The sequence below is a fragment of the Ramlibacter sp. genome (assembly GCF_036676645.1).
Lineage (GTDB): Bacteria > Pseudomonadota > Gammaproteobacteria > Burkholderiales > Burkholderiaceae_C > Ramlibacter.
Genome location: NZ_JAKFCM010000056.1, coordinates 1 through 40782 on the forward strand (window position 1 = coordinate 1; position 40782 = coordinate 40782).

Here is a 40782-nt window from a genome sequence, read left to right on the forward strand (position 1 = left end):
CAAGCTTGTGCGCTCTGAAGACGGCTGCGGCGCCAACTGTTTCATGAAGGGCCTCTTCTCATCGCCATGGATGAGTAGAGGATACCTCAAGAGCCTTGATTTATGTTAGCGCTAATGGGCGAAAGCCGGGATCCACCTCCGGGCCCATGAACACGCGCCGGCGATGTCCGGCGGTCGGGTGATGGATGGCGGGTCAGGCCCGCCATGACAACTCCCTCAGGTCCCCCCCACGCTCCCCGTCACCGGCAGCACGATCCCGGTGATGTAGCTCGCGCAGGAAGGCGCTGCCAGGAACACGTAGGCGGGCGACAACTCCTCCGGCTGCGCCGGGCGCTTGAAATCGGTCGACTGGCCGAACTGCGCCACCTTCTCCGCGGTCTGGTCGGCCGGATTGAGCGGCGTCCACACCGGGCCCGGCGCGATCGCGTTCACGCGGATGCCCTTGTCGATCAGGCTGGACGCCAGCGACATCGTGAAGGCATGGATCGCGCCCTTGGTGGCCGAATAGTCCAGCAGCTGGCCACTGCCGCGCAGCCCCACCACGGAGCCGGTGTTGATGATGGACGCCCCCCGCTTCAGGTGCGGCAGCGCGGCGCGCGCCATGTAGAAGTACCCGAAGATGTTGGTCTTCATGGTTTCCTCCAGCCGCTCGTCGGTGATGTCGGCCAGCGAGCCGGCGTGCTCCTGGAAGGCGGCGTTGTTCACCAGGATCTCGAGGTGGCCGAATTCGGCCACCGTCCGTTCCACCGCCTCGCGGCAGAACTTCGAATCCTTCACGTCGCCGCGCACCAGCAGGCAGCGCCGGCCCTCCCTTTCCACGCAGCGCCGGGTCTCCTCGGCGTCTTCCTGGGCACTGAGGTAGACGATGGCGACGTCGGCACCCTCGCGCGCATACAGGACCGCGACGGCCCGGCCTATGCCCGAGTCGCCGCCGGTGACCAGCGCCGCCATGCCCTCCAGCTTGCCGCTGCCGCGGTAGTCGGTCGCCATGAAGCGCGGCTGCAACTGCATGTCGGCTTCGATGCCCGGCTTTTCCAGATGCTGGGCCGGCATGTCCTGCGGCTGCGGGCGGCCGGTCTGCACCGCCTTGTCCTTCTGCTCGTGCGGGCCCTGGCCGGCTTCCTTCGCCCGGGCCTTGGCCTCGTCCTTGCGATCCTGTTCGCGCTGGATGTCGCGCTGCTTTTCGGCCGTGGCGTCGGCCGCGCCGCGAGCGCTGGGCTTTCTCTCCATCGTGGGGGCTCCTTCGGTCGGGTGTGCCCCACTATCGCCAGCGCCCTGAACCGGCGCTGTAGAACGGCGCGGTCCGCCGGCGTGGGAGCGGGCCTACAGGCCGGCGGCCTGCTTGGCGTGCAGCTTGGCCGCGATGTATTCGCCGTGCGTCACGTGCAGCAGGCCGGCGATGCGCGAGATCACGTGGTTCTCGTGCGCGTCGAGGCGGCCGTCGGCATAGGCGACCTGCCACAGCGTCTCGACGATCTGCACCTTCTCCGGCTGCGGCAGCTGCTCGTTCAGCTCGGTGGTGAACTGGTGGAAGCTGCCGGCGCTGCGCGAGGCCTGTTCGGCCATGGCGACCAGCTCGTCCAGCGCCTGCTCGCCGAGCGGAAAGCGCTGGCGCAGCGCCCGCAGCACGGATTCGCGCTCGGGCGCCGCCGTCTGCGGGTCGGCCCGCATGACTTCCACCAGCAGCACGGCGCAGGCCAGCTGCAGCGCCCCGGGATCGGGCCCCTCGGCGGCGGGTGCAGCGGTGAGGGAGGAGAGCAGGTCGCGGAAGGTCTTGAACATGGCGGGCAGGAGGTGGCCGCGGCGGCTGCGGCAGCCCCGTCGGCGGGTCGGCGGACGAATGGCCCGGCCTGGCCGCGCGAATTCGTGATCGCCCCGAGGAAGGAGAACTCAACGGGCCGAAAGTTCCTGCAGCCGCAGCGGGTCGACCGGCTTGGTCCAGTGCTGGTCGAAGCCGGCCGCGGCCGCCGCCTCCTTGTCCTGCGGCTGGCCCCAGCCGGTGAGCGCCACCAGCATGGGCTGGCGCACGCCTTCCAGCTTGCGGATGCGGCGGGCCACCTCGTAGCCGCTGATGTCCGGCAGGCCGATGTCCAGCAGCACCACGTCGGGCCGGAACTCGGCCGTGCAGTCCACGGCGGACAGGCCATCGTGCGCGATCCGCACTTCGATGCCCGACATCTTCAGCAGCTCGGCCACGGTGCTCGCCGCATCCTCGTTGTCGTCGACCACCAGCATGCGCCGCGCCGGCGGCTGGGTCGGCGCCGGCGCGGCCGGCCGCTCGCCGCCCGGTCCGGCACCGGCAGCGGCGGCTTCGCGCCGGTGCCGGGGCAGCACCACCACGAACTCGCTGCCCTTGTCGGGCCCCGCGCTGTGCGCTTCCACCTGGCCGCCATGCAGCCGCACCAGGCCATCGACCAGCGACAGGCCTATCCCCAGTCCGCCATGGTGGCGCTCGGCCGGATGTCCGGCCTGGGTGAACAGGCCGAACACCTTGCGCAACATTTCGGGCGCGATGCCGATGCCGCTGTCGCGCACGCGCACCACCAGGTCGTCCGCCCTCGTCTCCACCAGCACGTCGATGTGGCCGCCGCGCCGGGTGTACTTGGCGGCGTTGTTCAGCAGGTTGGAAAACACCTGGGTCAGGCGGGCCGGGTCGGCCACCAGGTCGGTCGACTCGTTGGGGAAGGCGATCGACAGCTGGTGGTGCGCGGCCTCGATGTGCGGCCGGCTGACCTCGACGGCGGCATTGATCGCGTGCACCAGGTTCGTGGGCTCCTTCTTCAGTTCGATCTTGCCGGCGGTGATGCGCGAGACGTCCAGCAGGTCATCCACCAGCCGGGACAGCTGGCCGACCTGGCGCTCGATGATGCCGCCCACCTGCTCGATGCGGTGCGGGTCCCCCTTGGCGCGCTTGATCAGCGACAGGCCGTTCCAGATCGGCGCCAGCGGGTTGCGCAGCTCGTGCGCCAGCGTGGCCAGGAAGACGTCCTTGGCGCGGTCGGACTCGCGCATCGCGGCCAGCAGCTGGGCGTTGTCGATCGCCACGGCCGCGCGGCGCGCCAGGTCCTCGGCCAGCGCCAGGTCCTCGGGTCCGTAGCGCCGGCCCGATCGCGAAGTGATGAAGGTCAGCACGCCCAGGGTGCGCCCGCGCGAGTTCAACGGGGCGCCGATGTACGAGCGCATGCCCAGCAGCCGCAGCATCTCGCGCAGGTGCTCGTCGGCCGCGCCGGCCTCCAGCATCTCGTCGCTGATTTCCGGCACCAGGTCGCCGCGGCCGGTCCGCAGCACATGCCAGGTGCCGATCGGCGACAGCGGATCGGGCGGATAGCGCTCGTGCATCTCGTGCAGCAGGCGCTCCTTGCCGGGGTCCACGTGGGCGGTCGCCACCCGCTGCAGGGACCCATCGGGCTGCTGCATGTCGACGGCACACCAGTCGGCAAAGCGCGGGACCGCCAGCCGCGCGATCCGGTCCAGCGTGCCCGTGTAGTCGTTGACCCCGGCCAGTTCGGCGCTGGCTTCGGCCAGGAACTTCAGGTCGTGCTCCACGTGCTTGCGCCGCGTGATGTCCACGCACACGCCGGACATCGACATCGCCCGGCCCCTGTCGTCGCGGCGCACGCGCCCGCGCGCCTCGATCCAGCGCACGCGGCCGTCGGGCCAGTGCACCCGGTATTCCACGCGGTGCCAGCCGGTGCGGACGATGGACTCGCGCAGCGCAGCGCGCACCTTGTCGCGGTCGCGCGGATCGATCGCTTCGAGGTAGGCCTCCCCGTGCAGCGGCGGCGAACCGGGCGGCAGCCCGTGCAGCCGCTCCATGCCCGGCCACCAGGTCGCAAGGCCACTTTCCAGGTCGATGCGCCAGACGCCCAGGCCACCGGCCTCCACGGCCAGTTGCAGGCGCTCCTCGCTCTCCTGCAGGGTGGCCGCCAGCCGGGCCATGTCCTGCGCAATGGGAAGCTTTCCCATGCCGGTCGGCTTGGACGGGGCGGCGGGCGGCTGCGGCTGCTCGGGCTGGGGCATGTCGATTCGCACTAATTCCTGGAGCGTATGCGCAATCGCCCAGTCAGGTGGCGCGGCGCCGAGCCAGCGCGACACCTCGCCCGGTTGGCCCAGGCCACGACGCCGGACCGCCCGGGGCCTGCCGAGTCCGCTACTCTTATGGGAGCAGCGCATCGGGTTCCGCGCCCGTAACAAATGCATCCAGCGGTCCCACGGGTGGGTTCGCAGCGGCGGATCGGCGGCGGGCGCCGCAAGGCTCAGAGGAAGGAAGCGGCGATGGGCGGCAGCGGCGCCTGCACGTCGGCGTTCTGTGCGCGGTGGCGCAGGACGTGGTCCATGACGACCAGCGCCAGCATCGCCTCGGCGATGGGCGTGGCCCGGATGCCGACGCAGGGATCGTGGCGGCCCCGGGTGACCACCTGGGTGCGCTGGCCGCGCACGTCGATGCTCTCGCGCGGGCTGATGATGGAGCTGGTGGGCTTGATCGCGATCGAGACCTCGAGGTCCTGGCCGGTGCTGATGCCGCCCAGGACGCCGCCGGCGTTGTTGCTGGCGAAGCCCTGCGGCGTGAGCGAATCGCCGTGCGTGGTGCCGCGCTGGGGGACGCTGGCGAAACCGGCGCCGATCTCCACGCCCTTGACCGCATTGATGCCCATCATGGCCCAGGCGATGTCGGCATCCAGCTTGTCGTACAGCGGCTCGCCCAGCCCGACCGGCACGTTGCCGGCCGTGACACGGATGCGCGCCCCGCAGGAGTCGCCCGCCTTGCGCAGGGAGTCCATGTACGCCTCCAGGCGCGACACGTCGGCGACCGGCGCGAAGAATGGATTGTTCGGCACGTGGTCCCAGGACTCGAAGCCGACCTCAAGCTCGCCCAGCTGCTGCATGCAGCCGCGGAACACCATGCCGTGCCGGAGGGCCAGCCACTTCCTGGCGACGGCGCCGGCCGCCACCATGGGCGCGGTGAGCCGGGCCGAGGAGCGGCCGCCGCCGCGCGGATCGCGCAGGCCGTACTTCTGCAGGTAGGTGTAGTCGGCGTGGCCGGGCCGGAAGGCCTGCGCGACTTCGCCGTAGTCCTTGCTGCGCTGGTCGGTGTTGCGGATCAGCAGGGCGATCGGCGTGCCGGTGGTCCTGCCTTCGTAGACCCCCGAGAGGATTTCGACCCGGTCGGCTTCCTGGCGCTGCGTGACGTGCCGGCTGGTGCCCGGCCGGCGCCGGTCGAGGTCGGGCTGGATGTCGGCCTCCGACAGCTCCAGGCCGGGCGGGCAGCCGTCGATCACGCACCCGATGGCCGGCCCATGCGACTCACCGAAATTGGTGACCGCGAACAGGGTGCCGAAGGTGTTGCCGCTCATTTGTTCATTATGACGAATGACGAATGAGGCACGTCATCGATGCCGCGCAGCGGCGAGGTCATTCGTGACGCGAGCGCAGCTCGCAACCGCGCTACAGCGAAGCGGTGGGCTGCGAGTCCTCGCCGCTCGGCCAGTCGCGGATGTAGGCCTTGAGCATGCGATTCTCGAAGTTCTGGCTGTCCACCACCGCCTTGGCCACGTCGTAGAAGCTGATCACGCCCATCAGCATGCGCCTGTCCATCACCGGCATGTAGCGCGCGTGCCGGTCCAGCATCATGCGGCGCACCTCGTCCAGCTCGGTCTCCGCGGTGCAGGTGAGCGGCGCGTCGTCCATGGCGCTGCGCACCAGGCGCTCGCCGATCACGCCGCCGTTCTTCACGATGCACTGGATCACCTCGCGGAAGGTGAGCATGCCCACCAGGTCGCCGTGCTCGATCACCACCAGCGAGCCGATGTCCTTGTCGGCCATCACCGAGATCGCGGTGGCCAGCGGCTCGTCGGGGTTGACGGTGTAGAGCGTGTTGCCCTTGACGCGCAGGATGTCGCTGACCTTCATGGCTTTCTCCTCGAGCCGCGCCCACGGGCGGGTGCGGATGAATATAGCCCACAATTCCAGCCGTACACAACGACGGCAAGCACCTGCAGGAGACCCATGCCCGGCTATTCCGACCCCGGCTTCGACACCCTCGCGCTGCACGCGGGGGCCGCGCCCGACCCCACGACCGGCGCGCGCGCCGTACCGATCCACCTGACCACCTCGTTCGTCTTCGAGTCGAGCGACCATGCGGTGTCGCTTTTCAACCTCGAGCGTTCCGGCTACGTCTATTCGCGCATCAGCAATCCCACCAACGCGGTGCTGGAGCAGCGGGTGTCGGCGCTGGAAGGCGGCATCGGCGCCATCGCCACGGCCAGCGGGCAGGCGGCGCTGCACCTGACCATCGCCACGCTGATGGGTTCGGGCTCGCACATCGTCGCCAGCACGGCCGTGTACGGCGGCACCCAGAACCTTTTGCACTACACGCTGCCGCGCTTCGGCATCGAGACCAGCTTCGTCAAGCCGGGCGACATCGACGGCTGGCGCGCCGCCATCCGGCCGAACACCCGCCTGCTGTTCGGCGAGACGGTCGGCAACCCCGGGCTGGACGTGCTGGACATCCCGACGGTGTCGGCCATCGCCCATGAAGCCGGCCTGCCGCTGCTGGTCGACTCCACCTTCACCACGCCCTGGCTGCAAAAGCCGCTGGAACTGGGCGCCGACCTGGTCTACCACTCGGCCACCAAGTTCCTCTCGGGCCACGGCACGGTGATCGGCGGCATCGTGGTCGACGGCGGCAGCTTCGACTGGGACCGCTGCGGCAAGTTCGACGTGCTCACGCGCCCCTACGACGGCTTCCACGGCATGGTGTTCAGCGAGGAGTCCACCGTCGGCGCCTTCCTGCTGCGGGCCCGCCGTGAAGGCCTGCGCGATTTCGGCGCCTGCATGAGCCCGCACACGGCCTGGCTGATCCTGCAGGGCATCGAGACCCTGCCGCTGCGCATGGAGCGCCACATGCGCAACACCGAGAAGGTGGTGCAGTTCCTGGCTTCGCACCCCTTCGTGCAGAGCGTCGGGCACCCGATGCTGGAGTCGCACCCCGGGCATGCGCTCGCGCGCAAGCTGCTGCCCCGGGGCGCCGGCTCGGTGTTCAGCTTCGACCTGCGCGGCAACCGCGCCCAGGGCCGCACCTTCATCGAGTCGCTCAAGGTGTTCAGCCACCTGGCCAACGTGGGCGACTGCCGCTCGCTGGTGATCCACCCGGCCAGCACCACCCACTTCCGCATGACCGACGAAGCGCTGGCCGGCGCGGGCATCGGACAGGGGACGATCCGGCTGTCGATCGGGCTGGAAGACCCCGACGACCTGATCGACGACCTGAAGCGGGCGCTCAAGGCCGCAGAGAAGGCGGCCTGACATGGAGTTGACCGTCCACGGCCACGCGGCCTATTGCTACACCGGCGGCAAGCCCTTCGACCCCGCCCGGCCCACCGTCGTCTTCATCCACGGCGTGCTCAACGACCACAGCGTCTGGATCCTGCAGACGCGCTGGTTCGCCCACCACGGCTGGAACGTGCTGGCGGTGGACCTGCCGGGCCACTGCCGCAGCGGCGGCGAGGCACCGGCCTCGGTGGAGGAAGGCGCCCGCTTCATCCTGGACCTGCTGGACGCGGCCGGCGTGCAGCGGGCGGCGCTGGTGGGCCACAGCTTCGGCTCGCTGATCGCACTGGAGGCAGCCGCCCAGGCGCCGGCGCGCATCGACCGCATCGCGCTGGTCGGCACCGCGTTCCCGATGAAGGTATCGCCCGCCCTGCTGGACAACGCCCTGAATGCGCCGCAGAAGGCGATCGACATGGTCAACGTGTTCTCGCACTCGATGCTGGCACCGCCGCCGTCGACGCTGGGGGCCGGCACCTGGGTGCAGGGCGGCGCGCGCGCGCTGATGCGGCGCGTGCTGGCCAGCAACCCGAAGGTGAACGTCTTCCACCGCGGCTTCAGCGCCTGCGACGGCTACCGGGGCGGCGAGGCGGCGATGGAAAGGCTGCAGTGCCCGGTGCTGTTCGTGCTGGGGCGCCATGACGCGATGACGCCGCCTCGTGCCGCGCAGCCGCTGCAGGCCAAGGCGAAGGACGGCCGCACGGTGCTGGTGGAGGGAGGCCACGACATGATGGCCGAAGCCCCCGACGAGGTGCTGGCCGCGCTCAAGTCCTTCCTCAAACCCTGACCGGAGGCGCGTCGCCATGAACGCCGATGCCATCACGCCGCCCATGAGCGCGCAGCGCGCGCAGGCGATCGCCGCCTCCTTCGACCTGCGCGAGCTGCCGCCGGACTTCTATGCCAATCCGTTCCCGGTGTATGCGGCGCTGCGCGAGCGCGAGCCGGTGCGGCACATGCCCGACGGCTCCTGGTTCCTCACGCGCTATGCCGACCTGGTGGCGGTGTACCGCGACGCGCACACCTTCAGCTCGGACAAGAAGGTCGAGTTCACGCCCAAGTACGGCGCCGGCTCGCCGCTGCTGGCCCACCACACGACCAGCCTGGTGTTCAACGACCCGCCGCTGCACACCCGGGTGCGCAAGCTGATCATGGGTGCGCTCACCCGGCGCGCCATCGCCGGCATGGAGCCGGGCCTGGTGACCCTGGTGGACGGGCTGCTCGACCGCATCGAGGCCCGGGGCGGCGGCGACCTGGTCGAGGACTTCGCCGCGGCCATCCCGGTGGAGATCATCGGCAACCTGCTGGGCGTGCCGCACGAGGAGCGCGGACCGCTGCGCGACTGGTCGCTGGCGATCCTGGGGGCGCTGGAGCCCCGGCTCACGCCCGCGCAGGAGGTGGCCGGCAACCGCAGCGTGGTCGAGATGCTGAACTACCTCAAGGGCCTGGTGGCACACCGCCGGCACCACCCGGGCGACCCCGAGCACGACGTGCTGACCCGGCTGATCCAGGGCGAAGGCGGCGACCAGCTCGGCGAGCACGAGCTGCTGCAGAACTGCATCTTCATCCTCAACGCCGGCCACGAGACCACCACCAACCTGATCGGCAACGCGCTGGTGGCGCTGCAGGAATGGCCGCAGCAGAAGGACTGGCTGCTGCGCACGATCGGCGCGAAGCCGGACTGGCAGGTGCTGGAGCCGGCGATGTCGCTGGCCGTGGACGAGTTCCTTCGCTTCGAGTCGTCCAACCAGCTCGGCAACCGGCGCGCGCTGGCCGCCTGCGAGGTCGGCGGCGTGCCGCTGCCCGAAGGCGCGCTGGTGACGCTGTGCATAGGCGCGGCCAACCGCGACCCGGCGCAGTTCGAGCGCCCCGACGAGCTGGACCTTGCGCGCGCGAACAACCGCCACCTGGCCTTCGGCTTCGGCATCCACCAGTGCGCCGGGCTCAGCCTGGCCCGGCTGGAAGGACGGGTGGCCATCGGGCGGTTCCTGGCACGGTTTCCGCACTACCGGCTGACCGAGCCGCCGTTGCGCGGCGGGCGGGCGCGCTTTCGCGGATTCCTGCACGCGCGCTTCGCGCTGGCCTAGACTGCGTTTCGTCAGGAACGACAGGAGACGAACATGGCCGACACCACCGCGCAATCGGGCTTCCGCAGCTTCGCCGAGTTCTATCCCTTCTACCTGGGGGAGCACGGCAACCGCACCTGCCGCCGCCTGCACTTCGTGGGCACCAGCGTCGGCACCGCGCTGCTGATCGCCGCCATCGTGACGCTCAATGCCTGGTACCTGCTCGCCGGGCTGGTGGCCGGCTATGCCTTCGCCTGGGTCGGCCACTTCGCCTTCGAGAAGAACCGCCCCGCCACCTTCAGGCACCCGGTGTGGAGCTTCATGGGCGACTACGCGATGTACAGGGACATCTGGCTGGGGAAGATCCCGCTCTAGACGACGTCCTTCAAGTACAGGCGCGAGAAGCCGCCCTTGTCCCACAGGCCCTGCGTGGCATCGGTGCGCGGCAGCAGCAGGTGCCGCAGCAGCGGCTCCAGCGCCGTCGACTGCACATCGGCCAGCAGCACGTAGCGGGTGCCGACGTCGTCGTCGACCTCGTTCAGGCGGCCGATCCAGTCCAGCTGCACCAGCGTCTCCAGTACCGGCTCCAGCTGCAGCGGGCCGACCTGCAGGGCGGCGACCAGTTCGTCGATGTCCATGCCGCGGCGGGCCGACGCGCGCGCGCCATGGAGCTGCTGCAGCACCTCCAGCGCCAGCTGGAAGGGCCAGCCCGGCCCGCCGGTCACGCGCCGGGTGGCGCCCAGCAGGGCCGGCAGGTAGGCGGCGACCACGGCCCCCAGCAGCACCACCAGCCAGGCCACGTAGATCCAGACCAGCAGGATGGGCAGGGTGGCGAAGGCGCCGTACACCGCCGAGTAGCTGGGCACCAGGCCCAGGTACCAGGCCAGCAGCCGCTTGGCGACCTCGATGCCCAGCGCCGCGAACACGCCCCCCGCCACGGCATGCCCGATGCGCACCGGCGTGTTCGGCACGAAGCGGTACAGCGCCGCCAGCCCGCCGGCCAGCAGCACGAACTCCAGCACGTCCAGCAGGAACTGCAGGCCGCCCGGGATGCCGCGCACCAGCCCGCGGGAGGCATACACGGCGTAGGAGGTGGCGCTCAGGCTGGCCCCCAGCAGCAGCGGCCCCAGCGTCATCACCGCCCAGTAGATCAGCACCCGCTGCGCCAGCGGCCGCACGCGCCTGACGCGCCAGATGCCGTTGAGGGTGCGGTCCATGGTCAGCACCAGCGCGATGGCCGATGCGAACAGCAAGGCCAGGCCCGCCGCCCCCAGGCGGCTGGCCTTGCCGGCGAACTGGGTCAGGTAGCCCAGCACCTGCCGTGCGATGGCATCGGGTACCAGGCTTTGCACCAGCCACTGCTGCACGGTGCCCTGCAGCTTGTTGAACATGGGGAAGGCGGTGAACACCGCCAGCGTCACGGTGACCAGCGGCACCAGCGCGATCATGGTGGTGAAGGTCAGGCTGCTGGCGCTGACGCCCAGCCGGTCTTCCCGGAACCGCTCGCCCAGCGTGCGCGCCGTCGAGAGCCAGGGAAAGCGCGAAAGCTCGGCGAGCAGCGGGGCGATTTTCATCGGCCGCTATGATGCCATCGGCCATGGACACGATGCCTTCTTCCGCGATCGCAGCGCCCCCTTCGCTGCGGATCATCCGGGCGCTGGCGGTCGGCAGCCTGCTGGCGCTGGTCGCCCTGGGGCTGGCCTGGGAGCTGTGGCTGGCGCCGCTGCGGCCCGGCGGCTCCCTCTGGGCGCTGAAGGTGGTGCCGCTGCTGTTCCCGCTCGCCGGATTCCTGCGCCACCGCCTGTACACCTACCGCTGGGTCAGCCTGCTGGTCTGGCTGTATTTCGCCGAGGGCGTGATGCGCGCCTGGAACGATCCGGTCGCGCCGCCCTGGCTGCCCATCCTCGAAATCATCCTGTGCCTGGTCCTGTTCACCGCCTGCGCGCTGCACGTGCGCCTGCGCCTGGGCGGGCGCAGAAGGAAGCAAGCGTGAACCCCCTGATCGACAAGCTGCGCGCCGCCGTCGGCGCGGCCAACGTACTGACCGAAGGCGACCTGGGCGCCTGGGAGCAGGACTGGCGCCGGCGGGTGCGTGGCAAGGCGCTGGCCGTCGTGCGGCCCGGCAGCACCGCCGAAGTCGCTGCGGTGGTCCGGGCCTGCGCCGAATCGGGCACGAGCATCGTGCCGCAGGGCGGCAACACCGGGCTGGTGTGCGGCGGCGTGCCGGACGAAAGCGGCACCCAGGTCGTCCTGAGTCTGCAGCGCATGACGGCGGTGCGGGCGATCGATCGCGAGAACCTGACGCTGACGGTGGAGGCCGGCTGCATCCTGCAGTCGGTGCAGGAGGCGGCCGAGCAGGCCGGGCTGCTGTTCCCTCTCAGCCTGGCCGCCGAGGGCAGCTGCACCATCGGCGGCAACCTGGCCACCAATGCCGGCGGAACGCAGGTGGTGCGCTACGGCAACACGCGCGAGCTGTGCCTCGGGCTGGAGGTGGTGACGGCGCAAGGCGAAATCTGGGACGGGCTTTCCGGCCTGCGCAAGGACAACACCGGCTACGACCTGCGCCAGCTGTTCATCGGCAGCGAAGGCACGCTGGGCGTGATCACCGCCGCGACCCTCAAGCTCTTCCCCCGGCCCGCGGCGAGCCTGACGGCCTGGGCCGCCGTGCCGTCGATGGAGCACGCCGTGCGGCTGCTCGAACTCGCGCACGCGCGGCTCGGGTCCGGCCTGACCGGCTTCGAGGTCATGGGGCGCTTCGCGTTGTCGCTGGTGAGCAAGCACTTCCCGCAGCAGCGCGTGCCCTTCGCCGGCGAGAGCCCCTGGGGCGTGTTGCTGGAGAACGCCGATCACGAATCGGAAGCGCATGCGCGCGGGCAGTTCGAAGGACTGCTGGAGGCCGCGCTGGAGCAGGGGCTGGTCACCGATGCCGTGGTGGCCGAGAACCTGGCGCAGGCCGCGCAGCTCTGGCACGTGCGCGAGAGCATCCCGCTGGCGCAGGCCCAGGAAGGCCTGAACATCAAGCACGACATCTCGGTGCCGATCTCGCGCATTCCGGCCTTCTGCGAGGAAACCGATGCGCTGCTGGCGCGCGAGATCGCGGGCGTGCGGCTGGTGAACTTCGGCCACCTGGGCGACGGCAACCTGCACTACAACGTGCAGGCGCCCGAGGGCGCCGACGGCCCGGCCTTCCTGCGTGAGCAGGAGGATCGCGTCAACGACCTGGTGTACGGGCAGGTGCGCCGCTTCGGCGGCTCGATCTCGGCCGAGCACGGCGTCGGCGCGCTCAAGGCGCAATCCCTGCCGGACTACAAGTCGCCGGTGGCGCTGTCGATGATGCGGGCGGTGAAGCAGGCGCTGGACCCCGCCGGCCTGCTCAATCCGGGGCGTGTTGTGCGCATATAATGTGCGCATCCACCATGGAGCCCTCCCATGTTCAGTTTCGGCGACGCGCCCAAGAAGGCCACCAACCTGTCCCTCAACAGCAAGGTGCTGGAGATGGCCCGTGAACTGGGAATGAACGTCTCGCAGACGGTGGACGAGCTACTCGCCGCCGAGGTGCGCCGGCGCTACTGGGAGCGCTGGAGCGAAGAAAACAGGGAAGCGATCGCCGAGTACAACGCGCGGATCGCGCGCGAGGGGCTTCCCCTGGCGAAGTACCGCACTTTCTGACCCATGGCGCGCTTCGACGTCTATGCGCATCCGGATGCCGCCCTGCGCAAGGGCACGCCGTTCCTGCTGGACGTGCAGAACGAGTTCATTGAGGAACTCGACACCCGTGTGGTAATTCCCATGCGACCCGTCTCGCGCTTGCACCACCGGCTGCGCGACCTGCATCCGGAGTTCGAGGTGGAGGGCACGCGAGTGGTGCTCGACACGCCGGCCCTGGCGGCTTTTCCGGCTCGCGAACTCACCCGTCGTGTCGCCAACCTCGGCAAGCAGAGGACCGACATCCTGGCGGCCATGGACAGCCTTTTTGGATCCTGGTGAACCGATACATGCGCGAAGCATCCCGCAGCCAGACGACAAGTCTCCTGTGGCGCTGCCGGTGCTGCTGAGGGCGATTCAGTAGGCACCGGGCGACCTTTCAATCCGGCCGGGTGCTAAGAGATAATTGAGTCTTCTCTAGCGAGGTGGCCGTATGGCGAAGTCCTTGGAGCAACTGATATCGGACCGCAGACGAGTCCTCCAGAATCAGTACGCTTACTTGACCGAGCTCGAAGAAATAGCAGAACTCAAGGCTTCGAAGCTCATTTACGAGAACCCGTACGCTCACGAGGATGACTTGAACCGGCTAACGAAGTCGGTCAGTCGATTCGACGGGATTGACATCGGCACTCCGATTGAAATTCAGGCAGCAAAGCCACGTAGGCGCACCGATGAAGAGATCGAACAATTGGCGCGGAGGCTGCAGATCCGCATCTGGGAGCGGCGCTCTGAGTTTTTTCAACGAGGGAAGCTGATCGACCCACTTGATGCGCTTGATCCTGTTATCGCCTTCAAGTTGCTTGACTACGAGGTTGAAATCACAGGCGCACTGGGCCTACATCCCAAAGCTGGCGACGCCGCCTCAAACGTTGCGGGAATAATCGATAAGCCAAACCGAAAGGTGTTGCTCTCTAGCGGCTTTCCTGCATCGGTCCGCAATTTCACCGCCGCTCATGAACTCGGTCATGCAGTCATGCACGATTTCGTTGGGCTGCATCGCGACAGACCTCTAGATGGCACCAGCGGGAGCCAAGATCCTCAAGAGCGTGAAGCAGAGAAGTTCGCCGCGTACTTCCTTATGCCGCGCAAGTTGCTGACCAAAGTATTCGAGAGCATCTTCGGAAACGGCCCGTTTGAGCTTACTGACGAAACCCGGTTCGCCTTAGCTGGAGCACTGCCGAGAGAGAGTCGGTGGCAGCCAAGAAATCGCCGGGAAATCTCACGGGTTCTTGCGTCCACCCCCGTTTTCAATGGGGTCAACATTCTGCCGTTGATGACTCAGTTCCGAGTATCGAAGGAAGCCATGGCTATCCGACTCGAGCAATTGGCTTTGCTTCGTTGAAGCCAGTTGATTTGATCCAGGCACGGCCTTTTCTTCTTTTCAGATGACATACGCGATACAGAAGGCTTCAATTCGACCGGAGGCCCAACGCCCGATTCGAAGGCAGTACGAAGACTTCATGCGCCATGTGTACACGCATGGCACGCCCAAGACCGACCGCACCGGCACCGGCACGCGCAGCGTGTTCGGCTACCAGATGCGCTTCGATCTGAACGAGGGCTTTCCGCTGGTGACCACCAAGAAGGTGCACCTGAAGTCCATCATCCACGAGCTGCTCTGGTTCCTGGAGGGCTCCAGCGACAACAACCGGCTGCGCGAGCGCGGCGTGACGATCTGGGACGAATGGGCGCGCGAGGACGGCGACCTCGGCCCTGTCTACGGCGTGCAGTGGCGCAGCTGGCCGGCGCCGGACGGCGGCCACGTCGACCAGATCGCCGAAGCGGTGAAGACGATCCGGACCAACCCCGATTCACGCCGCATCATCGTCAGCGCCTGGAACGTGGCCGACCTGCCGAAGATGGCGCTGGCGCCCTGCCACGCCTTCTTCCAGTTCTACGTGGCTGACGGCAAGCTGTCCTGCCAGCTGTACCAGCGCAGCGCCGACATCTTCCTGGGCGTGCCCTTCAACATCGCCAGCTACGCGCTGCTGACGCACATGATGGCGCAGCAGTGCGAACTGGGCGTGGGCGACTTCATCTGGACCGGCGGCGACTGCCACATCTACAGCAACCACCACGAGCAGGTGGAGCTGCAGCTCTCGCGCGACCCGTTTCCCTATCCAGTGCTGAACATCCGGCGCAAGCCGGCTTCGATCTTCGACTACGAATACGAGGACTTCGAGGTGCTGGACTACCGGTGCCACGGGGCGATCAAGGCGCCGGTGGCGGTATGAAGCTCGGCCTGATCTATGCCCGCGCGCGCAATGGCGTGATCGGCAAGGACGGCGTCCTGCCCTGGCACCTGCCGGAGGACCTGGCGCACTTCCGCAAGGTCACCCTGGGCTCGCCGGTGATCATGGGCCGCAAGACCTGGGATTCGCTGCCGGAGCGCTTCCGGCCGCTGCCGGGGCGGGCGAACGTGGTCGTCACGCGCCAGCCGGGCTGGTCGGCCCCGGGCGCCGTGCGGGCCGGCTCGCTGGCCGAGGCGGTGACGTTGTGCGAGCCGGCGGTGCACGCCTGGGTGATCGGCGGCGCCGAGATCCTGCGCGAGGCCATGCCGCTGGCGCAGGTGGCGGAGGTGACCGAGATCGACACGGACTTCGAAGGCGACGTGCGCGCGCCGGCGCCTGGGAACGGCTGGATCGAGCTGCAGCGGACCGAGCAGACCTCGGCCAAGGGGCTGCGGTTCGCCTTCGTGACGTACGGGCGCGGGATCGCGACCGAGTAGCGCGATGAAGATCACCACCTGGAACGTCAATTCGCTCACGGCCCGCCTGCAGCACGTGCTGGACTGGCTGGCCGCCAACCCGGTCGACGTGCTGTGCCTGCAGGAGCTCAAGCTCACGGACGACAAGTTCCCGCTGGAGGCGATCCGCGAGGCCGGCTACCCGCACTGCGCGGTGTTCGGGCAGAAGACCTACAACGGCGTGGCCATCCTCAGCCGCACGCCGGTGCGCGACATCGCGAAGAACATCGCGGGCTTCGAGGACGAGCACTCGCGCGTGATCGCCGCCACGGTGGACGCGCCGCCAGGCGAGCTGCGACTGGTCAACGGCTACTTCGTCAACGGCCAGGCGCCGGGCACGGAGAAGTTCGCCTACAAGATGAACTGGCTGGGCGGACTGAACGCCTATGTCGACGGGGAGCTGAAGCGGCATCCGCGGCTGGTGCTGCTGGGCGACTTCAACATCGCGCCGGAAGACCGCGACAGCTGGGACCCGGACGGCCTGCGCGACACCATCCACCACACCCGCGAGGAGCGCGACCACTTCCAGCGGCTGCTCGGGCTGGGGCTGTGCGACAGCTTCCGCCTGTTCGAACAGCCCGACAAGAGCTTCAGCTGGTGGGACTACCGGATGCTGGGCTACCAGAAGAACCGCGGCGTGCGCATCGACCACATCCTGGTGAGCCAGGCCCTGCGGCCGCAGGTGAAGGGTTGCCGCATCGACCGCGCGCCGCGCAAGTGGAAGCAGCCCAGCGACCATGCGCCGGTGACGCTGGAGATCTGAGCCGCCTCATCCCCGTCGGCGCGTGCCCGGCGAGGGTCAATGCAGCTGGACCACTTCGGGGTCGTCGGCGTGTTCCAGCAGCAGGCGCCGCACGCGGTCCTGCCACAGGGTCCCGAACAGCTCGACCTGCTGCGGACTGGCACGACCGGTCATGCACAACATCATCAACTCGCGCACGCGGGGATCCCCGCCGACGCGCTCCGCGCGCGAGGACACCGACACGGCCCGGCCATCGTCCACCCGCGTGAAGCGCAGCTGGCTTTCGATCGGCGCCTCGTAAGCCAGCAACCGGCGGCGGTCGAACCGCCCGCCGAGGCCCTTGAAGCCGGTGTCCACGGTGACGCCGGTGACCAGCGAAACGACATTGGCGATGACGCCCGTCACGCCCTCCTGCGCCGGCTCACGCAGCTCCACGCGCACGCCGCCGCGCTCGGGCAGATCGTCGCCGTAGAGGCCGCGCAGGGCGGCGCGGGTCATGAGCCAGGCCGATGCCACGGTCGGGCAGGAGTGGCCGGCCAGCCGCACCGCGTCGGCATAGCGGTACTGCAGCACGCCGCCGGCCGCGGCACCGAGGAATTGCGCGAGCGGGTCGCGCATCCGGATGACGGGAGCCGCGTCGAAGAAGGCGGGAAACGCCTCCGGAGTCGGATCCATGGCGCCCTCAATGCACCACGAAGTCGATCACGATCTCGCCCGGCTCGCGTCGGCGGTACTCGATGGCGACGCGCTCGCCGTAGCGCGCCTGCAGTTGCGCCAGCAGCGGCAGCGGGTCGTGGTCGTTGAAGAACCGCATCGTCTCGCCCGGCTGCAGCGCGTCCAGCGCACCGAAGATGGCCGCGTGGCGGAAGCGCTTGGCGATGCCGCGGGCATCGAAGGGATACAGGGCGTCGGGCGAGAGGTGCTGGTGGGGTTGCGACATTGGAATCCTAAAAGATGCATTGATGGTGCATCTATTATGTGGATCCCGGCGCAGCAGGAGAAGGCATTCCCGCGGGCGCGTCGCGGGCTTCGCGCCGCAACGCCACCGGGCTTCAGGCCCGTACCGTGCGCGGGCGCTGCGACGGCACGGGGCGCGCTGCGCGCCGGGCCGTGCGAACCCTGGCGGGCGCCGGCGCGTCCTCGTTGGCCGGCGCGGTGGCGCGCACCCGGATCACCACGCCGGCCCCGGCCTCGCCGGGCGTCACCGGCGGCAGCACCAGGTCGGCCAGGGTGGCGCCATCCAGTTCACGGAAGTAGGCGGCCAGTGCGCCATCCAGCAGGTGCTTCATGCGGCAGGTGGGCGAGATCGCACAGGTGTTGGTGGCGTCGTCGAAGCACTCGACCAGCCGGAAGTCGGTTTCCGCCGCGCGCACCACGTCGCCGATGCCGATGTCCTCGGGCTTCTTCATCAACTGCACGCCGCCGCCGCGCCCGCGCATGGTGGCCAGCAGGCCCTGGCGGCCCAGGTCGCTGACGATCTTCATCAGGTGGTTGCGCGAGACGCCGTGCCGCTCGGCCATCTCGGCGATGGTGACGAGCCGGCCGGGGTTGGACGCGCAGTACATCAGCACGCGCAAGGTGTAGTCGGTGTATTCGGCCAGGCGCACGGGAGTCTCTCTAGTCAGGGGTGCCAGTGCCCCTTGCCTTGCAATCCGGGTCCGGCACCTGCGGTTCCTTGCGCCACGGGCTTGCTTCGCGTCGCGCGGCGCTTTAAGATGCACGCATTCTGCATCTTTTTGACCGGGCGATCAATCCCGGTCATCCCGACCGTGACACTACCCCCGATCGCCATCGCGCCTGCCCAGCCACCCGCCGCCCCAGCGCCGACCGGCGCGCCGCTGCTGCGGCTGGGATTCCGCCCCTTCTATCTCGGCGCCGCGGCGCTGGCGGCGATCGCGGTCCCGTTGTGGATCGGCCTGTTCCTCGGCCAGGTGCGACTGGACATGGCGATTGCGCCCATGCTGTGGCATGCGCACGAGATGCTGTTCGGCTTCGCGATCGGGGTGATCGTCGGCTTCCTGCTGACCGCCGGGAGGGCCTGGACCGGTCTGGAGACGCTGCGCGGCCCGGCACTGGGCGCCGTGGCCGGGCTGTGGCTGGCGGCCCGGCTGGCTGCGGTGGCCGCGCCCTACCCCGTCTATGCGGCGCTCGACGTGGCGCTGCTGCCGGTGATCGCCGCCGTGTTCGCGCGCGTCCTGCTGAAGGCGAAGAACCGGCGCAACCTGCCGCTGGCGGGCATCCTGCTGCTGCTGGCCCTGGCCAACCTGTGCTTTCACCTGGCGGCGCTGGGTGTCGTCGAACTGTCGCCGCTGGCCCCGCTGCATGCCGCGCTCGGGCTGATCGTGCTGATCATCCACGTGATGGCCGGCCGGGTGGTGCCGGCGTTCACGGCCAATGCCACGCCGGGCCTGAAGATCGCGCCGGCCCCCCGGCTGGGCTGGGCCGCCTTCGCGGCGACGGCGCTCGCGCTGGTGCTGTGGGTGTTCGCCGCGCCGGGCACCGCCACCGGCCTGGCCTTTGCCGCGGCCGCCGTGCTGCAGGCGATGCGGCAGTCGCGCTGGGCCCCGGGGGTGACGCTCAAGCGCCCCATCCTGTGGATCCTGCACCTGTCCTACGCCTGGCTGCCGCTCGGCCTGGCGCTGCTGGCGCTGGCGCAGTTCGGCTGGGTGGCCGCCTCGCTCGGCCTGCATGCGCTGGCAGTGGGCCTGATCGGCGGCCTGATCATCGGCATGATCACCCGCACCGCCCGCGGCCACACGGGCCGGCCGCTGCAGGTCTCGCGGCCCGAGGTCGCGGCCTACCTGCTGGTGATGGCGGCTGCGGTGCTGCGGGTGCTGCTGCCGCTGGCGGCGCCGCAGGCCTACACGCTGGCGCTGGGCGCGGCATCGCTCGCGTGGGCGGCCGCCTTCCTCGTCTACCTGTGGATCTACGCACCCTGGCTGGTGCGCACCCGGCTGGACGGCAAGGACGGCTGACCGGATGCGGACGCCCGACCACGCGGAGGACTGGGATCCGCGCGATTCCTCCGTGCAGGACGACCAGCTGGCGGGCTACGACCGCATGCGCCGCCGGTGCCCGGTGGCGCACAGCGACTACCTGCAGTGGTCGCTGTTCCGCCACGCCGACGTGGTGCAGGTCCTGCACGACCCCGACACCTTCGGCAATGCCGTGTCGGCCCATGTCTCCATTCCCAACGGCATGGACCCGCCGGAGCACACGCCCTGGCGGGCACTGGTCGAGCCCTACTTCGCACCGGAACGACTGTCCGTCTTCGAGCCGGTGGCGCGCGCCATCGCCCGCGAGCAGGTGCGCGCGCTGCCCGCCGGCGAGCTGGAATGGATGGACGCCTTCGCGCACGACACCGCGGTGCGGCTGCTGTGCGCGTACATGGACTGGGACGCCGGGCTGCACCAGCCCCTGCGCGACTGGATGCGGCGCAGCCAGGCGGCCACGCGGGCCGGCGATCGCAGCGCGCTGGCAGCCGTTGCCTTCGAGTTCGACGGCCACATCCGCGGGCAGATGGAACTGCGCCGCGGCGACGACCCACGGCGGCGCGATGACCTGACCAGCCGGCTGATGCGCGAGACGCTGCAGGGCCGCCCGCTGGCGGACGAGGAGCTGGTCAGCATCCTGCGCAACTGGACGGTGGGCGAGCTGGGTACCCTGGCATCCTGCCTGGGCATCCTGCCCGCCTACCTGGCGGCGCACCCCGACCTGCAACGGCGGCTGCGCGCCGATCCCGCCTTGCTGCGCGCCGCGATCGACGAGATCCTGCGCATCCACCCACCCCTGATCGCCAACCGGCGCGTGGTGCACCGGCCCGGGCGCGTCGGCGACCGTGCATTCGCGCCCGGCGAGCGGATCACCCTGATGTGGGCCTCGGCCAACCGTGACGAGGCGGTGTTCGGCGACCCGGACGAATGCCGGCTCGATCGCGATCCCTCGCTCAACCTGCTGTACGGCGCAGGGGTGCACGTCTGCCCCGGCGCGGAGCTATCGCGCCTGCAACTGCGGGTGGTGATGGAAGAACTGCTGGCCGGAACGCGCGGCTTGGCCAGGGTGGCCGGCCGGGAGCCGGTGCACGCCCACTACCCGGGCAGCGGCTATTCGCAGCTGCCGTTGCTCGTGGAGAGGTGAGCGCGACAGGCAGGAGTCACCGCGGGCTCGCCGCCAGTGTGTCATGCCGGGCCCGGCCCGGCATCCGTCACCGGGGGCCCGGGCAAGGTTCCCGCGTGTTCGGGCCGCAGGAGGTGGATCCCGGCCTGCGCCGGCCTGCGCCGGGATGGCATGAGTCTCAAGCCCCGCGCGAGAACGCGATGAAGCTCGCCAGCGTGGCATCGATCCGGCGCACCGCGCCCAGGGTGCCGCTGTCCGGCTCCTGGCTCAGGTCGATGACGGCCACGCCCAGGCCGTGGTCGGTTTCCAGGTGCAGCTGCGTGACGTTCAGCGCCGCGGCCGCCAGCACGCCATTGAGCTGCGACATCACGCCCGGCTGGTCGCGGTGCAGGTGCACCAGGCGCGCCGCGCCACGCACCGGGCCGGCGCCCAGCTCGGGCAGGTTCACGCTGCCGCGCACCGCGCCCAGCATCAGGTAGTCGCGCAGCTTCTCGGAGACCTCCACGCCCAGGTTGCGCTGCGCCTCCACGGTGGAGCCGCCCACGTGCGGGGTCAGGATGACGTTGTCCAGCTCGCGCAGCGGCGACTCGAAGGTGTGCGCGGCCGACGCCGGCTCAACCGGGAACACGTCGATGGCGGCGCCGCGCAAGGGGCCCTTCGACAGGGCGGCATGCAGCGCATCGATGTCCACCGCCTGGCCGCGCGCCAGGTTGATCAGCACCGCGTCTTCCTTCATCTGCGCCAGGCGCCCGGCGTCGATCAGGTGCCGGGTCTGCGGCGTCTGCGGCACGTGCAGCGTCACCACGTCGGCCTCCTGCAGCAGGGCCTGCAGGCTGGCGGCCGGCCGGGCATTGCCCAGCGGCAGCTTGGCCTCCACGTCGTGGAAGACGACGCGCATCCCGATCGACTCGGCCAGCAGCCCGGTCTGGGTGCCGATCTTGCCGTAGCCCACGATGCCCAGCGTCTTGCCGCGGATCTCGTTGGAGCGCTTGGCGTCCTTGAGCCACTGCCCGCGGCGCGCGGCGGCCTGGCGCTCGGGGATGCGGCGCAGCAGGTGGATGGCATGGCCGATCACCAGCTCCGCCACGGAGCGGGTGTTGGAGAACGGACCATTGAAGATCGCCACGCCGCGCTCGGCAGCCGTCTTCAGGTCGATGTTGTTGGTGCCGGTGCAGTAGGCGCCGACGGCGCGCAGCCGGGGGGCCGCCTCGAGTGCCTTTGCATCGAGCTGGGTGCGCGAGCGCAGGCCGAGAAGATCGACATCGGCCAGCAGTTCCTTGAGTTCCGCCGCATCGGGCGCATGCTTGAGCCGGCGGATCTGCACGCCGGGCAGCACTTCCAGCACCGGATCGGCACTGGCATGGACGTCTTCGAGCAGCAGGATGTTCAGGGTCATCGAATCATCAATCGGGAGTTGGGGAAACGGGGGGCGCGCTCACATGCCGAGCGCCAGCTGGGCGGCTTCGGACATGCGGGAGCGGTCCCAGGGCGGGTCGAACACCATGTCGACCTTGACCTCGCCCACGCCCTTGAGCGCCAGCACCTTGTCGGCCACTTCGTTGGCCAGCGCCTCGCCCATGCCGCAGCCCGGCGCCGTGAGCGTCATCTGGATGTCCACCTGGCTGCGACCGTCGTCCATGGGCGTCAGCTCGCAGGAATAGACCAGGCCCAGTTCGACGATGTCGACCGGAATCTCGGGGTCGTAGCAGGTCCCGAGCGTGCGCCAGATGCGCGTTTCCAGGTCGGTGTCGTCATCCTCGGCCTGCTCCGCCGCCGGCGGCTCCTTGCCGATCGCATCGGCATCGCTGCCCTTCAGGCGCACCATCTGGCCGTCGACCACCAGCGTGAAGTTGCCCCCCAGCGACTGGGTGATCTGGCCCATCATGCCGGCGTCCAGCTCGATCGGGTTGCCGTAGGGCACCAGCTCCACCATCACCGGACGGCGGAATATCACGGTTTCGCGCGGGGCTCTCATGGCGCGGGCTCCTCCAGCGTGGCGACCGTGGTCTCGCCGGCGGGCTGCTGCAGCGCATGCATCAGCGCATGCCAGCCGAGCAGCGCGCACTTGATGCGGCTGGGGTACTGGCGCACGCCGGCCAGGCTGACCAGCTTGCCGAGCGACGTCTCCTCCGCGTCGGCCTCGCCGGTCAGCACGGCCCGGAAGCGCCGCTGCAGGTCTTCGGCCACCTGCCGGTCGCGGCCATGGACGGCCTCGGTCATCATCGAAGTCGAGGCGATGCAGATGGCGCAGCCCTGGCCGGTGAAGCGGATGTCCTTCACCGCGTCGCCCTCCATCTGCAGCTGCACCTGGATGTCGTCGCCGCAGGTCGGGTTGCGCCCGCGCGCCTCGTGCGTGGGCTCGGCCAGCTTGCCGAAGTGGCGCGGCGCGCGCTTGTGCTCCAGCACCAGGTCCTGGTAGAGGTCGTCGATGGGCTCGCTCACCGCAGCACCTCCAGCGCATGGGCGACGGCTTCGGCCAGGCGCTCGACTTCCTCGTGCGTGTTGTAGACGGCGAAGGACGCGCGCGTGGTCGGGCCTATGCCCAGGCACTCCAGCAGGGGCTGGGCGCAGTGGTGGCCGGTGCGCACGGCGATGCCGCGCCGGTCCAGCAGCGTGCCCAGGTCGTGCGGGTGCGCGTCGTCGGCGACGAAGGACGCGATGGCCGAGCGATCGGCGCCGGGCGACAGCACGCGCAGGCCCTTCAGCGCGGACAGCAGGGACACGGCATGGGCGCGCAGCGCGCGCACATGGGCGTCGATCGCCTCGCGGCCGATCGAATCGATCCAGTCGGCGGCGGCCGCCATTCCGACCGCGCCGCCCACGTTGGGCGTGCCGCCTTCCAGCCGCGCCGGCAATTCGGCAAACGTCGCGTCCTGCTCGTTGACCCACTCGACCATGTCGCCGCCCAGGCGCAGCGGTGCCAGCCGCTCCAGCGCCGCGCGCCGGCCGGCCAGCGCGCCCGTGCCCATGGGCCCGTACATCTTGTGGCCGGAGAAGGCCATGAAGTCGCAGGCCAGGCCCGCCAGGCGCGGCACCTCGTGCGCCACCGCCTGCGCGGCATCCAGCACCGTCAGCGCGCCCGCCTCGGCCGCCATCGACAGCAGCACCTCGAACGGCGGACGCTCGCCGGTGGCATTGGCACAGGCGGTGATGGCGAAGACGCGGGTGCGCGGACCCAGCAGCCGGGCCAGGTCATCGACATGCAGCCGGCCTTGCGCGTCCGGCCGCAGCACGTGCAGCTTCGCGCCGCTGCGGCGCGCGGCAGCCTGCCAGGGCACCAGGTTGGCGTGGTGCTCCAGCGCGCTGGCCACGATCTCGTCGCCCGGCTGCAGCACGGCGCGGCCCAGCCCGGTGTCGGACAGGCCGTGGGCCACCAGGTTCAGCGCCTCGGTGGTGCCGGAAGTGAACACCAGCTCGTGCGACGGGCCCGCGCCGATGAAGCGCTTGAGGGTATCGCGCGCCCGGTCGAAGGCTTCCGTCGAGCGCTGGCTGAGCGTGTGCACGCCGCGGTGGATGTTGGCGCGGCTGCCGGTCTCGAACGCCTGCATCGCGTCGATCACCGCCTGCGGCATGTGGGTGGTCGCGGCGTTGTCCAGGTACGCCAGCGGCGCGCCGTTGATGCGTTGCGCCAGTCCGGGGAACTGCCCGGCGTGCGCGCCTTCGAGCAACCGGTCACCCATGGGCGGTCTCCTTCGCTTGCGATGCGGCGAGGTGGCGCGCCACCGCTTCCGTCAACGCGGCGTCCAGGCGCAAGGCCTCGGGCAGCCCCGCCTCGTCGACGCCGCGTGCCAGTGCCGCGCGGGCCAGCCCTTCCAGGATCAGCGCCTTGGCGGCGCCCTCGTCCAGGCCGCGCTGGCGGGCGAAGAACAGGGCTTCCTCCGGCAGCGCGCCCCAGGTGGCGCCGTGCGAGGCCTGCACCTGGTCGTGGTGGATCTCGAGGTGCGGGCGCAGCACGATGCGCGGCTGTCCGGCGGTGGGGATGCCGGCCAGCTTCTGCCGGGCCTCGGCTTCGTCGCAGCCGGGTGCCATGTGGGTCAGCGCGTTGCCGATCACGCGCGCGGCGCCGCTGGCCAGCGCCAGCACTTCGGCGCCGCTGCGGGTCTGGGGCGCGGCATGGCGCGAGATGATCTGCTGCTCCAGCGTGTTGCCGGCAACCAGCAGCACGCCGTCGATGCGTGCGGCGGCCCGGGCGCCCTGCAGGACCACCTTGTTGCGCTGCAGGTGGTAGTCGCTGCCGGTGGCCAGCAGTGCCTGGGCGTACTGTGCGTCCTCGGCCAGGCGCGCGTGCAGGTGGTGGGCGATGCGGTCGGACCGGCCGGCGGGCACGTGGCGCAGGTGCTGCAGCCGGGCGCTGCGCGCCAGCTGCACGTGCACCTGCAGGTTCTGCACCAGTGCGCCGGCGGTGGGCGCGGCATGCGATTCCATCAGCACGCAGGAGGCACCGGGCGCCAGCTCGATCAGCAGCAGCGGCGCTTCGACGGCGGCGGTCGGCGCCCGGTCGAGCCGCAGGAAACTCTCGCCGGCGGCGATGCGCAGGCGCAGGCCCGCGCGCACCAGCGCGCGGTGGGCCCACGCAAAGGGGGCGGCTTCGTCGTCGCCCGGCGCGGGCAGCGATGCGAACAGCTCCGCACGCTGGGCCGCGTCGGCGGCATCGAACCAGCGCGCCTCCACGGCACCGGCCGTCGTGCCGGCCAGCGCCTGCAGGGTCCAGCCGTCCTCGAGCGCGGCCGCGACCGGCTGCGCCTCGCCGCCCAGCCAGACCCCGGCGGGCGGCGGCGCAAGATGCCGGAAGGCCTCGGCCTTCTTCGGGATCCAGCCGTGCGATTCGAGGTGCCTGCGCGCGGCCAGCGCGTCGGTGGGAGCGCCGTTGGCCATGGCTCAGGCCTCCACCGGAGCCGGCTGGCGGGCGTAGCCGGTGCGCGCGATCTCGCGCGCCAGTTCCAGCCCGCCGGTCTGGGCGATGCGCCCGTCGGCCAGCCGCAGCACCGAGTCGGGCTGCAGGGATTCGATCATCTGCAGGTAGTGCGACACGATCAGGAAGGCGGTGCCCTGCTGGCGCAGCGAAGCGATCAGTTCGACCACGGCGCGCACGCCGTCGACGTCCATGCCCGAGTCGATCTCGTCCAGGATCGCCAGCTTGGGCTTGAGCAGCGCGAGTTGCAGCAGCTCGTTGCGCTTGCGCTCGCCGCCGGAGAAGCCGTCGTTCACCGGCCGGCCCAGCATGGATTCGGGCAATCCGACCCGCTTGGCCGAGCCGCGCGCCTGGCCGAGGAAGTCGAAGGCATCCAGCGGCGCCTCGCCGCGCGACTCGCGCACGGCATTCATCGCGGTGCGGATGAACAGGTTGTTCTTCACGCCCGGGATTTCGGGCGGCGCCTGGAACGACAGGAACAGGCCGGCCCGCGCGCGCTGCTCGACGTTCAGGGCCAGCAGGTCCGAGCCGGCGAAGGAGGCGCTGCCACCCTGGACCTGGTAGCGCGGATGGCCGGCCAGTGCCAGGCCGAGCGTGCTCTTGCCGCTGCCGTTGGCGCCCATCAGGACCGCCACCGAGCCGGGCTGGATCGCCAGCGACGCGCCGCGCAGCACTTCGCGTTCGCCGATCGCGACGCGCAACTCCTGGACCTGCAGCACGGGTTGGTTCGTGTTCATTCGATTGTCTTCCCGGAAATTCGTATCTGACCTCAATTAACCGACGGCGCCTTCGAGCGACACGGCGAGCAGCGAGCGCGCCTCCAGCGCGAACTCCATCGGCAGTTCCTCCAGCACCGACTGGCAGAAGCCGCCGACGATGAGGGCGGTGGCTTCCTGCGCGTCCAGGCCGCGCTGCTGGCAGTAGAACAGGCGCTCCTCGGAGATGCGGGTGGTGGTGGCTTCGTGCTCGACCACGGCGTCGTCGCGCGCGGCCTCGACATAGGGGAAGGTATGTGCCCCGCACTGGGAGCCGATCAGCAGCGAGTCGCACTGCGTGTGGTTGCGCGCGCCCACCGCCGTGGGCCCCATGCGCACCAGGCCGCGGTAGCTGTTGTGCGCGTGGCCGGCGCTGATGCCCTTGGAGACGATCCGGCTGGTGGTGTTGGGCCCCAGGTGGATCATCTTGGTGCCGGTGTCGGCCTGCTGGAAGTGGTTGGACACGGCGATCGAGTGGAACTCGCCGCTGGAGCCCTCGCCGCGCAGCACCACGCTGGGGTATTTCCAGGTGATGGCCGAGCCGGTCTCGACCTGGGTCCACGAGATGCGCGAGCGCTTGCCGGCCGCCAGCCCGCGCTTGGTCACGAAGTTGTAGATGCCGCCGCGGCCGCGCTCGTCGCCCGGATACCAGTTCTGCACCGTCGAATACTTGATGCGGGCGTCGTCGTGCGCAACCAGCTCCACCACCGCCGCATGCAACTGGTTCTCGTCGCGCTGCGGCGCGGTGCAGCCTTCCAGGTAGCTCACTTCGCTGCCCGCTTCGGCGATGATCAGCGTGCGCTCGAACTGGCCGGTATTGCGGGCGTTGATGCGGAAGTAGGACGACAGCTCCATCGGGCAGCGCACGCCGGCCGGTACATAGACGAACGAGCCGTCGGAGAACACCGCCGAATTGAGCGCCGCGTAGAAGTTGTCGCCCTGCGGCACCACGGTGCCGAGGTAACGCTCGACCAGCTCGGGGTGGTTCTCCACGGCATGCGAGAACGAACTGAAGATCACCCCGACTTCGGCCAGCTTCTCGCGGAAGGTGGTGCCCACCGAGACGCTGTCGAACACCGCGTCCACCGCCACGCCGGCCAGCCGGGCGCGCTCGTGCAGCGGCACGTTCAGCTTCTCGTAGGTTTCCAGCAGCTTCGGGTCGACTTCGTCCAGGCTCTTGGGGCCGTCCTTCAGCGACTTGGGCGCGGAGTAGTAGGACAGGGCCTGGAAGTCGACCGGCTCCATGCGCAGGTAGGCCCAGTCGGGCACCTCCATCTTGCGCCAGCGCTCGAACGCGGCCAGCCGCCAGCGCAGCAGGAACTCGGGTTCGCGCTTGCGGCGCGAGATCTCGCGCACCACGTCCTCGTCCAGGCCGGGCGGCAGGGAGTCGGATTCGATCTCGGTGACGAAGCCATGCCGGTAGGGCTGGGCCAGCGCCTGCGCCAGTGCATCGGGTTGCTCAGCAGGGGTCGTATCCATAACATGCATTATCGGTGCATCTTATTGCCACTGCAGGCTGCGGCCCTACCAGGCATGGGGAGATGGAGTCGCCCCCACAGCCCATCCCGGCCCTGCCTCACGAAACGGGCAGGGAGATGTGGGTCAATTGTCGTCCAGGCCGAGTTCCTGGATCTTGCGGGTGATGGTGTTGCGCCCGATGCCGAGCTTGTGCGCCGCTTCGATGCGGCGGCCGCGCGTGAGCGCCAGCGCGGTGAGGATCAGCCGCGATTCGAACCGCCGCGTCAGCGCCTCCCAGACGCCCGGCTGGCCGGCCGCCAGCAGTTCGCGCGCTTGCGCCTCCAGCGCGCCTTCCCAGGGCTGCGGCGACGAAGCGGGCCCGCCCTCCGATTCCGCCGACGGCACGGGCACGGCCGCCGAAAGCTGATCCGGCCCCGCGCCGGTCCGGGCCGGCGCGGACGGTGGCTCTGCCGCCGCGCCCGCTTCCGCCGCAGGCCCCACCACCTCGGGGGGGAGGTCCTTGGGCTCGATGAGCTGGGCCGGCGCCATCACGGTCAGCCAGTGGCAGATGTTCTCCATCTGCCGCACGTTGCCGGGAAAGGCGAACGACGACAGCCGCGCCAGGGCGGCATCCGAGATGCGCTTGGGCTCCACCCCGAGCTGCTGCGCCGACTGCTGCAGGAAATGCCGCGCCAGCATGGGGATGTCGTCGCGCCGCTCGCGCAGGGCCGGCAGGCGCAGGCGGATCACGTTCAGGCGGTGGAACAGGTCCTCGCGGAAGGCGCCCTCCCGGACCCGCTGCTCCAGGTCCTGGTGGGTGGCGGCGATCACCCGCACGTTGGCCTTCACCGGGCTGTGCCCGCCGACGCGGTAGAAGTGCCCGTCGGACAGCACGCGCAGCAGGCGCGTCTGCAGGTCGAAGGGCATGTCGCCGATCTCGTCGAGGAACAGCGTGCCGCCGTCGGCCTGTTCGAAGCGCCCGCGGCGCAGCGCCTGGGCGCCGGTGAAGGCCCCGCGCTCGTGGCCGAACAGCTCGCTTTCCAGCAGGTCCTTGGGGATGGCGGCGGTGTTGATCGCCACGAAGGGGCCCTCGGCGCGCGGTGAGTGCCGGTGCAGCGCGCGTGCCACCAGTTCCTTGCCGGTGCCGGACTCGCCGGTGACCAGCACCGTCACGTTGCTTTGCGACAGCCGCCCGATGGCGCGGAACACGTCCTGCATGGCGGGCGCCTGCCCGAGCATCTCGGGCGCCTGCTCCATGCGCTCCTGCGCGACCTGCTCGCGCTGGCTCTCCTGCACCGCGCGCCGGATCAGTTCGACCGCATGCGGCACGTCGAAGGGCTTGGGCAGGTACTCGAAGGCGCCCCCCTGGAAGGCGGCCACTGCGCTGTCCAGGTCGGAGAACGCGGTCATCACGATCACCGGCAGGCCGGGGCGCTTCTCCCTGACCTTGTTCAGCAGTTCCAGCCCGCTGCCGCCCGGCATGCGGATGTCGCTGATCAGGATCTGCGGACCGGGCTCGCCGGCGCCCTCCAGCGCCTGCAGCACCTCGCCGGCATGCGTGAAGCTGCGCGTGGGCAGTTCCTCGCGCAGCAGGGCCTTCTCCAGCACGAAGCGGATGGAGGGGTCATCGTCAACGATCCAGATCGGCTTCATGTGTCGCAGTCACCTCCGGGTGGCGGTCTCAGGGCAGCGGAATCAGGATCTTGAAGTCGGTCCTGCCCGGGGCGCTGTCGCATTCGATCGAGCCATGGTGCTGCTGCACGATCGTTTGCGCCAGTGTCAGCCCCAATCCCGAGCCGCCTTCCCGCCCCGACACCAGCGGGTAGAAGATGCGGTCCCTGAGCGACGGGGGCACGCCCGGCCCGTTGTCGATCACATGCAATTCCAGTGCCAGCCGGTACCGCTGCCGGCCGAACGTGACCTGGCGGGCCACCCGCGTGCGCAGCACGATCTGCGCGTCGCCGGCCGCGATCCGCCCGGCCAGCGCCTGGCAGGCGTTGTGGGCGATGTTCAGCACGGCCTGGATCAGTTGCTCGCGGTCGCCGCGGAACTCCGGCAGCGAGGCGTCGTAGTCGCGCACCACCGCCAGGCCCCTGGGGAATTCGGCCAGCACCAGCGATCGCACCCGCTCGCAGACCTCGTGGATGTTGACGTCGCCGACCTGCGGCTGGCGCCGGTGCGGCTGCAGCAGGCGGTCGACGAGCGCCTGCAGCCGGTCGGCCTCCCGGACGATGACGCGGGTGTACTCCTTCAGTTCCCGGCCCCGGACCTCCAGCTCCAGCAGCTGGGCCGCGCCGCGGATGCCGCCCAGCGGATTGCGGATCTCGTGCGCCAGGTTGCGCACCAGTTCCTTGTTGGCCTGCGACTGGTCCAGCAGGCGCTGCTCGCGCTCCTGGCGGGCCTGCTGCTCCAGCGGCAGCAGTTCGACCACCACTTCGCCGCGCCGGTCGGTCTGCGCCACCACCACGTGCACCGGGAGCGGGTCGATGCCGTGCCGCAGCAGGCCGGCGTCGTAGCGCAGGGTCGCGAATTCGTTGCTGCCGGCGCCCGCCAGCGCGGTGCGCAGCAGCTGCGGCTCGGTGAAGCAGTCCGGGAAGGGCGAACCCTGGATGCTGCGGCGAGAGATGCCCAGCGCGTCCTCCAGCGCCGCATTGGCGAACAGCGCGGTGCCGTCCGGAGCGACGACCGCCACCAGGGTGGCGAGCAGGTCGAAGGCCTGGAAGCGGGCCTGGCGCGAGGCGGGGGACCTGGGGGAGCGGGGCGCCGTCAAGGCGTCACTTGGACGCGGTGGCCGCGCCGCCCAGCCGGGCGAGTTCGCGCCGGATGCCGGCGATGTCGCTGTCGTTGCGCGCCATGGCGGCCTTCAGCTCCGCCACCCGGTCCAGGTACTTCTGGTGGTTGCGGTGCTCGGGGCCCATCTTCTCGGGCTCGCCGTTGTTCCATTCCCGGGCCAGCTCGGCCTGGCGCGATTCGGCCTTCCTGAGCTCGGCTTCCAGGATCAGCCGGGCATCGGCGTCGCGGGCCTTCTGCTCGGCCGAATCCACCTTCTGGCCGGGCTGGGCGGCCGGCGCGGCGGAAGGCACCGCGGCCACGCGAACCGTGGCCTGCGAGTTGACCCTGGTGCCCTCCACCACCGTCACGTTGCCTCCCTCGACCAGCTTGCAGCCCTGCGCCTGCGCCTGGGCTGCGTCGTTGGTGTAGGTGTTGCCGCAGCGGTAGATGCGCGTGCCCTGCGCCTCCGCGGCGGTGGCTGCCAGCAGGGCGGCAAGCGAGACAGTGAGGGCGGACTTCATCGGGACGGCTCCACGGGCGTGCGTGCCCAGGACGGCCTGCCAGTATGGCGCAACCGATGAGGATTGCAAGGCAAGCTCATGATTCGCAAGGCAAAAAGCGACAAAGCACCGCGCGGGCGGTGCTTCGGGGCGACGGGCGGACGACAACCGTCCGCTTCACGCGCGGCGCGGCTTCGTGCCGCGGGCTGGCACTTACAGGCTGTAGTACATGTCGAACTCGATCGGATGCGTGGTCATGCGGAAGCGCTGCACCTCGCCCATCTTCAGCTCGATGTAGGCATCGATCATGGCCTCGCTGAACACGCCGCCCTTGGTCAGGAAGGCGCGGTCGTTGTCGAGGTAGTCCAGCGCCTGGTCCAGGCTGTGGCACACGGTCGGGATCTTGGCGTCCTCCTCCGGCGGCAGGTGGTACAGGTCCTTGGTGGCGGCCTCGCCCGGGTGGATCTTGTTCTCGACGCCGTCCAGCCCCGCCATCAGCATGGCCGCGAAGCCCAGGTAGGGGTTCATCAGCGGGTCCGGGAAGCGGCACTCGATGCGCCGGCCCTTGGGGTTGGCCACGTACGGGATGCGGATCGACGCCGACCGGTTGCGCGAGCTGTAGGCCAGCTTCACCGGCGCTTCGAAACCGGGCACCAGCCGCTTGTAGCTGTTGGTGCCGGGGTTGGTGATGGCGTTGAGCGCGCGGGCGTGCTTGATGATGCCGCCGATGTAGTACAGGGCGAAGTCCGACAGGCCGGCATAGCCGTCGCCGGCGAACAGGTTCTTGCCGTCCTTCCAGACCGACTGGTGCACGTGCATGCCCGAGCCGTTGTCGCCGACGATCGGCTTGGGCATGAAGGTCGCCGTCTTGCCGTAGGCGTTGGCGACGTTCTGGATCACGTACTTCTGCAGCTGGCTCCAGTCGGCGCGCCGCACCAGCGTGTTGAACCGGGTGCCGATCTCGTTCTGGCCGGCGCCGGCCACCTCGTGGTGGAACACCTCCACCGGGATTCCCATCTGCTCGAGGATCAACGCCATCTCGGCGCGCATGTCCTGCGTGCTGTCGATCGGCGGCACCGGGAAGTAGCCGCCCTTGGTGGTCGGCCGGTGGCCCTTGTTGCCGCCTTCGATCTTCTTGCCGGTGTTCCAGGGCGCCTCGTACTCGTCGACCTCGACGAAGCAGCCGCTCGGGCCGGCCGCCCAGCGCACGTCGTCGAAGATGAAGAACTCGGGCTCGGGGCCGAAGAAGGCGGTATCGCCCAGCCCGCTCGCCTTCAGGTAGGCCTCGGCGCGCTTGGCGATGGAGCGTGGATCGCGGTCGTAGGCCTTGCCGTCGCCCGGCTCGAGCACGTCGCACGAGAGGATCAGCGTGGTCTCCTCGAAGAAGGGGTCGATGTTGGCGGTGTCCGGGTCCGGCATCAGCAGCATGTCGGAGGCCTCGATGCCCTTCCAGCCGGCCACCGAGGAGCCGTCGAAGGCGTGGCCCGAACTGAACTTGTCTTCGTCGAAATGGGACACGGGCACGGTGACGTGCTGCTCCTTGCCGCGGGTGTCGGTGAAGCGGAAGTCGACGAACTTGACCTCGTTCTCCTTCACCATCTTCATCACGTCGGCGACGTTCTTGGCTGCCATCGGGGTTCTCCGGTTGGATGGTTCGTTGCGAATGGACGGGCCAGGGAATGCAGGTTCTGTGCCAAAGCTGGTGCATGGCGGCTGCACGGGGGCGGCGCGCCGGCCCGAGCGGCGCCGGCCCCTCGCGCAGGCCCTGGGCCCTGCGAAGGATGAGTTACGCACCACATCGGTGCACCGAAGCTGCGCCGTCCTGGTGCGCGGATGCTAACGCACCAATTCGGGGCCGAGGCGGGCGCCCAGGGATTTCAAGCCATCCAGCAAGTGCGCAAAGGCCGGAGCGACCGCCGCGGGTTCGCCCTTGACGCCCAGGTCGATGTGGCGGCCGTACTCGGGGTGGTCCACGCTGGGCAGGCTGAACACCCGGATGGCCGGGTGGTCGCGCTCGACCTGCTCCATCAGCGGCGTGAGCGCGGCTTCCATCGCGCCGAACACGATGACCGATCGCTCCTGCCAGGTGCCCGGGCGGAACAGGTGGGCGTACTGCCGGTCCAGCACCCACTCGATCATGGGCCAGGCCATCACCGGAAAGCCGGGCGTGAAGTGCACGTGGCCCACGCTGAAGCCGGGGATCTTGTTGTAGGGGTTGGGGATGATGCGGGCGCCCTGCGGGAACACGCCCATGTTCAGGCGGTGCACGTTGTCGTCGCGATCGGGCTCGTAGGGCACGCCCTGCTCGCGCGCGATGTCCTGCATGCGCTCGCGGATCAGGGCTTCGGCTTCGGGGTGCAGTTGCAGGGGAACGCCCAGCGCCCGCGCGGCGCACTGGCGCGTGCGGTCGTCCGGCGTGGCACCGATGCCGCCGCAGGAGAACACCACCGCGCCGGAGTCGAAGGCGCGCCGCAGGGTGGCCGTGATCCGATCCGCCACGTCGCCCACGTAGTCGGCCCAGGCCAGTTGCAGCCCGCGCGCGCCGAGCAGCTCGATCACCTTGGGCAGGTGCTTGTCGGCCCGCTTGCCCGAGAGGATCTCGTCGCCGACGATGACCAGGCCGAATTCGGTTGTCGAGGGCGAGGGCGGGGCACTCATGGGCCGCATTGTTCCACGCCGCACGCGGCAGCCGCCAGCCGGGCCGATCAGGCCGGCGCGCCGCTCCGGCGCAGCCTGAAGACCCGGCCGGCTTGCGGAGGGTCGGGGCCGCAGGCTGAACGGAGTCAGTCCGCGCGGGCCTGCTCGCGCGCGGCCCGGATGCCGAGCGCTGCCAGTGACGACTCCCCGGGCGCTGCCGCGCCGGCCGCGGGGTAGCCGGGCAACAGGAACATGATCCTGACGCGCATGCCGTCCGCCGCCTCGGTCCATAGCCGGCCGCCATGGGCTTCGACGATGGAATGGCAAATCGACAGGCCCAGGCCCGCGCCGCGGCGATCCTCGCTGCCGCCTTGCCAGAACGGCTGGAAGAGATGGTCCATTTCCTCGGCACGCAAGGGAATGCCGGTATTGGTCACGCCGAATTGCACGCCGCTCGGCACGGCCTGGGCACCGACGACCACGCGGCCATTCCTGTCGGTGAACTTGCGCGCGTTGTCGAGCAGGTTGGCGAAGACGCGCCCGATGCGGTCCGGGTCCGCCAGCACCATGGCCAGCTCGCCTTCAACCTGGACTTCCAGTTCCAGCCCGCTCTGGCCGAACAGCGGCAGGCTTGCCTCCACCGCCTTGTCCACCAGCATCCGGGCAGGAACCGGAACCGCCTGAAGCGTGGATTGGCCCGCACGCATGGCCGAGAGCGCAAGCAGGTCATCGACAAGGCCGCCCATGGCGCGCGCGACTTCAAGGATCGCCCCGGCACCAGCGACCACTGCCTCGCCGCCGGGCATGGAGCGTCCCTTGTGCTCGAGGGCGGCCGCCCGCAAGGCGAGGACATTCAAAGGATTGCGCAGGTCATGCGCGACCACCGCCAGGATGTGTTCCCGCTCGCGCACCGCGCTGCGCAACTGCTCCTGCGTGCGGTACAGATCGGTCACGTCTTCGTCGAGGGCGACAGAGCCGGTGATCTCGCCCGTGTCGGAGCGGATCGGCGCCGCCCAATGCTGCAGCGTCTTGTGCGAGCCATCGACGCGCTGGACCCGGATCAGTCCGCAGCGCATGGTCTGGCCGCATCGGACGGCACGCGCCAGGCCGTACTCGTCTTGCGCGACCGGCTCGCCCGTGTCGACCCACCAGCCCGCGAAGCCGCCGGACTTGCCCGCGCCGGCAGGCCCGGTGCCTTGCCACATCGCATCGCGGGCCGGATTGGTCTGCGCGATGTCGCCCTTGCTGCCGGTGATTGCCACGCCGACGGGCAGCAGGTCGATCACCGTCTGCAGCAGGCGCTCGCTGGCGCGAAGCTTCTGCTGGGCCTCGTACAGCTCCGTCACATCCTCGTCCACGACGGCCGCGCCGGTGATGCGCCCCTGCTCGTCGCGCAGCGGCGCCGCGTACTTGGCCACTGTCTTGAAGGAGCCGTCGAAGCACTGCATCCGCACCAGCGCCTTGGATGTGGACTCCCCGCGCACCGCCCGCCGGGCCGGCCAGTCGGCATGCACGATGCGCTGTCCGCTCTCCACCCACCAGGCCTTCATCTCGCCATGCAGCGGCCCGCCCGGGGCACCACGCCACAGCTCCCGCGCAGCCCGGTTGGTGCGGACGATGCGCCCCTGGCCATCGGCGAGCCGCACGCCCGTGGGCATCAGCTCGAACACCGCCTCGAGAAGGCGCTCGTTGTCGCGCACGGCGCGCTGCAGGCGCAAGGTCTCGCTGATGTCCTGGAACACGACCAGCGCCGCCGGCATCCCCCCGCTGGCGCCCGACACAGGCGCCGCACAGCACAGGACCGGCACCCTGCTGCCATCGTTGTGCCGGATCAGCAGCTGGGCCGGCCCCGTCGCCTTGCCGTGCGCGAGCGCCTGACTGGAGGGCAGCGCCTCGAAAGGCACGGCGCGCCCGTCCGGGTAGAGGATCCGTTGTGCGTACTGTGCTGCCCCGGCGCCTTCCGACAACGGCATGCCGAGCAGTTGCTGCGCCGCGCTGTTGAAGGTGATGTGGCCGCCTGGCTGGACCAGGACGACGCCCGCCGGCAGCCGTTCGATCACCCCCAGCAGCGTGGCGCGGTCGATCTCGGCCTGCTCCTGCAGCGCCTGGCGTTCGGGCCTCCAGTACCAGCCTGCCCGAGATGTCGCGCACGAAGCCCTGCCACTGGCCATTGGGCAGGATGTTGGCCCTCACCTCCACGTCCGTCCAGCTGCCGTCCTTGCGCCGCATCTGCCAGAGGCTGCAGCTCGCGGCGCCGCTGGCCATGGCCTGCTTCAGCTGCACCAGGCGGTCCCGTTCCTGCGGCCGGATCAGATCCGGGATGGACATGGCCAGCAGTTCCTCCCGGCTCCAGCCCAGGAGGTGGGAGGCAGCGACGTTGACGTACGTGTAGCGGCCCTCCAGGTCGGCCACGAAGATGGCGTCGGGCGCCATCTCGAGAAGGGCCTGCTGATCGCATGCCACGGAGGCTGAAACGGTCGAGCTCGTCATCACGAATCCTTTCGCGCGAGGGATCTGTGGCGCCGATGCGAAGCACCCGATATGTTCCGATGCCTCAGCTGCGCCGCCTTGCGCTGGATCAAGGACGATCGGGCGGTCGCATCGCTCGAGCTCGCAACCCAACCGTGGGCGCCGTCCCGCTAACATCGCCGCGATGGACTGCATCGAAGTCAATGGCGTGGGGCTGGAGGTCCTGCGCATCGCCGGCCCGCAGGGGCGGCAACCCATCGTGTTCCTGCACGAAGGTCTGGGATCGGTGGCCCTGTGGCGCGACTGGCCGGCGCAGGTCTGCGCGGGCACCGGGCGTTCCGGCATCGTGTACTCGCGCCGCGGCTACGGGCGATCGGACCCGATCGCCGATGTGCGTGGCGCCGGCCGGCTGGAGCCGGACTACATGCACCGCGAGGCCTTCGAGGTGCTGCCCGGGGTGCTGCAGGCGCTGGGCCTGCAGGCCCCCGTGCTGCTGGGCCACTCCGACGGCGGCAGCATCGCCCTGCTCTACGCCAGCCGCCATCCGCTTTCGGCCTGCATCGTGATGGCCCCGCACGTGATCGTGGAGGACATCTCCGTACAGTCGATCGCCCAGGCCCGCGACGCCTATGAGCGCAACGGCCTGCGCGAGCGGCTGGCGCGCTTCCATGCCGACGTCGACGTGGCGTTCTGGCAATGGAACGACGCCTGGCTGGACCCGCGCTTTCGCGCCTTCGACATCCGCGAGGACTGCCGGCGCATCGAGGCGCCGGTGCTCGCGATCCAGGGGGTGGACGACGCCTATGGCACGCTGCGCCAGATCGAGGAGATCGCCCCCACGCGCGGGCCGTTCGAGATGGCCGTGCTGCCCGACTGCGGCCACTCGCCGCATCGCGACCAGCCGGAGGCGGTCACCCGCCGGATCGCGGATTTCCTGGCCGGCCGCGACTGAACCGGCCTGCAGGCCTCAGCCGCCCTGCAGCCGGGCCAGGTCCCCCGCCTCCAGCCACTTCCACTGCCCGGGAGCCAGGTCGCCCGGCAGCGCGAGGCCGCCGATGCGCGAGCGGTGCAGCTGCTCCACCCGGTTGCCCGCCGCCGCCACCATGCGCTTGACCTGGTGGTACTTGCCCTCGGTCAGCGTCAACGCCAGCCGGTGGCTGTCCAGCCGCTCGCAGGCGGCGGCGCGCACGGGGCGCGGGTCGTCGTCGAGCACCACGCCGCCCAGCAACCGCTGCAGCAATCCGTCATCGACGGCATGCCTGGCCGTGACCTCATAGACCTTGGGCACGTGGCGCCTGGGCGAGCTCATGCGGTGGATGAAGGCGCCGTCGTCGCTCAGCAGCAGCAGTCCGGTGGTGTCCTGGTCGAGCCGGCCGATCGCCTGCACGCCGGGCGTGCCCTGGCGCTGCGGGCGCTGGCGCAGCGGCGCCGGCAGCAGTGTGTAGACGCTCGGCCAGGCGGAAGGCCGCTGCGAGCATTCGTAGCCGGCCGGCTTGTGCAGCAGCACGTAGGCCTTCCCGTGCCAGGTCCACTCCTGGCCCTGCACCGTGAAGCGCAGCCCGTCCGGGACGAATTCGGCGGTGGCGTCGGTGCACGGCTGGCCGCCCACGCGGACCAGCCCCTGCTGGACCAGCCCGGCGCACACGCGCCGGGTGCCGAAGCCCTGGCTGAAGAGGATCTGCTGCAACTGCATGGGGCGCGCAGTATGCACCGCCGGCCCTTCCGTCGCTTCTCGCAACGCCGGGCCGGGCGGCGGGCCGCTCACCCCCGCATGGTGCCCGGCAGCCACAGGGCGATCTGCGGCCACAGCATGACCAGCGCCATCACCGCGATCATCAGCAGCACGTAGGGCGCCGAGCCGCGCACGATGGCGCCCATGGGCGCCTGGGTGATGGCCTTGATGGTGAACAGGTTCATGCCCACCGGCGGGGTGATCTGCGCCAGCTCCAGGTTGATCACCAGCAGCACGCCGTACCAGATCGGGTTGATGTCCAGGTGGTGCATCACCGGCAGGATCACGGGCGTGGTGATCAGGATGATCGCGATCGACTCCAGGAACATGCCCAGGATGAAGACCAGCCCCATCATCACGACCAGGAAACCGGTCACGCCGATGTCGGCCGCGGTCACGGCTTCCACGATCTGCTGCGGGATGCGCAGCTTGGTCAGCACGTGTCCGAACACCGAGGCGCCCGCCAGGATCATGAACAGCATGGCCGAGATCCGGCTGGCGTCGATCGCCGCGTCCCAGATCTCCCGCAGCCCGAGGGTGCGGTAGATCACGACGCCGACGAACAGCGCCAGCCAGGCGCCGGCGGCCGCCGCCTCGGTGGCCGTGAAGAGGCCGGCGTACATGCCGCCCAGCACGAACACCGGCAACGACAGCGCCCACAGCGACTTGCGGATCGAGGCCATCGCTTCCGCCAGGCTGGCGCGCGGCTCGCGCCGGATGTGGCGGTGCTTCAGCGCCGTCGTCACCATGCTGTAGGCGACGAAGACGCCGGCCATCACCAGGCCCGGGATGATGCCGGCCATGAACAGCCCGCCGATCGAGGTGTCGGTGGTCACGCCGTACAGGATCATGGGGCCGGAGGGCGGGATCAGGATGCCCAGCGTGCCGCCGGCGGCAACCAGGCCGTAGGCCGCGCGCGGGTCGTAGCCGAAGCGGATCATCTGCGGGATGGCGACCGCGCCGATGGTCAGCGCCGTGGCGACGCTGGAGCCGGAGATCGCGGCGAAGATGGTGCAGGCCAGGATGGTGGCGATGCCCAGGCCGCCGGGCAGGTGGCGCGTGAGCGTGTACGCGGTCTGGTACAGGTCGTCCACGATGCGGCTGCGGATCATCACGTAGGCCATGAAGGCGAACAGCGGGATCGCCACCAGCAGGTAGCGGTTCATCTCGCCGAACATGACCTCGGTGACGGACCCCAGTTCGCCCTGGGTCGCCAGCAGCAGCCCGCCGCCGAAGACGGCCAGGCCGGCGAAGATCGGCAGGCCGGTGAACAGCAGCAGGAGCAGCCCCGCGAACAGCAGCGCGATGGTCATGGGGTGTCCTGGGGCACGTCCTGCGCGTGCGGCGACTTGAAGCTCAGCACCTGGCCGGTGCAGGCGCGCCACAGCGCCTCCACGGTGGTCAGCAGCAGCAAGGCACCGCCCACCGGCATCAGCAGCATCAGCCACCAGGTGGGCCACTCGAGGTGCCCTTCGGTGACCAGGCCCAGGGTGCGCGCGAGGGTGGCGGTCTGCCAGCCGTTGACGATCAGCACCACCGCGACCACGCCCGAGACGAAGGCTGCCCAGGCCAGTGCCCAGCGCCGGCCCCTGGGCGGCAGCTGCTCCACCAGGATGTCGACGCCGATGTGCTCGCCACGGCGGAAGGTCTGGGCCGCGGCGAGCAGCACGATGGCCACGAGCAGGAAGCCGACCACTTCGTCCACCCACACCGGCGCGGCGTTGAAGAAGTAGCGCATGACCACCGCCCAGCCGATCAGGGCCAGGGACAACAGCGTGCCCGCCGCCGACAGCGCCATGGCGCCGGCGGACAGGAACGCCACGGACTGGCTGAGGATGCGCAGGGCCGGGCCCTCGGCCCGCGCGTGCGGCGGGCTGCTCATGACCGAATCGTGCATTCGCGCCGGCCGCCTCAGAGCTTGTCGATCATCTTAAGCAGCTTCTCGCCGTCGGCGCCGGTCTGGGAGAGGAATTCCTTCTTCACCGCGGGCTGCATGGCCTCGGCCATCACCTTCTCCTGCGCCTTGGTCAGCGCCACCGCCTGCATGCCCTTCTCGTTGAGCACCTTCACGTCTTCCGGCGGCACGCCGTCCTCCTGGCGGATGGAGCGCTGCACCGCCCGGTCGGCGGCCTTCTGGATCTCGCCGCGCACGTCGGCCGGCAGGCCGTTCCACCAGGCCGGGTTCACCACCAGGTTGTCGAAGGCCAGGATGATGTTGGAGGCCACCCCGTACTTCTGCACCTCGTAGAACTTGCGGCTGTTGGCGGCCTTCACGCCGGTGAAGCCGGCGTCCAGCACGCCGGTCTGCAGCGCCTGGTAGACCTCCGAACCGGGCATCGCCGAAGGCTGCGCACCCATCGCCGACAGGCCGGCGTCGAACAGCTTGTTCAGGCCGCGGATCTTCAGGCCGGCGAAGTCGGCGGGGGCGACCAGCGGCTTCTTGGCGGAGGTGAAGATGCCGTCGTTGGTGTCGACGATCCAGGCGATGTTCTTCACGCCGCGCTCGGCCATCTTGGCGTCCAGCAGCTTGGCCGCCTCCGAGCCCATGAAGGCCTTCTGCTTGGCGACCGACGTCATCAGGTAGGGGATGATGGTCACGCTCATCTCGGGGATGGTGCCGCCCCACTGGAAGTTCAGGATGGTGGCGGCCTCGATCTTGCCGCTGGCCACCGCGGGGTGGTTCTGGTTGGGCTTGAACAGCTGCGCGGCGCCGAAGATCTGCACGTCCACCTTGCCCTGGGTGGCCGCTTCGACGTCCTTCTCGAACTGCGCCAGGTTCAGCGCCGTGTGGTGGGTCGGCGGGAACTGGTGGCTGATGCGCATCGTGTGGTCGGCGGCAAGGGCCGGGC

The 40782-nt window shown here is 69.9% G+C and carries 41 protein-coding genes and 1 pseudogene; 15 read left to right on the forward strand and 27 right to left on the reverse strand.

The features are described from left to right. Window positions 1-216 precede the first annotated feature (216 nt). The 5 genes from V6M57_RS09465 to V6M57_RS09485 all read right to left on the reverse strand — a co-directional run bounded on the left by V6M57_RS09465 (window position 217) and on the right by V6M57_RS09485 (window position 5910). On the reverse strand, window positions 217-1230 hold the full coding sequence (locus V6M57_RS09465; protein WP_332814739.1) for an SDR family oxidoreductase: 1014 nt from the start codon (window positions 1228-1230) through the stop codon (window positions 217-219). A gap of 93 nt (window positions 1231-1323) precedes the next feature. After that, window positions 1324-1782 (reverse strand): tellurite resistance TerB family protein, encoded by a 459-nt coding sequence (locus V6M57_RS09470; RefSeq protein WP_332814740.1) that lies wholly within the window; start codon window positions 1780-1782, stop codon window positions 1324-1326. Window positions 1783-1890: 108 nt separating this feature from the next. Continuing rightward, a complete protein-coding gene (locus V6M57_RS09475) occupies window positions 1891-3966 on the reverse strand; it encodes a hybrid sensor histidine kinase/response regulator (protein WP_332814741.1) in 2076 nt (691 codons plus the stop codon). A 290-nt stretch (window positions 3967-4256) separates the two neighbouring features. Then, a complete protein-coding gene (gene aroC / locus V6M57_RS09480; protein WP_332814742.1) occupies window positions 4257-5354 on the reverse strand; it encodes a chorismate synthase in 1098 nt (365 codons plus the stop codon). A gap of 91 nt (window positions 5355-5445) precedes the next feature. Further along, window positions 5446-5910: a CBS domain-containing protein gene (locus tag V6M57_RS09485; protein ID WP_332814743.1), complete on the reverse strand. Its 465-nt coding sequence runs from the start codon at window positions 5908-5910 to the stop codon at window positions 5446-5448. 96 nt (window positions 5911-6006) lie between these two features. Between V6M57_RS09485 and V6M57_RS09490 the strand changes: the two genes are divergently transcribed. From V6M57_RS09490 to V6M57_RS09505, 4 genes are read left to right on the forward strand one after another with little or no spacing between them, the layout of a single operon-like run. After that, window positions 6007-7305 (forward strand): O-acetylhomoserine aminocarboxypropyltransferase, encoded by a 1299-nt coding sequence (locus V6M57_RS09490; protein WP_332814744.1) that lies wholly within the window; start codon window positions 6007-6009, stop codon window positions 7303-7305. Window position 7306: 1 nt separating this feature from the next. After that, window positions 7307-8113 carry an alpha/beta fold hydrolase gene (locus tag V6M57_RS09495; protein WP_332814745.1) on the forward strand — a complete coding sequence of 269 codons (807 nt, stop codon included), beginning with the start codon at window positions 7307-7309 and terminating at the stop codon, window positions 8111-8113. 16 nt (window positions 8114-8129) lie between these two features. Further along, window positions 8130-9410, forward strand: coding sequence for a cytochrome P450 (locus tag V6M57_RS09500; RefSeq protein WP_332814746.1), 1281 nt, complete (start codon window positions 8130-8132; stop codon window positions 9408-9410). 33 nt (window positions 9411-9443) lie between these two features. After that, a complete protein-coding gene (locus V6M57_RS09505) occupies window positions 9444-9764 on the forward strand; it encodes an Mpo1-like protein (RefSeq protein WP_332814747.1) in 321 nt (106 codons plus the stop codon). On the opposite strand, the gene V6M57_RS09510 is transcribed toward V6M57_RS09505, so the two are convergent. After that, complete coding sequence (locus tag V6M57_RS09510) at window positions 9761-10963, reverse strand: YihY family inner membrane protein (protein WP_332814748.1); 1203 nt, start codon at window positions 10961-10963, stop codon at window positions 9761-9763. The genes V6M57_RS09505 and V6M57_RS09510 overlap by 4 nt on opposite strands. Before the next feature lie 32 nt (window positions 10964-10995). Here V6M57_RS09510 and V6M57_RS09515 point away from each other — a divergent pair, with 32 nt between their 5' ends. From V6M57_RS09515 to xth, 8 genes are all read left to right on the forward strand, one after another. Then, window positions 10996-11382, forward strand: coding sequence for a DUF2069 domain-containing protein (locus tag V6M57_RS09515; RefSeq protein ID WP_332814778.1), 387 nt, complete (start codon window positions 10996-10998; stop codon window positions 11380-11382). Then, a complete protein-coding gene (locus tag V6M57_RS09520; protein ID WP_332814749.1) occupies window positions 11379-12791 on the forward strand; it encodes an FAD-binding oxidoreductase in 1413 nt (470 codons plus the stop codon). Before V6M57_RS09515 ends, V6M57_RS09520 begins: the two co-directional genes overlap by 4 nt. Window positions 12792-12818: 27 nt before the next feature. Beyond that, complete coding sequence (locus V6M57_RS09525) at window positions 12819-13058, forward strand: type II toxin-antitoxin system CcdA family antitoxin (RefSeq protein ID WP_332814750.1); 240 nt, start codon at window positions 12819-12821, stop codon at window positions 13056-13058. 3 nt (window positions 13059-13061) lie between these two features. Then, window positions 13062-13376, forward strand: a complete 315-nt coding sequence (locus V6M57_RS09530; RefSeq protein ID WP_332814751.1) for a CcdB family protein — start codon at window positions 13062-13064, stop codon at window positions 13374-13376. A gap of 217 nt (window positions 13377-13593) precedes the next feature. Further along, entirely contained in the window at window positions 13594-14436 is an 843-nt protein-coding gene (locus tag V6M57_RS09535) for an ImmA/IrrE family metallo-endopeptidase (RefSeq protein ID WP_332814752.1), read from the forward strand. Window positions 14437-14554: 118 nt separating this feature from the next. Beyond that, window positions 14555-15328 carry a thymidylate synthase gene (locus V6M57_RS09540; RefSeq protein ID WP_332814753.1) on the forward strand — a complete coding sequence of 258 codons (774 nt, stop codon included), beginning with the start codon at window positions 14555-14557 and terminating at the stop codon, window positions 15326-15328. Beyond that, window positions 15325-15822 (forward strand): dihydrofolate reductase, encoded by a 498-nt coding sequence (locus V6M57_RS09545; protein WP_332814754.1) that lies wholly within the window; start codon window positions 15325-15327, stop codon window positions 15820-15822. The genes V6M57_RS09540 and V6M57_RS09545 overlap by 4 nt, the downstream gene beginning before the upstream one ends. 4 nt (window positions 15823-15826) lie before the next feature. Continuing rightward, a complete protein-coding gene (gene xth / locus V6M57_RS09550) occupies window positions 15827-16603 on the forward strand; it encodes an exodeoxyribonuclease III (RefSeq protein WP_332814755.1) in 777 nt (258 codons plus the stop codon). A gap of 36 nt (window positions 16604-16639) precedes the next feature. Here xth and V6M57_RS09555 read toward each other — a convergent pair whose 3' ends face one another. The 3 genes from V6M57_RS09555 to V6M57_RS09565 all read right to left on the reverse strand — a co-directional run bounded on the left by V6M57_RS09555 (window position 16640) and on the right by V6M57_RS09565 (window position 18189). After that, on the reverse strand, window positions 16640-17257 hold the full coding sequence (locus V6M57_RS09555; RefSeq protein ID WP_332814756.1) for a hypothetical protein: 618 nt from the start codon (window positions 17255-17257) through the stop codon (window positions 16640-16642). 7 nt (window positions 17258-17264) lie between these two features. After that, window positions 17265-17522 carry a DUF2249 domain-containing protein gene (locus tag V6M57_RS09560; RefSeq protein ID WP_332814757.1) on the reverse strand — a complete coding sequence of 86 codons (258 nt, stop codon included), beginning with the start codon at window positions 17520-17522 and terminating at the stop codon, window positions 17265-17267. A gap of 112 nt (window positions 17523-17634) precedes the next feature. Then, window positions 17635-18189 (reverse strand): RrF2 family transcriptional regulator, encoded by a 555-nt coding sequence (locus V6M57_RS09565; protein WP_332814758.1) that lies wholly within the window; start codon window positions 18187-18189, stop codon window positions 17635-17637. Window positions 18190-18351: 162 nt separating this feature from the next. Between V6M57_RS09565 and V6M57_RS09570 the strand changes: the two genes are divergently transcribed. Together V6M57_RS09570 and V6M57_RS09575 are read left to right on the forward strand one after the other, a co-directional pair. Further along, window positions 18352-19557, forward strand: coding sequence for an NnrS family protein (locus tag V6M57_RS09570; RefSeq protein WP_332814759.1), 1206 nt, complete (start codon window positions 18352-18354; stop codon window positions 19555-19557). A 4-nt stretch (window positions 19558-19561) separates the two neighbouring features. Then, entirely contained in the window at window positions 19562-20719 is a 1158-nt protein-coding gene (locus V6M57_RS09575) for a cytochrome P450 (protein WP_332814760.1), read from the forward strand. Window positions 20720-20876: 157 nt separating this feature from the next. Here the strand turns inward: V6M57_RS09575 and serA are convergent, their stop codons facing one another. The 14 genes and pseudogenes from serA to V6M57_RS18520 form a co-directional block, all read right to left on the reverse strand. Next, a complete protein-coding gene (gene serA / locus V6M57_RS09580) occupies window positions 20877-22094 on the reverse strand; it encodes a phosphoglycerate dehydrogenase (RefSeq protein ID WP_332814761.1) in 1218 nt (405 codons plus the stop codon). Between the two features lie 39 nt (window positions 22095-22133). After that, a complete protein-coding gene (sufT, locus tag V6M57_RS09585) occupies window positions 22134-22673 on the reverse strand; it encodes a putative Fe-S cluster assembly protein SufT (protein ID WP_332814762.1) in 540 nt (179 codons plus the stop codon). After that, entirely contained in the window at window positions 22670-23140 is a 471-nt protein-coding gene (gene sufU, locus V6M57_RS09590) for a Fe-S cluster assembly sulfur transfer protein SufU (RefSeq protein ID WP_332814763.1), read from the reverse strand. The genes sufT and sufU overlap by 4 nt, the downstream gene beginning before the upstream one ends. Further along, window positions 23137-24378, reverse strand: coding sequence for an aminotransferase class V-fold PLP-dependent enzyme (locus V6M57_RS09595; protein WP_332814764.1), 1242 nt, complete (start codon window positions 24376-24378; stop codon window positions 23137-23139). The genes sufU and V6M57_RS09595 overlap by 4 nt, the downstream gene beginning before the upstream one ends. Then, window positions 24371-25573: a SufD family Fe-S cluster assembly protein gene (locus V6M57_RS09600; RefSeq protein WP_332814765.1), complete on the reverse strand. Its 1203-nt coding sequence runs from the start codon at window positions 25571-25573 to the stop codon at window positions 24371-24373. The genes V6M57_RS09595 and V6M57_RS09600 overlap by 8 nt, the downstream gene beginning before the upstream one ends. A gap of 3 nt (window positions 25574-25576) precedes the next feature. Further along, on the reverse strand, window positions 25577-26347 hold the full coding sequence (gene sufC / locus V6M57_RS09605; protein WP_332814766.1) for a Fe-S cluster assembly ATPase SufC: 771 nt from the start codon (window positions 26345-26347) through the stop codon (window positions 25577-25579). Between the two features lie 36 nt (window positions 26348-26383). Further along, window positions 26384-27844 (reverse strand): Fe-S cluster assembly protein SufB, encoded by a 1461-nt coding sequence (gene sufB, locus V6M57_RS09610; RefSeq protein WP_332814767.1) that lies wholly within the window; start codon window positions 27842-27844, stop codon window positions 26384-26386. A 123-nt stretch (window positions 27845-27967) separates the two neighbouring features. Continuing rightward, complete coding sequence (ntrC, locus tag V6M57_RS09615; RefSeq protein ID WP_332814768.1) at window positions 27968-29476, reverse strand: nitrogen regulation protein NR(I); 1509 nt, start codon at window positions 29474-29476, stop codon at window positions 27968-27970. Between the two features lie 28 nt (window positions 29477-29504). Further along, a complete protein-coding gene (gene glnL / locus V6M57_RS09620) occupies window positions 29505-30593 on the reverse strand; it encodes a nitrogen regulation protein NR(II) (RefSeq protein WP_442968802.1) in 1089 nt (362 codons plus the stop codon). A gap of 4 nt (window positions 30594-30597) precedes the next feature. After that, the gene (locus V6M57_RS09625; protein WP_332814769.1) at window positions 30598-31116 is read right to left on the reverse strand and encodes a hypothetical protein; all 519 of its coding nucleotides are present in this window, start codon (window positions 31114-31116) and stop codon (window positions 30598-30600) included. A gap of 192 nt (window positions 31117-31308) precedes the next feature. Next, on the reverse strand, window positions 31309-32727 hold the full coding sequence (glnA, locus tag V6M57_RS09630) for a type I glutamate--ammonia ligase (protein WP_332814770.1): 1419 nt from the start codon (window positions 32725-32727) through the stop codon (window positions 31309-31311). 204 nt (window positions 32728-32931) lie between these two features. Then, complete coding sequence (locus V6M57_RS09635) at window positions 32932-33753, reverse strand: competence/damage-inducible protein A (protein WP_332814771.1); 822 nt, start codon at window positions 33751-33753, stop codon at window positions 32932-32934. A 125-nt stretch (window positions 33754-33878) separates the two neighbouring features. Beyond that, entirely contained in the window at window positions 33879-35903 is a 2025-nt protein-coding gene (locus tag V6M57_RS09640) for a sensor histidine kinase (RefSeq protein WP_332814772.1), read from the reverse strand. Between the two features lie 7 nt (window positions 35904-35910). Next, window positions 35911-36459 (reverse strand): annotated as a pseudogene (locus tag V6M57_RS18520) (PAS domain-containing protein); the annotation flags it as partial. Between V6M57_RS18520 and V6M57_RS09645 the strand changes: the two are divergent. Continuing rightward, window positions 36386-37153, forward strand: a complete 768-nt coding sequence (locus V6M57_RS09645; protein WP_332814773.1) for an alpha/beta fold hydrolase — start codon at window positions 36386-36388, stop codon at window positions 37151-37153. The pseudogene V6M57_RS18520 and the gene V6M57_RS09645 sit on opposite strands and share 74 nt — an antisense overlap. A 15-nt stretch (window positions 37154-37168) precedes the next feature. Here V6M57_RS09645 and V6M57_RS09650 read toward each other — a convergent pair whose 3' ends face one another. The 4 genes from V6M57_RS09650 to dctP form a co-directional block, all read right to left on the reverse strand. Beyond that, window positions 37169-37894, reverse strand: coding sequence for a pseudouridine synthase (locus V6M57_RS09650; RefSeq protein ID WP_332814774.1), 726 nt, complete (start codon window positions 37892-37894; stop codon window positions 37169-37171). Window positions 37895-37962: 68 nt separating this feature from the next. Beyond that, window positions 37963-39246 (reverse strand): TRAP transporter large permease, encoded by a 1284-nt coding sequence (locus V6M57_RS09655; protein WP_332814775.1) that lies wholly within the window; start codon window positions 39244-39246, stop codon window positions 37963-37965. Next, window positions 39243-39815 carry a TRAP transporter small permease gene (locus tag V6M57_RS09660; protein ID WP_332814776.1) on the reverse strand — a complete coding sequence of 191 codons (573 nt, stop codon included), beginning with the start codon at window positions 39813-39815 and terminating at the stop codon, window positions 39243-39245. The genes V6M57_RS09655 and V6M57_RS09660 overlap by 4 nt, the downstream gene beginning before the upstream one ends. 29 nt (window positions 39816-39844) lie before the next feature. Further along, window positions 39845-40782, reverse strand: a 938-nt coding sequence (gene dctP / locus V6M57_RS09665; protein WP_332814777.1) for a TRAP transporter substrate-binding protein DctP, incomplete at its 5' end; no start/stop codon positions are given.

What these genes read in the sequence shown, in the direction of transcription:
- V6M57_RS09635 (WP_332814771.1), bottom strand. Translation starts at nt 33,753, where the DNA reads ATGAGTGCCCCGCCCTCGCCCTCGACAACCGAATTCGGCCTGGTCATC.
- sufC (WP_332814766.1), bottom strand. Translation starts at nt 26,347, where the DNA reads ATGAACACGAACCAACCCGTGCTGCAGGTCCAGGAGTTGCGCGTCGCG.
- ntrC (WP_332814768.1), bottom strand. Translation starts at nt 29,476, where the DNA reads ATGAAGCCGATCTGGATCGTTGACGATGACCCCTCCATCCGCTTCGTG.
- V6M57_RS09490 (WP_332814744.1), top strand. Translation starts at nt 6,007, where the DNA reads ATGCCCGGCTATTCCGACCCCGGCTTCGACACCCTCGCGCTGCACGCG.
- V6M57_RS09475 (WP_332814741.1), bottom strand. Translation starts at nt 3,966, where the DNA reads ATGGGAAAGCTTCCCATTGCGCAGGACATGGCCCGGCTGGCGGCCACC.
- V6M57_RS09600 (WP_332814765.1), bottom strand. Translation starts at nt 25,573, where the DNA reads ATGGCCAACGGCGCTCCCACCGACGCGCTGGCCGCGCGCAGGCACCTC.
- V6M57_RS09510 (WP_332814748.1), bottom strand. Translation starts at nt 10,963, where the DNA reads ATGAAAATCGCCCCGCTGCTCGCCGAGCTTTCGCGCTTTCCCTGGCTC.
- aroC (WP_332814742.1), bottom strand. Translation starts at nt 5,354, where the DNA reads ATGAGCGGCAACACCTTCGGCACCCTGTTCGCGGTCACCAATTTCGGT.
- serA (WP_332814761.1), bottom strand. Translation starts at nt 22,094, where the DNA reads ATGACCCTGAACATCCTGCTGCTCGAAGACGTCCATGCCAGTGCCGAT.
- sufB (WP_332814767.1), bottom strand. Translation starts at nt 27,844, where the DNA reads ATGGATACGACCCCTGCTGAGCAACCCGATGCACTGGCGCAGGCGCTG.
- V6M57_RS09560 (WP_332814757.1), bottom strand. Translation starts at nt 17,522, where the DNA reads ATGTCGCAACCCCACCAGCACCTCTCGCCCGACGCCCTGTATCCCTTC.
- V6M57_RS09465 (WP_332814739.1), bottom strand. Translation starts at nt 1,230, where the DNA reads ATGGAGAGAAAGCCCAGCGCTCGCGGCGCGGCCGACGCCACGGCCGAA.
- V6M57_RS09640 (WP_332814772.1), bottom strand. Translation starts at nt 35,903, where the DNA reads ATGGCCAGTGGCAGGGCTTCGTGCGCGACATCTCGGGCAGGCTGGTAC.
- V6M57_RS09545 (WP_332814754.1), top strand. Translation starts at nt 15,325, where the DNA reads ATGAAGCTCGGCCTGATCTATGCCCGCGCGCGCAATGGCGTGATCGGC.
- V6M57_RS09575 (WP_332814760.1), top strand. Translation starts at nt 19,562, where the DNA reads ATGCGGACGCCCGACCACGCGGAGGACTGGGATCCGCGCGATTCCTCC.
- V6M57_RS09540 (WP_332814753.1), top strand. Translation starts at nt 14,555, where the DNA reads ATGCGCCATGTGTACACGCATGGCACGCCCAAGACCGACCGCACCGGC.
- V6M57_RS09655 (WP_332814775.1), bottom strand. Translation starts at nt 39,246, where the DNA reads ATGACCATCGCGCTGCTGTTCGCGGGGCTGCTCCTGCTGCTGTTCACC.
- V6M57_RS09555 (WP_332814756.1), bottom strand. Translation starts at nt 17,257, where the DNA reads ATGGATCCGACTCCGGAGGCGTTTCCCGCCTTCTTCGACGCGGCTCCC.
- V6M57_RS09470 (WP_332814740.1), bottom strand. Translation starts at nt 1,782, where the DNA reads ATGTTCAAGACCTTCCGCGACCTGCTCTCCTCCCTCACCGCTGCACCC.
- V6M57_RS09485 (WP_332814743.1), bottom strand. Translation starts at nt 5,910, where the DNA reads ATGAAGGTCAGCGACATCCTGCGCGTCAAGGGCAACACGCTCTACACC.
- V6M57_RS09505 (WP_332814747.1), top strand. Translation starts at nt 9,444, where the DNA reads ATGGCCGACACCACCGCGCAATCGGGCTTCCGCAGCTTCGCCGAGTTC.
- V6M57_RS09530 (WP_332814751.1), top strand. Translation starts at nt 13,062, where the DNA reads ATGGCGCGCTTCGACGTCTATGCGCATCCGGATGCCGCCCTGCGCAAG.
- glnA (WP_332814770.1), bottom strand. Translation starts at nt 32,727, where the DNA reads ATGGCAGCCAAGAACGTCGCCGACGTGATGAAGATGGTGAAGGAGAAC.
- V6M57_RS09495 (WP_332814745.1), top strand. Translation starts at nt 7,307, where the DNA reads ATGGAGTTGACCGTCCACGGCCACGCGGCCTATTGCTACACCGGCGGC.
- V6M57_RS09500 (WP_332814746.1), top strand. Translation starts at nt 8,130, where the DNA reads ATGAACGCCGATGCCATCACGCCGCCCATGAGCGCGCAGCGCGCGCAG.
- V6M57_RS09595 (WP_332814764.1), bottom strand. Translation starts at nt 24,378, where the DNA reads ATGGGTGACCGGTTGCTCGAAGGCGCGCACGCCGGGCAGTTCCCCGGA.
- V6M57_RS09645 (WP_332814773.1), top strand. Translation starts at nt 36,386, where the DNA reads ATGGACTGCATCGAAGTCAATGGCGTGGGGCTGGAGGTCCTGCGCATC.
- sufT (WP_332814762.1), bottom strand. Translation starts at nt 22,673, where the DNA reads ATGAGAGCCCCGCGCGAAACCGTGATATTCCGCCGTCCGGTGATGGTG.
- V6M57_RS09525 (WP_332814750.1), top strand. Translation starts at nt 12,819, where the DNA reads ATGTTCAGTTTCGGCGACGCGCCCAAGAAGGCCACCAACCTGTCCCTC.
- V6M57_RS09660 (WP_332814776.1), bottom strand. Translation starts at nt 39,815, where the DNA reads ATGAGCAGCCCGCCGCACGCGCGGGCCGAGGGCCCGGCCCTGCGCATC.
- xth (WP_332814755.1), top strand. Translation starts at nt 15,827, where the DNA reads ATGAAGATCACCACCTGGAACGTCAATTCGCTCACGGCCCGCCTGCAG.
- V6M57_RS09625 (WP_332814769.1), bottom strand. Translation starts at nt 31,116, where the DNA reads ATGAAGTCCGCCCTCACTGTCTCGCTTGCCGCCCTGCTGGCAGCCACC.
- V6M57_RS09650 (WP_332814774.1), bottom strand. Translation starts at nt 37,894, where the DNA reads ATGCAGTTGCAGCAGATCCTCTTCAGCCAGGGCTTCGGCACCCGGCGC.
- V6M57_RS09515 (WP_332814778.1), top strand. Translation starts at nt 10,996, where the DNA reads ATGCCTTCTTCCGCGATCGCAGCGCCCCCTTCGCTGCGGATCATCCGG.